This is a genomic window from Rhodopseudomonas sp. BAL398, assembly GCF_033001325.1.
Taxonomy (GTDB): Bacteria; Pseudomonadota; Alphaproteobacteria; order Rhizobiales; family Xanthobacteraceae; genus JARJEH01.
On the sequence record NZ_CP133111.1, the window covers coordinates 5,932,823 to 5,988,238 of the forward strand.

At 62.7% G+C, this 55,416-nt stretch carries 56 protein-coding genes, 1 tRNA gene and 1 riboswitch (1 of these 58 running past the window's edge); of the genes, 22 read left to right on the top strand and 35 right to left on the bottom strand.

Annotated features, from left to right (window positions below; translation table 11 throughout):
- Positions 1 to 60: 60 nt before the first annotated feature.
- The 4 genes from RBJ75_RS27910 (at position 61) to RBJ75_RS27925 (ending at position 3,397) form a co-directional block, all read left to right on the top strand.
- Positions 61 to 876: a formate/nitrite transporter family protein gene (locus RBJ75_RS27910; RefSeq protein WP_152647593.1), complete on the top strand. Its 816-nt coding sequence runs from the start codon at positions 61 to 63 to the stop codon at positions 874 to 876.
- 278 nt (positions 877 to 1,154) lie between these two features.
- Positions 1,155 to 2,426: a formyl-CoA transferase gene (frc, locus tag RBJ75_RS27915; RefSeq protein WP_044405946.1), complete on the top strand. Its 1,272-nt coding sequence runs from the start codon at positions 1,155 to 1,157 to the stop codon at positions 2,424 to 2,426.
- A 182-nt stretch (positions 2,427 to 2,608) separates the two neighbouring features.
- Positions 2,609 to 2,899 carry a GNAT family N-acetyltransferase gene (locus RBJ75_RS27920; RefSeq protein ID WP_044405919.1) on the top strand — a complete coding sequence of 97 codons (291 nt, stop codon included), beginning with the start codon at positions 2,609 to 2,611 and terminating at the stop codon, positions 2,897 to 2,899.
- A gap of 69 nt (positions 2,900 to 2,968) precedes the next feature.
- Positions 2,969 to 3,397, top strand: a complete 429-nt coding sequence (locus RBJ75_RS27925) for a PAS domain-containing protein (protein ID WP_044405917.1) — start codon at positions 2,969 to 2,971, stop codon at positions 3,395 to 3,397.
- Between the two features lie 146 nt (positions 3,398 to 3,543).
- On the opposite strand, the gene RBJ75_RS27930 is transcribed toward RBJ75_RS27925, so the two are convergent.
- The 11 genes from RBJ75_RS27930 to RBJ75_RS27980 all read right to left on the bottom strand — a co-directional run bounded on the left by RBJ75_RS27930 (position 3,544) and on the right by RBJ75_RS27980 (position 15,717).
- Positions 3,544 to 4,476 (bottom strand): MBL fold metallo-hydrolase, encoded by a 933-nt coding sequence (locus RBJ75_RS27930; RefSeq protein ID WP_044405915.1) that lies wholly within the window; start codon positions 4,474 to 4,476, stop codon positions 3,544 to 3,546.
- Positions 4,477 to 4,866: 390 nt separating this feature from the next.
- Entirely contained in the window at positions 4,867 to 6,804 is a 1,938-nt protein-coding gene (gene thiC, locus RBJ75_RS27935) for a phosphomethylpyrimidine synthase ThiC (RefSeq protein ID WP_044405911.1), read from the bottom strand.
- Between the two features lie 228 nt (positions 6,805 to 7,032).
- A complete protein-coding gene (locus RBJ75_RS27940) occupies positions 7,033 to 7,641 on the bottom strand; it encodes a thiamine phosphate synthase (protein ID WP_044405909.1) in 609 nt (202 codons plus the stop codon).
- Positions 7,628 to 8,410, bottom strand: a complete 783-nt coding sequence (locus RBJ75_RS27945) for a thiazole synthase (RefSeq protein ID WP_044405906.1) — start codon at positions 8,408 to 8,410, stop codon at positions 7,628 to 7,630. Before RBJ75_RS27945 ends, RBJ75_RS27940 begins: the two co-directional genes overlap by 14 nt.
- A gap of 169 nt (positions 8,411 to 8,579) precedes the next feature.
- On the bottom strand, positions 8,580 to 8,774 hold the full coding sequence (gene thiS, locus RBJ75_RS27950; protein WP_044405905.1) for a sulfur carrier protein ThiS: 195 nt from the start codon (positions 8,772 to 8,774) through the stop codon (positions 8,580 to 8,582).
- On the bottom strand, positions 8,765 to 9,847 hold the full coding sequence (locus tag RBJ75_RS27955) for an FAD-dependent oxidoreductase (protein ID WP_044405903.1): 1,083 nt from the start codon (positions 9,845 to 9,847) through the stop codon (positions 8,765 to 8,767). Before RBJ75_RS27955 ends, thiS begins: the two co-directional genes overlap by 10 nt.
- A riboswitch (TPP riboswitch) is annotated at positions 9,835 to 9,984 on the bottom strand. It overlaps the preceding gene by 13 nt.
- Positions 9,985 to 10,330: 346 nt before the next feature.
- Complete coding sequence (locus RBJ75_RS27960; RefSeq protein ID WP_044405901.1) at positions 10,331 to 11,026, bottom strand: GntR family transcriptional regulator; 696 nt, start codon at positions 11,024 to 11,026, stop codon at positions 10,331 to 10,333.
- A 664-nt stretch (positions 11,027 to 11,690) separates the two neighbouring features.
- Positions 11,691 to 13,268 (bottom strand): ABC transporter permease/substrate-binding protein, encoded by a 1,578-nt coding sequence (locus RBJ75_RS27965; RefSeq protein ID WP_044405900.1) that lies wholly within the window; start codon positions 13,266 to 13,268, stop codon positions 11,691 to 11,693.
- Positions 13,269 to 13,270: 2 nt separating this feature from the next.
- Positions 13,271 to 14,092 carry an ABC transporter ATP-binding protein gene (locus RBJ75_RS27970; RefSeq protein ID WP_044405898.1) on the bottom strand — a complete coding sequence of 274 codons (822 nt, stop codon included), beginning with the start codon at positions 14,090 to 14,092 and terminating at the stop codon, positions 13,271 to 13,273.
- A gap of 2 nt (positions 14,093 to 14,094) precedes the next feature.
- A complete protein-coding gene (locus tag RBJ75_RS27975) occupies positions 14,095 to 15,057 on the bottom strand; it encodes a class I SAM-dependent methyltransferase (protein ID WP_234707314.1) in 963 nt (320 codons plus the stop codon).
- A gap of 393 nt (positions 15,058 to 15,450) precedes the next feature.
- A complete protein-coding gene (locus tag RBJ75_RS27980; protein WP_044405896.1) occupies positions 15,451 to 15,717 on the bottom strand; it encodes a hypothetical protein in 267 nt (88 codons plus the stop codon).
- Between the two features lie 399 nt (positions 15,718 to 16,116).
- Between RBJ75_RS27980 and RBJ75_RS27985 the strand changes: the two genes are divergently transcribed.
- Positions 16,117 to 16,323, top strand: coding sequence for a hypothetical protein (locus RBJ75_RS27985; protein ID WP_044405894.1), 207 nt, complete (start codon positions 16,117 to 16,119; stop codon positions 16,321 to 16,323).
- Positions 16,324 to 16,340: 17 nt separating this feature from the next.
- On the opposite strand, the gene RBJ75_RS27990 is transcribed toward RBJ75_RS27985, so the two are convergent.
- Both RBJ75_RS27990 and RBJ75_RS27995 read right to left on the bottom strand, forming a co-directional pair.
- Entirely contained in the window at positions 16,341 to 17,333 is a 993-nt protein-coding gene (locus RBJ75_RS27990) for an alpha/beta fold hydrolase (protein WP_044405892.1), read from the bottom strand.
- The gene (locus tag RBJ75_RS27995) at positions 17,330 to 17,641 is read right to left on the bottom strand and encodes a hypothetical protein (protein ID WP_152647592.1); all 312 of its coding nucleotides are present in this window, start codon (positions 17,639 to 17,641) and stop codon (positions 17,330 to 17,332) included. Before RBJ75_RS27995 ends, RBJ75_RS27990 begins: the two co-directional genes overlap by 4 nt.
- 87 nt (positions 17,642 to 17,728) lie before the next feature.
- On the opposite strand from RBJ75_RS27995, the gene RBJ75_RS28000 reads away from it, so the two are divergent.
- On the top strand, positions 17,729 to 18,010 hold the full coding sequence (locus tag RBJ75_RS28000) for a GlsB/YeaQ/YmgE family stress response membrane protein (RefSeq protein WP_044405889.1): 282 nt from the start codon (positions 17,729 to 17,731) through the stop codon (positions 18,008 to 18,010).
- 93 nt (positions 18,011 to 18,103) lie between these two features.
- Here the strand turns inward: RBJ75_RS28000 and RBJ75_RS28005 are convergent, their stop codons facing one another.
- The 3 genes from RBJ75_RS28005 to RBJ75_RS28015 all read right to left on the bottom strand — a co-directional run bounded on the left by RBJ75_RS28005 (position 18,104) and on the right by RBJ75_RS28015 (position 20,987).
- Complete coding sequence (locus tag RBJ75_RS28005; protein ID WP_044405942.1) at positions 18,104 to 18,478, bottom strand: hypothetical protein; 375 nt, start codon at positions 18,476 to 18,478, stop codon at positions 18,104 to 18,106.
- A gap of 171 nt (positions 18,479 to 18,649) precedes the next feature.
- Positions 18,650 to 19,666, bottom strand: coding sequence for an aldo/keto reductase (locus tag RBJ75_RS28010; RefSeq protein WP_044405940.1), 1,017 nt, complete (start codon positions 19,664 to 19,666; stop codon positions 18,650 to 18,652).
- Between the two features lie 109 nt (positions 19,667 to 19,775).
- Positions 19,776 to 20,987, bottom strand: a complete 1,212-nt coding sequence (locus RBJ75_RS28015) for an ABC transporter substrate-binding protein (RefSeq protein WP_044405887.1) — start codon at positions 20,985 to 20,987, stop codon at positions 19,776 to 19,778.
- Positions 20,988 to 21,234: 247 nt separating this feature from the next.
- Between RBJ75_RS28015 and RBJ75_RS28020 the strand changes: the two genes are divergently transcribed.
- Positions 21,235 to 22,029, top strand: a complete 795-nt coding sequence (locus RBJ75_RS28020) for an enoyl-CoA hydratase/isomerase family protein (RefSeq protein ID WP_044405885.1) — start codon at positions 21,235 to 21,237, stop codon at positions 22,027 to 22,029.
- Between the two features lie 118 nt (positions 22,030 to 22,147).
- On the opposite strand, the gene RBJ75_RS28025 is transcribed toward RBJ75_RS28020, so the two are convergent.
- The 3 genes from RBJ75_RS28025 to RBJ75_RS28035 form a co-directional block, all read right to left on the bottom strand.
- Positions 22,148 to 22,375 (bottom strand): hypothetical protein, encoded by a 228-nt coding sequence (locus RBJ75_RS28025; protein WP_044405884.1) that lies wholly within the window; start codon positions 22,373 to 22,375, stop codon positions 22,148 to 22,150.
- A gap of 113 nt (positions 22,376 to 22,488) precedes the next feature.
- Positions 22,489 to 23,691, bottom strand: a complete 1,203-nt coding sequence (locus RBJ75_RS28030; protein WP_044405938.1) for a GGDEF domain-containing protein — start codon at positions 23,689 to 23,691, stop codon at positions 22,489 to 22,491.
- A 346-nt stretch (positions 23,692 to 24,037) separates the two neighbouring features.
- Positions 24,038 to 24,934 carry a LysR family transcriptional regulator gene (locus RBJ75_RS28035; protein WP_044405936.1) on the bottom strand — a complete coding sequence of 299 codons (897 nt, stop codon included), beginning with the start codon at positions 24,932 to 24,934 and terminating at the stop codon, positions 24,038 to 24,040.
- A gap of 146 nt (positions 24,935 to 25,080) precedes the next feature.
- Between RBJ75_RS28035 and RBJ75_RS28040 the strand changes: the two genes are divergently transcribed.
- Positions 25,081 to 26,091 (top strand): zinc-dependent alcohol dehydrogenase family protein, encoded by a 1,011-nt coding sequence (locus RBJ75_RS28040; protein ID WP_152647591.1) that lies wholly within the window; start codon positions 25,081 to 25,083, stop codon positions 26,089 to 26,091.
- A gap of 247 nt (positions 26,092 to 26,338) precedes the next feature.
- The gene (gene queD / locus RBJ75_RS28045; RefSeq protein ID WP_044405882.1) at positions 26,339 to 26,701 is read left to right on the top strand and encodes a 6-carboxytetrahydropterin synthase QueD; all 363 of its coding nucleotides are present in this window, start codon (positions 26,339 to 26,341) and stop codon (positions 26,699 to 26,701) included.
- An 80-nt stretch (positions 26,702 to 26,781) separates the two neighbouring features.
- Here the strand turns inward: queD and RBJ75_RS28050 are convergent, their stop codons facing one another.
- Complete coding sequence (locus RBJ75_RS28050) at positions 26,782 to 27,372, bottom strand: hemerythrin domain-containing protein (protein WP_044405880.1); 591 nt, start codon at positions 27,370 to 27,372, stop codon at positions 26,782 to 26,784.
- Positions 27,373 to 27,526: 154 nt separating this feature from the next.
- On the bottom strand, positions 27,527 to 30,043 hold the full coding sequence (locus tag RBJ75_RS28055) for a heavy metal translocating P-type ATPase (RefSeq protein WP_411194535.1): 2,517 nt from the start codon (positions 30,041 to 30,043) through the stop codon (positions 27,527 to 27,529).
- Between the two features lie 221 nt (positions 30,044 to 30,264).
- Here RBJ75_RS28055 and RBJ75_RS28060 point away from each other — a divergent pair, with 221 nt between their 5' ends.
- Positions 30,265 to 30,540 (top strand): metal-sensitive transcriptional regulator, encoded by a 276-nt coding sequence (locus RBJ75_RS28060; RefSeq protein WP_044414423.1) that lies wholly within the window; start codon positions 30,265 to 30,267, stop codon positions 30,538 to 30,540.
- Positions 30,541 to 30,612: 72 nt separating this feature from the next.
- Here the strand turns inward: RBJ75_RS28060 and RBJ75_RS28065 are convergent, their stop codons facing one another.
- The 5 genes from RBJ75_RS28065 to RBJ75_RS28085 form a co-directional block, all read right to left on the bottom strand.
- Positions 30,613 to 30,894: a hypothetical protein gene (locus RBJ75_RS28065; RefSeq protein WP_044414421.1), complete on the bottom strand. Its 282-nt coding sequence runs from the start codon at positions 30,892 to 30,894 to the stop codon at positions 30,613 to 30,615.
- A 285-nt stretch (positions 30,895 to 31,179) separates the two neighbouring features.
- Positions 31,180 to 32,529 carry an oxygen-independent coproporphyrinogen III oxidase gene (hemN, locus tag RBJ75_RS28070; RefSeq protein ID WP_044414426.1) on the bottom strand — a complete coding sequence of 450 codons (1,350 nt, stop codon included), beginning with the start codon at positions 32,527 to 32,529 and terminating at the stop codon, positions 31,180 to 31,182.
- A 27-nt stretch (positions 32,530 to 32,556) separates the two neighbouring features.
- The gene (gene bchJ / locus RBJ75_RS28075; RefSeq protein ID WP_044414419.1) at positions 32,557 to 33,285 is read right to left on the bottom strand and encodes a bacteriochlorophyll 4-vinyl reductase; all 729 of its coding nucleotides are present in this window, start codon (positions 33,283 to 33,285) and stop codon (positions 32,557 to 32,559) included.
- On the bottom strand, positions 33,257 to 34,957 hold the full coding sequence (gene bchE, locus RBJ75_RS28080) for a magnesium-protoporphyrin IX monomethyl ester anaerobic oxidative cyclase (RefSeq protein ID WP_044414417.1): 1,701 nt from the start codon (positions 34,955 to 34,957) through the stop codon (positions 33,257 to 33,259). The genes bchJ and bchE overlap by 29 nt, the downstream gene beginning before the upstream one ends.
- Before the next feature lie 190 nt (positions 34,958 to 35,147).
- Positions 35,148 to 35,582 carry a hypothetical protein gene (locus RBJ75_RS28085; protein ID WP_152647777.1) on the bottom strand — a complete coding sequence of 145 codons (435 nt, stop codon included), beginning with the start codon at positions 35,580 to 35,582 and terminating at the stop codon, positions 35,148 to 35,150.
- Positions 35,583 to 35,812: 230 nt separating this feature from the next.
- Here RBJ75_RS28085 and RBJ75_RS28090 point away from each other — a divergent pair, with 230 nt between their 5' ends.
- Together RBJ75_RS28090 and RBJ75_RS28095 are read left to right on the top strand one after the other, a co-directional pair.
- Positions 35,813 to 36,553: a metallophosphoesterase family protein gene (locus tag RBJ75_RS28090; protein WP_276156356.1), complete on the top strand. Its 741-nt coding sequence runs from the start codon at positions 35,813 to 35,815 to the stop codon at positions 36,551 to 36,553.
- A gap of 3 nt (positions 36,554 to 36,556) precedes the next feature.
- On the top strand, positions 36,557 to 38,014 hold the full coding sequence (locus RBJ75_RS28095) for a serine/threonine protein kinase (protein ID WP_044412171.1): 1,458 nt from the start codon (positions 36,557 to 36,559) through the stop codon (positions 38,012 to 38,014).
- A gap of 4 nt (positions 38,015 to 38,018) precedes the next feature.
- Here the strand turns inward: RBJ75_RS28095 and RBJ75_RS28100 are convergent, their stop codons facing one another.
- A complete protein-coding gene (locus RBJ75_RS28100; protein ID WP_044412169.1) occupies positions 38,019 to 38,669 on the bottom strand; it encodes a BON domain-containing protein in 651 nt (216 codons plus the stop codon).
- Between the two features lie 22 nt (positions 38,670 to 38,691).
- On the opposite strand from RBJ75_RS28100, the gene RBJ75_RS28105 reads away from it, so the two are divergent.
- The 6 genes from RBJ75_RS28105 (at position 38,692) to RBJ75_RS28130 (ending at position 45,161) form a co-directional block, all read left to right on the top strand.
- Positions 38,692 to 39,027: a hypothetical protein gene (locus RBJ75_RS28105; protein ID WP_152647732.1), complete on the top strand. Its 336-nt coding sequence runs from the start codon at positions 38,692 to 38,694 to the stop codon at positions 39,025 to 39,027.
- A gap of 37 nt (positions 39,028 to 39,064) precedes the next feature.
- Positions 39,065 to 41,434, top strand: a complete 2,370-nt coding sequence (locus tag RBJ75_RS28110; RefSeq protein ID WP_044412178.1) for a phosphoketolase — start codon at positions 39,065 to 39,067, stop codon at positions 41,432 to 41,434.
- 197 nt (positions 41,435 to 41,631) lie between these two features.
- The gene (locus tag RBJ75_RS28115) at positions 41,632 to 42,132 is read left to right on the top strand and encodes a response regulator (protein WP_044412166.1); all 501 of its coding nucleotides are present in this window, start codon (positions 41,632 to 41,634) and stop codon (positions 42,130 to 42,132) included.
- Between the two features lie 560 nt (positions 42,133 to 42,692).
- The gene (locus RBJ75_RS28120) at positions 42,693 to 43,568 is read left to right on the top strand and encodes a CheR family methyltransferase (protein WP_044412163.1); all 876 of its coding nucleotides are present in this window, start codon (positions 42,693 to 42,695) and stop codon (positions 43,566 to 43,568) included.
- A gap of 15 nt (positions 43,569 to 43,583) precedes the next feature.
- Complete coding sequence (locus RBJ75_RS28125) at positions 43,584 to 43,913, top strand: hypothetical protein (protein WP_044412159.1); 330 nt, start codon at positions 43,584 to 43,586, stop codon at positions 43,911 to 43,913.
- A gap of 15 nt (positions 43,914 to 43,928) precedes the next feature.
- Positions 43,929 to 45,161: an EAL domain-containing response regulator gene (locus RBJ75_RS28130; RefSeq protein ID WP_044412156.1), complete on the top strand. Its 1,233-nt coding sequence runs from the start codon at positions 43,929 to 43,931 to the stop codon at positions 45,159 to 45,161.
- Positions 45,162 to 45,182: 21 nt separating this feature from the next.
- Here the strand turns inward: RBJ75_RS28130 and RBJ75_RS28135 are convergent, their stop codons facing one another.
- A complete protein-coding gene (locus RBJ75_RS28135; RefSeq protein ID WP_052628946.1) occupies positions 45,183 to 45,689 on the bottom strand; it encodes an Hpt domain-containing protein in 507 nt (168 codons plus the stop codon).
- A complete protein-coding gene (locus RBJ75_RS28140) occupies positions 45,686 to 46,051 on the bottom strand; it encodes a hypothetical protein (protein ID WP_152647731.1) in 366 nt (121 codons plus the stop codon). Before RBJ75_RS28140 ends, RBJ75_RS28135 begins: the two co-directional genes overlap by 4 nt.
- A gap of 166 nt (positions 46,052 to 46,217) precedes the next feature.
- On the opposite strand from RBJ75_RS28140, the gene RBJ75_RS28145 reads away from it, so the two are divergent.
- On the top strand, positions 46,218 to 46,850 hold the full coding sequence (locus RBJ75_RS28145; protein ID WP_044412153.1) for a response regulator transcription factor: 633 nt from the start codon (positions 46,218 to 46,220) through the stop codon (positions 46,848 to 46,850).
- 34 nt (positions 46,851 to 46,884) lie between these two features.
- Here the strand turns inward: RBJ75_RS28145 and RBJ75_RS28150 are convergent, their stop codons facing one another.
- Entirely contained in the window at positions 46,885 to 47,667 is a 783-nt protein-coding gene (locus RBJ75_RS28150; RefSeq protein ID WP_044412150.1) for an SDR family oxidoreductase, read from the bottom strand.
- Between the two features lie 212 nt (positions 47,668 to 47,879).
- Between RBJ75_RS28150 and RBJ75_RS28155 the strand changes: the two genes are divergently transcribed.
- The gene (locus tag RBJ75_RS28155; RefSeq protein ID WP_044412147.1) at positions 47,880 to 48,641 is read left to right on the top strand and encodes a glucose 1-dehydrogenase; all 762 of its coding nucleotides are present in this window, start codon (positions 47,880 to 47,882) and stop codon (positions 48,639 to 48,641) included.
- 6 nt (positions 48,642 to 48,647) lie between these two features.
- Here RBJ75_RS28155 and RBJ75_RS28160 read toward each other — a convergent pair whose 3' ends face one another.
- Positions 48,648 to 50,252 (bottom strand): GMC family oxidoreductase, encoded by a 1,605-nt coding sequence (locus tag RBJ75_RS28160; RefSeq protein WP_044412144.1) that lies wholly within the window; start codon positions 50,250 to 50,252, stop codon positions 48,648 to 48,650.
- Positions 50,253 to 50,336: 84 nt separating this feature from the next.
- Positions 50,337 to 51,758 (bottom strand): coniferyl aldehyde dehydrogenase, encoded by a 1,422-nt coding sequence (locus tag RBJ75_RS28165; protein ID WP_044411754.1) that lies wholly within the window; start codon positions 51,756 to 51,758, stop codon positions 50,337 to 50,339.
- Positions 51,759 to 52,089: 331 nt separating this feature from the next.
- On the opposite strand from RBJ75_RS28165, the gene RBJ75_RS28170 reads away from it, so the two are divergent.
- A tRNA-Met gene (locus RBJ75_RS28170) sits at positions 52,090 to 52,166 on the top strand.
- On the opposite strand, the gene RBJ75_RS28175 is transcribed toward RBJ75_RS28170, so the two are convergent.
- Genes RBJ75_RS28175 through RBJ75_RS28185 form a run of 3 tightly spaced genes read right to left on the bottom strand, consistent with a single transcriptional unit; the run spans position 52,123 to position 54,527 of the window.
- A complete protein-coding gene (locus tag RBJ75_RS28175) occupies positions 52,123 to 53,820 on the bottom strand; it encodes a recombinase family protein (RefSeq protein ID WP_080901037.1) in 1,698 nt (565 codons plus the stop codon). The two genes, RBJ75_RS28170 and RBJ75_RS28175, sit on opposite strands and share 44 nt — an antisense overlap.
- Before the next feature lie 13 nt (positions 53,821 to 53,833).
- A complete protein-coding gene (locus RBJ75_RS28180; RefSeq protein WP_044411743.1) occupies positions 53,834 to 54,214 on the bottom strand; it encodes a type II toxin-antitoxin system HigA family antitoxin in 381 nt (126 codons plus the stop codon).
- On the bottom strand, positions 54,204 to 54,527 hold the full coding sequence (locus RBJ75_RS28185) for a type II toxin-antitoxin system HigB family toxin (RefSeq protein ID WP_044411757.1): 324 nt from the start codon (positions 54,525 to 54,527) through the stop codon (positions 54,204 to 54,206). Before RBJ75_RS28185 ends, RBJ75_RS28180 begins: the two co-directional genes overlap by 11 nt.
- Positions 54,528 to 55,132: 605 nt before the next feature.
- Between RBJ75_RS28185 and RBJ75_RS28190 the strand changes: the two genes are divergently transcribed.
- Positions 55,133 to 55,416, top strand: partial view of an EF-hand domain-containing protein gene (locus tag RBJ75_RS28190; RefSeq protein WP_044411741.1) — the 5' portion only. Its footprint extends 82 nt past the window's final position; 284 of the gene's 366 nt are visible here — the first part of the coding sequence; it begins with the start codon at positions 55,133 to 55,135; its stop codon lies off the right edge, out of view.

The window sequence follows — 55,416 nt, forward strand, 5'->3', positions numbered from 1 at the left end:
CGGCGATCATTTGGAGGCTGTTCCCGCAATCCATCGAATTCTTCCCGAAAGGACACGCCAGTGTTTGACCGTTCCCTCGTCGAAAAAGCCGCTCACATGGGAGGGGTGAAGATCAGCCTGCTGCGTGACGCGTCGCTTCGCTATTTTGTACGTTGCGTGCTGGCCGGGATGTATCTGTCGATCGTCGTATTCGTTTACTGGTCTCTCATCAACGATCTGGGTGCAACGCCCTACGGCAAGCTGCTTGGCTCCTTGTTCTTCGGTGTTGGTCTCGCGATGATCGTGCTGAGCCATACCGACCTGTTCACCAGCAATAATCTCTACCTTGCAATTTCCTCTTACGAGGGCACCACCACGTGGCGATCGACCGCGGTCCTATGGGGTGTCTGCTACCTGGGAAATCTGGTCGGGGCGATCATCGTCGCTGGCCTGCTCTATGCCACCGGCATTCTCGACGCTCTGCCCGCCACTCACGCGCTGTATGTCGGCGCCCTCCATAAGACGCACGAAGCGGCGTCCGCTATTTTCTGGCGCGGCGTCCTGGCGAACTGGCTGGTGTGTCTGGCCGTGCGCCTGGCGTTCAGTTGTCGCGAGGAGATCGCAAAAATTGCCATCCTGATCCTGGTCGTGTTCATGTTCCTGTATCTCGGCGGCGAGCACTCGATCGCCAATATGGGGACGTTTACGACGGCTCTGCTGGGCAAGAGCGATCTGACCCTTGGCGGCGCGCTCTATAATGAACTATTCGCCACGCTTGGAAACATCGTCGGTGGCGTGCTGTTCATCGCTATTCCGTTTGCTTTCATCAACCCGGCTGCGCCGGAGGAGATGCCCGAATCGGTGCCCGCCCAGCCGCTGAGCGACGTGCGGGCATGAATGAACCTTTGGCAGAAAAGCAGTCGGATGGTCGCCAGTGCACTATCCGGCTGCGCGACGCGGAAGGAAAGATGGATCAGTTCAACCGGCCCTGAATATTCGAACTGCCCGACGACGCGATTGCGTTTGAGCAAATCGAAATCTGCGGCCGACGCGGTCGTACAGTCCCGGTGAACCGACGCCATTCAAGGTGGTGATAGGCCTGATGGTGAATAACACGAACGGCAATATCGGAAACTTAAAACAGACGGTGCTTCTACGAAGGAAGGATGAGCACGATGAGCAAACCACTCGATGGCGTCCGGATCCTAGACTTTACCCATGTCCAGTCCGGACCAACATGCACACAGCTACTCGCCTGGTTCGGCGCTGATGTGATCAAGGTGGAGCGGCCCGGCTCCGGTGACATTACTCGCAGCCAGCTGCAGGACATCAAGGGCATCGACAGCCTGTATTTCACCATGCTGAACGGCAACAAGCGTTCCATCACGATCGATGGTCGCGACGTGCACGGCAAGGCGGTGCTGGAAGGCCTGGTCAAGACCTGCGACGTGATGGTGGAGAATTTCGCCCCGGGCGCACTCGACCGTATGGGCTTCAGCTGGGAACGCGTCCAGCAATTGAACCCGCGGATGATCCTGGCGTCCGTCAAGGGCTTCGGCCCAGGGCCCTATGTGGACTGCAAAGTCTATGAGAACGTCGCCCAATGCGCCGGCGGCGCCGCTTCGACCACGGGCTTCGATGACGGACCGCCGATGGTGACGGGCGCGCAGATCGGCGATTCAGGCACCGGGTTGCATCTGGCTCTGGGCATCGTTTGCGCGCTATATCATCGCAATGCGACCGGTATCGGCCAGAAGGTGGACGTGGCGATGCAGGACGGGGTGCTGAACCTCTGTCGTGTTAAGCTGCGTGACCAGCAACGCCTCGCACGTGGTCCGCTGACCGAATACCCGCAATATCCCGATGGGGTCTTCGGCGACGCGGTGCCCCGCGCCGGCAATGCCTCGGGCGGCGGCCAGCCCGGCGCGATCCTGAAGTGCAAGGGGTGGGAGAGTGATCCCAACGCGTATATCTACTTCATCGCCCAGGCGCCGGTGTGGGAGAAGATCTGCGACGTGATCGGGAAGCCGGAATGGAAGACCAATCCCGACTACGCCAAGCCCAGCGCCCGGCTGCCGCGGCTGAAGGGGATCTTTGACGCGATCGAGACCTGGACCATGACCAAGACCAAGTTCGAGGCCATGGAGATCCTGGACAAATACGACATTCCCTGCGGGCCGATCCTGTCGATGAAGGAGCTGTCCGAGGATCCGTCGCTGCGGGCGACCGGCACGGTGGTCGAGGTTGATCATCCGACCCGCGGCAAGTATCTGACGGTGGGCAACCCGATCAAACTGTCGAACCATGTTTCCGAAGTGAGGCGTTCGCCGCTGCTCGGCGAACACACCGAGGAGATCCTGCGCGAGGTCCTGGGATTCGAGGGCGCGACGCTCGCCGAATATTTGGCGTCGCCGGGGCTGGGCGGCGTTCAGCAGGCGGCGGAGTAAGCTTCGACCAGGCGCGGCCGTTATCGCAACAACGGCCGCGGCTGGATTCGGATCGAGGACCTGATGATTGAGACGAGATGGAGCGTCGGAAGAGGCGTCGTTCCGGCAATAGCCGCGACCGTCGAATAATACGTAGGCGATCGGCGCACATCCGTGCGCCGCAAATCTGATGGAGTCCGACCATGCCTGAGGTGACCGACAATGCGGCGCTGAGCCGCTACGAATTGGTGGAAGATGGCGGGACAGCCTTCGTTGCCTATGTGCGCCAGGGCGACCGCATGACGCTGACGCACACCGAGGTGCCAAAGGCGCTGGGCGGCCGCGGCATCGGTTCGACGCTGGCAATCGGCGTTCTTCAGAACATTCGCAGTCGCGGGCTGCGGATCGTGCCCGAATGCGAGTTCATCGCGGGATTCATCAAGCGGCATCCCGAATTTGCCGATCTGGTTGTTGCGCCCGACGACGTTGCATGAATGCAATGAACCACTCGACCTTGATCGACCGTCCCGAACGGTTTCTATTTTCCATGCCGAGACACAATCATGAGTTTTGATCCCGATCAGTTTGCCATCGCGTTGCTGACGTCAATGCCCGACGCCGTTGTCTATTCCGATGCCGAGGGGCTGATCCAGTTCTGGAACAAGGGCGCGGAGGTGATCTTTGGATACACCGCGGCGGAAGCTGTGGGGCAGTCGCTCGACATCATCACGCCCGAGAACCTGCGCAAACGCCATTGGGACGGCTACGAGAAGACCATGAGCACCGGCGTGACACGTTACGGTGCGGGCGATCTTCTGGCGGTTCCGGCAATTCGCAAGGATGGATCGCGGCTTTCCACCGAGTTCACCATCGTACCATTCAAGGATGATTCCGGCCGGATGGTGGGGGTTGCCGCCATCATGCGCGACGTGACCAAGCGGTTTGATGAGATGCGGGCACTACGCAAGGCGGCCGCCGCCCGATCGACCTGACCTTCAGCCAGCGATCGCGCGTCCAGTGCGCTGCCGGCGGATTTCCGGTTCAGCTCGGCGATCGCCGCGTGGCGCTTGAATTCGGCGCGCGACAGCGACCGCTGCATTCAACCTTCGGTCGAGACCTGGGATCGACCGCTCCGCCCTCACTCGAAAATATACGACGTCCCGACGCTGTTCAAAATGAACTGGCCAGGCATCGCTTCGGACAGGCTGTTGATGGCGCGCCATCCGGTGCAGTGCATCGGCACGATGTAATCCGGCTCCAGCAGGCGCATCTCCTCGATGGTCTCCTGGATTCTCGGCTCGAAGGCGGGGCCGGTGAGGTGAAAGCCGCCGACGATGGCGTGAACTTTCTCGATGCCGGTGATCTTTTGCGCATGGCGCACCGTGTTGATGATCCCCGCATGGGCGCAGCCGCTGATCACGACCAGACCCTTATCCTTGACGTCGAGGATGACAGCCTGATCGTCGTGGAATGGATCGCTGCGCCAGGTTCCGTCCACTTCGATCTGAGCGCCGGGAAATCCTGTTTCGAAAGCGTTGCTGCGTTCGATCTCACCCGACACGCCGACGAAATCTGAACACCAGCTCGACGGCGCTCGCAGGGCATGGATCTCGGCGCCGGCTTGCCGCAGGGCCTCGGAATCGACAACAGGCAGCGATGACCCTTGCTGGCCGGGAAATTTGCGTGGTTGAAACACGTCCGGATGGGCAATCACCGGACAGCCGCGCGGCGCATGACGGACCGCGTCCAGTAGGCCGCCGCAATGGTCGACGTGCCCGTGGCTCAGAATGATGGCCTCGGTCTGGCTCAGGTCCTGTCCATAGACTTTCAGGTTGCGCAGGAAGGTGGCTGGCGTCAGCGCGGTATCCAGCAGGGCGGAATGCTTTTCTGAGCCCGCATCGATGTTGATCATCAGCGAAAGCCCATGCTCTGCCACCGGGGTTAGCTGCCAGTCGACAGGGAGCGGCGGGCGATGCATGGGCGCGCGACTCTCCTGCAGAAACATGTCCAGGTAATTATCGACCAGGACCGTCAGGGTCACGCGGTCGGCCTTTCGGATGGTCATTTCCATGATGCCAGCCCTCCGGGCACCTGACTCGGTAAACCAATTAAGCTGTCCATTTGTCCAATCCTCTCGGTTCAGTTCTTTATGTGACGCTCATGAGGTTCCTGAATGCATCCGGCACGGCATTCGGCGACCGGATGTCGCCGCTCCCGGCGGAAGCTGGCTGTTCGCTCCAGCGCCGCCAGAGACGCGGGATCGAGAGCGAAGGAGAGTTTCGGTATACGGCGCTCACAGCCAGCTCCAGCTCGGTCAGGGCGTGCCTGCCGATGCCGGTCATGCTTGGCATTGTTTGGCAACTCGATCGGGGAGGTGCTACCAATGCGGGCATAGCCTCGTCTCAGGAATTGAGAAGAAGAAACCTACCAGTCTTCGCGTCGCGAACCGTGAGTTTGTGTCTCACAGCGCCTTGTTGCTCTCCTTCACCTTCTCGGCGTCGAGATAGAGTTGCTCGCCCATCGATTTGAACTTCTCGCTCATCTGCGCCATGCCGTCCTCGATCACGCCGGATATCGACATGCCGACGCCGGCGAGCTTGCCCTCGGTGGCGAGATTGAGCGCTGCCTTCTCGTTATCACCCAGCCCCGCCGCGTAGTCGCGGACGTCCTGGGTGATCTTCATCGAGCAGAATTTCGGACCGCACATCGAGCAGAAATGCGCGACCTTGTGGGCGTCTTTCGGCAGGGTCTCGTCGTGGAAGGCCTTGGCGGTGTCGGGATCGAGGCCGAGGTTGAACTGGTCCTGCCAGCGGAAGTCGAAGCGGGCGCGGGAGAGCGCGTCGTCGCGCAGTTGGGCTGCGGGGTGGCCCTTGCCGAGGTCGGCGGCGTGGGCGGCGATCTTGTAGGTGATGACGCCGGTCTTGACGTCGTTGCGGTCGGGCAGGCCGAGATGTTCTTTCGGCGTGACGTAGCACAGCATGGCGCAGCCGAACCAGCCGATCATCGCCGCACCAATGCCGGAGGTGATGTGGTCGTAGCCCGGCGCGATGTCGGTGGTCAAAGGCCCAAGCGTGTAGAACGGCGCCTCGCCGCATTCTTGCAGCTGCTTGTCCATGTTGATCTTGATCTTGTGCAGCGGCACATGACCGGGGCCTTCGATCATCACCTGGCAGCCCTTGTCCCAGGCGATCTTGGTCAATTCGCCGAGCGTCTCCAGTTCGGCGAACTGAGCGCGGTCATTGGCATCGGCGATCGAGCCCGGGCGCAGGCCGTCGCCGAGCGAGAACGACACGTCGTATTTGCGCATCAGGTCGCAGATCTCGTCGAAATGCGTATAGAGGAAGCTCTCCTTGTGATGCGCCAGGCACCACTTGGCCATGATCGAGCCGCCGCGGGAGACGATGCCGGTGACGCGGTTGGCGGTGAGGTGGATATATTGCAGCCGGACGCCGGCGTGAATGGTGAAGTAATCGACGCCCTGTTCGGCCTGTTCGATCAGCGTGTCGCGATACAGCTCCCAGGTCAGTTTTACCGGATCGCCTTCGCACTTTTCCAGCGCCTGGTAGATCGGCACGGTGCCGATCGGGATCGGCGCGTTGCGCAGGATCCATTCGCGCGTGGTGTGGATGTTGCGGCCGGTGGAGAGGTCCATCACGGTGTCGGCGCCCCAGCGGATCGCCCACACCATCTTGTCGACTTCTTCCTCGACCGACGAGGTGACGGCCGAGTTGCCGATATTGGCGTTGATCTTGGTCAGGAAGTTGCGGCCGATGATCATCGGCTCCAATTCGCCGTGATTGATGTTGCACGGAATGATGGCGCGGCCGCGGGCGATCTCGCTGCGGACGAATTCCGGGGTGACGAAGGCCGGGACGCTGGCGCCGAACGATTCGCCATCGGCCAGCGCGGCTTCGGCGCGCTCCAGCTGCTGCTTGCGGCCGAGATTTTCGCGGGTGGCGACGTAGATCATCTCCTTGGTGATGATCCCGGCGCGGGCGAATTCATATTGGGTGATCATCGCGTCGCCGACACCGCGCAGCGGCTTGTGATAGGCGGTGAAGGATTTCGCCGCATGCGTGGCGCCGACATTGCCGTTGTCTTCCGGCTTGACGTCGCGGCCCTGATACTCCTCGACGCCGCCGCGCTCCTTGACCCAGGCGATGCGCGGCCGCGCCAGGCCGGCATTGACGTCGATGGTGACGGCCGGATCGGTATAGGGGCCGGACGTGTCGTAGACCGGAAGGTCAGGTTCGCCGGCGCCTTCGGAGAGGATGATCTCGCGCAGCGGCACGCGCAGATCGGGCGCTTGATCCGGCGCGACATAGACCTTGCGCGAGGAGGGCAGGCTGCCGGTGGTGACCGCGGGCAGGGTGGTGTCTGGGTTCGACCGGATGTTCATGAGATCCTCCTGTTATGTTGTTATCGATCGCATTCGCTTCGGTATTGCTATCGCTACGTCAGGCGTCGCTTGCCGCACCGTGTCCCGGGCGCGGTGCAGCGCGCCGCGCCGCTCCGCAGAACCGGGCCCCCGGTTCTGCGCCCGAGACTACCGGGGCCCCGGCTCTGCAGCGCACTACGCCGCAAGGGCGGCGCACTGCGCTGCGTCCGGGGCACCGTTCATTCATCATCACGCCGTCTCCGCGGCTTGCGCCAGCCAGGCCTGCACCCTTGCATCGGGGTCGTCGCTCTGGGTGACGTCGCTGACCACGGCGATCGAATCCGCGCCGGCCGCAAAAATTTCCGCCGCCTGTTCGAGCTTGATGCCGCCGATCGCCACCAGCGGGATGTTGCCGATGCGCTGTTTCCATTCGGTGATCTTCGCAATGCCTTGCGGCGCGAAGCGCATCGATTTCAGCGTGGTGGGAAAGATCGGGCCGAGCGCTATGTAGTCCGGATTGGCGGCGAGCGCAGTGTCGAGTTCGGCGTCGTCATGGGTGGAGAGGCCGAGCGTCAGTCCGGCGCTGCGGATTTCCTGCAGGTCCGCGTCGGCCAGATCCTCCTGGCCGAGATGCAGATGTTTGGCGCCGGCAACGATCGCGGCGCGCCAATAATCGTTGATCACCAGCTTGATGTCGGTGCCTTTCACCGCCGCCAGCGCGTCGGTGACCAGTTGCAGCGCGGCGCCGTCCTCGAGGTCCTTGGCGCGCAATTGAATCGTCCCGACGCCGAGCGCGGCGAGGCGCTGCACCCAGGCGATGCTGTCGACGACCGGATAGAAGCGATCAGGATACGGCATGCCAGAACGGTGTCCCGATGACTGGAGTGGAGGGAGAGGCGAAATCGCGGGCGTCCATCAGGCCCGCTTGATAGCCAATGCGGCCGGCGTCGACCGCCAGATTGAAGGCGCTCGCCATCGCCACCGGGTCTTCGGCCTTGGCGATCGCGGTGTTGAGCAGCACGGCGTCGAAGCCGAGCTCCATCGCCGCGGCGGCGTGGCTCGGCGCGCCGAGGCCGGCATCGACCACCAGCGTGATGTCGGGCAATCGGTCGCGCAGCAGTTTCAGCGCGTCGCGGTTGACGATGCCGCGCGCGCTGCCGATCGGCGCCGCCCAGGGCATCACCACCCGGCAGCCGGCATCGACCAGCCGCAACGCGACGCTCAGATCCTCGGTGCAATAGGGAAACACCTCGAAGCCGTCCTTGATCAGGATGGTGGCGGCCTCGACCAGACCGACGACGTCGGGCTGCAGCGTGTCATTGTCGGCGATCACTTCGAGCTTGATCCAGGAGGTGCCGAACAATTCGCGCGCCAGCTTCGCCGTGGTCACCGCGTCGCGGACGCCGCGGCAGCCGGCGGTGTTGGGCAGCACGGTGACGCCGAGCTCGCGGATCAGCGACCAGAACGCATCACCAGCCTTGCCGCCGGCGGCCTCGCGGCGCAGCGACACGGTGACGATCTGCGCGCCCGCGGCGCGGATCGCGTCCTGCATGATCGCCGGCGACGGATACAGCGCGCTGCCGATCAGCAGCCGCGAGGAAAATTCCTTGCCGTAGAGGTTTAGCATCGGCCGATCTCCAAACACTGCGCGCTCCCTCCCCCCTTGCGGGGGAGGGTTGGGGAGGGGGGTGAGCAACAGGCACGGCGCTCGTGGCGCCTCCCACCCCCGACCCCTCCCCGCAAGGGGGAGGGCAGAAGGCGGCGTTCGTGCCGTTGCGGTCGGCGGAAGTGCATCCTCAGCCTCCCTGCCGCGGCGTGATGATTTCGATCTCGTCGCCATGGCTAATCTGCGTGGCGGCCCAGCGGCCGCGCGGCACCACGTCGAAATTCACCGCCACCGCGACGTGGCCGGCATAGTCGAGCTCCGCCAGCAGCGCGTCGACGCTGGCGGCGGTGACGTCGCGCGCTTCGCCGTTGACGGTCACACGCATCGCATCACCTGATTGTCGATGACCCCGCGCTCGACATAGGCCAGGGTCATTTCGGCAAGCGCCGGCGCCAGCAGGAAACCGTGACGATACAGGCCGTTGACGGCGATCTTGCGGTTGCCGAGCGAAATCCGCGGCAGATGGTCGGGGAAGGCCGGGCGCAATCCGGCCCCGATCTCGACGATCTTGGCCTCGCCGAACGCCGGGTGCACCGCATAGGCGGCGCTGAGCAATTCCAGCGCCGAGCGCACGGTGACGAATTCGTCCTCGCTCTCGATCGAGGTGGCACCGAGCATGAAGTGATGGTCCTCGCGCGGGATCACATAGAGCGGCCAGCGCGGATGCATCAGCCGCACCGGGCGCGACAGCGCCACCTCGGCGGTGTGGATCACCGCCATCTCGCCCTTGACGCCGCGCAGCTCCGGCGCGGTGTCGCGCGCGGCGAGGCCGCGGCAATCCACCACCAGGCCGTCGATATCGGCGGGGTCCTGTTCGGACTCGAACAGGATGGTGCCGCCGGCCTCGATCAGCCGCTGGTGCAGCTTGGCCAGCACCAGCCGCGGCTCGACATGGCCTTCGTCGGGAAAGTACAGGCCTTCGCGGAACCGGCCTTCCAGCGCCGGCTCGAGCTCGGCGACGCCGTTGGCGTCGAGCCGCTGGTGGCCGGTGGTCATCTTGGCGAAGCGCTCGAAATCGGCGCGGTCGCGGGCATGCGCCACCACCAGCGAACCGTTGAACAGCGTGTCGGGAAATTCCTTGCGCCAGATGTCGAGCGAGCGCAGTCCCATGTGGCCGATCAGCGGCTCGGCGCCTTCGGCCTCGCAATAGGGCGCCAGCATGCCGCCGGCCCAATGGCTGGTGGCCTGGGTCATGGCCTCGTCGCCGCGCTCGTGCAGCGTGACGCTGCGGCCGGCGCGGGCCAGTAACAGCGCCTGCCAGGCCCCGGCAATGCCGGCGCCGATCACCGCGACCGGCGCGTCCTTGCGCAGATCGACAGGTTGGCCGCGCTGCGCGACGGTGGAGTCAAATAGCGACGATGCGGACGAAAGTCCGCCTGAAAGCGTGGTCTGGTACATCCCTGTCCCTTCGCCGGCATAACCCGGATCAGGTTCAAAGGGTCACCGCGGTCTTGCTTTTCGAATATCCTTTTGGACACCAGGAAAGCGCGTTTGCGGTATCTCAGCTCCTCGTCGGAGCTCCCCTCGGAACGAGAGCAATCTAGGCCGATGTGCCCCGGTGTCAATGCGGATTTGAGTGCGCGTGGCGCAACCCTGCTGCGCTGCATCGATAAGTATCAACATGCGCTCGACTTCGATCCTGGCACTGTCGGAAGCCGGCGATCACCGACGCGGAATCTTGCGCTCGGCGGAAGAAAAACATTTGGGGGGCGCCAAAGACCGGCGCTAAACGGCCGGCAGCTTTGCCCACAGACAGGAAAGCATCGATCTCAATTGTACTGATCATGCCGATCGAGCGCGAGGCGAGCGGGCTGAATACAAGCTCGCGATGCGAAGGGATACGGTTACTAACGACAGGCCGTTCATCCGGCGTCGGCAGAGTTAGCTCACCAGATCGTGTCCGTGCGCTTCGACAAAGGCCGCGAGCCCGAGGGTGTGGTTGCGGGCGCATTTTTCGGCGAGCTCAGTGTCGCGTTGCTCCAGCGCTTCGATGATCTCCAGATGCTCGGGCAGCGAGATCACGATGCGGTCGATGCGGCTGATGGCGAGCTGGCGATAGCCACGCACATGCAGCAAGATGTCGTTAGTCATGCGGATCAGCACCGGAGATTCGCTGAGCGAGATCAGCGCCTGGTGGAAGGCGATGTTGGCCTTGGAATATTCCTCGATGTGATCCTGCGGCAGCCGGTCCGGTCCGAAGTCCTTGAAGAAATCGCGCAGCGCCGAAATGTCCTTCTTGCGCGCGGTGGTGGTGATCAACCGCGCCGCCATGCTCTCAAGCGCCGCCCAGGCGCGGATCATGTCGACGGTCTCGATCTTGGTCTTTCGCACCACCACGATGCCGCGGCGCGGCACGACCTTGACGAAGCCGCCCTGCTCCAGCATCGCGATCGCCTCGCGAATCGGCGTGCGGCTGACGCCGAGTTTCTCCGACAGCGCGCGCTCGTCGAGCATTGTCGGCGAGGACGTGGCATAAATGTCCATCTTCAGAATCGCTTCTTTCAAGGCGTCGTAGGCCTTGTTCTTGAAGCTGGTCTCGGGCGCTAACCGAGCGACCGCGAAATCTGGCTCAGCCATCGTTGTTGGCGCTTTCGATTTGTTCCCGACCTCATCTCATCTCCACCTTGAGGATGACAGAACAATCTGGGATTAATTAATTTGGCATGCCAGATGCCAACGTGTCAAGCGATCTAGTTTCTGCGGAAGTCCAATGTTGGCGGAACTTTCAATCCAGCACCGGCCCTCCACGTCGGAGTTCTGGCATATTAAATGCCAGGCGATGGCGCGCGGACCAACCCGTCGCTATGACCAAATCAGCAGATCTGCTGCGGCACGTGATTTACCCTATGACGTAAGACGGGTTTGTGGCGCAAATTCAATCACAAAGGGTCCCGATTGCGTTCCCTCGCGGACCAGACCTGCCCATGCGGTATATAGGAACCTCCGTCAGGCGCGAGCCGTCCTTCGTCGCTTGCTGATCGGCAAAAGCGGCTATTGGCCCCTGTCAACGCCGCTGCAAGATTGGTCCAAGGCTGCCTGCAGGGGGCAAATGCTGGCGCGCATGAGCCCACGAGGTCGGGCAGGATGAAGTGGGACAGCGTATTCCACCAAGCTATGTTGATATTCGTCGAATCAGCATTTGGATAAGGCCGGAAAACCCGAAGAAAAGCGGCTAAATAGGGCGGCGGCCAGGGCGGCCCCCACCGGTTTAAAGACGGGTTCGTGGCCCTGAGGCGCGGCGCTATTTCGCGGCGGCGGCGGCGCCCGTTTCATGTTGCCGCACCTGGCGGTCGAGCCAGTGGGCGGCGGCGTGCGGGGTGAGGGCGGCGTTGGGCCGGTCGACCATGAAATTGGCCTTGCGCATCATCTCGACGGATATATTGCCGATCAAAGGCTTGAGTGCGGCCGTCAGTTCGTCGTCGTTCGCCCGGCCGGGCGCGATCATGACGATTGCGTCATAGGGTGGAATCTTCGCTTTGGGATCGTCGAGCACCAGCAGCTTGTCGGCTTCGATGCGGCCATCGCTGGAAAAGGCGGAGATCACGTCGACTTCGCCGGTCACCACCGCGCGATACATGAAGGTCGACTGAAATTCGCGGCTGCTGGCGAATTTCAGGCCGTAGCCGTCGCGCAGCGCGCGCCATTCCGGCCGCGCCAGAAATTCGAAATCGATGCCGAGGCTGAGTTGCGGTGCGTACCGCGCCAGATCGGCGATCGAGGTGATGCCCATCGATTTGGCGCGATCGCGCCGCATCGCCATCGCATAGGCGTTTTCGAATCCGAGGCTGCCGACGACCGTCACGCCATATTCGCGCTTCAGCCATTTGGTGATTTCCTGGAGCATCACCTCGCGCGGCGGCTGATCTTTCCGGCCCATGACATTGGTCCAGATCGTTCCGGTGTAGTCGACATAGACGTCGATGTCGTTCTCGCTCAGCGCGCGAAAGATCACCGCGGAGCCAAGCCCGCTGTGCTGCATCACCGTGCTGCCGCGTGCCTCGAGCCGCTGGCCGATCAAGGATGCGAGGATATATTGCTCGGAAAAGCTCTTGGCGCCGATCGTGTAGTCGGGCTTCGCCGTGCTCATGGTGGCGGCGCCGGCCAGTCCGATTCCCAGCAGCAATCCGGTGGCGCCCGCGACGATGCGCCAGCGCCGGCGCGTCGCGACGCCGCTTTCGATCAGGCCCAGCAATTGGTCGACAGTCAGCGCCAGCGCGGCCGATACGCCGCAGCCGAACAGCACGCGGACCCAGTTCTCGGTCTGCAGACCGGAGAAGATGTAGTTGCCGAGGCTGGTCTGGCCGACCGGGGTGGCCAGCGTCGCGGTGCCGATCACCCAGACCGCGGCGGTGCGGATGCCCGCCATCATCACCGGCGCGATCAGCGGCAATTCCACGCGGATCAAGCGCTGCGAGCTGGTCATGCCGACGCCGCGCGCCGCCTCGACAAGCGCCGGGTCGAGCTGGGCTATTCCGGTGACAATATTGCGGGTGATCGGCAACATCGAATATAGCGTGAGCGCGATCAAAGCGGGCAGAAAGCCGAACGCGGAAAAGCCCCGGCCGAACAGGGTTTCGGACAGTGCCGCCAGCGCCAGCAGCAACGGATAGAACAGCGCCATCAGGGCCAGTCCGGGAACGGTCTGAACCAGGCTGACGAAGGTCAGCGCGAACCAGCGCAGGCGGGCGTTGCGGCTCGCGCCCAAGGCGAGCGGAAAGCTGATGGCGAATCCGAGTCCGAGCGAGGCCGCGCTCAACAGAACATGATGTCCGAGATAGTCCGGCAGTACGCGAAGCGCGTTGGTCAGCGTGTCGTCCATTGCTAGTGCCCGCGATCCGGTTCGTCGGCCAGAAGCAGCCGCACGCGCTCGGCTTGTCGCGCCGGCATGTCCATGAGTGTTCGCACGTCGTCGTCCGGAGGATTGCTGAGCAACGCATGCGGCGTGCCGTCGGCGACGATGGCGCCATCGCGCACCACGACGATTCGATCGGCCAGCAAAATGGCCTCCAAGACGTCATGGGTCACCATCAGGCTGGTCAATCCGAGAACGTCGTGAAGCCGTCGATAGGCGATGCCGATGGTGTCGCGGGTGATCGGATCGAGCGCGCCGAACGGCTCGTCCATCAGCATGATGCCTGGACGCGCAGCAAGCGCGCGGGCGACGCCGACCCGTTGCCGCTGACCGCCGGACAGAGCGTCGGGCATGCGCTGTCCGAAATCCGCCGGCAACTCCACGAGGTCGAGCAGCTCCGTCACACGCGCGGCGATGTCGGCGCGATTCCATTTCAGCAGGCTGGGGGTGATGCCGATATTTTCGGCCACCGTCATGTGCGGGAAAAGACCGATGCCCTGGAAGACGTAGCCGATGCGGCGACGTAACTCATGGGCGGGCAGGTCACCGGTGCTTAGCCCCTCCACGGTCACCGTTCCGCTCTCGGGCTCGATCAGCCGGTTAATGGTCTTGAGCAGCGTCGTCTTGCCGGATCCCGACCCACCGACGACGGCGACGAAACTTCCGGCGGAGACATTGAGGTTGATGTCACGAATGGCGTATCGCTGACCGTTGTCAAACAGCTTCGATACGTCGCGGAGCGCAATGATCGGAGCCGCGTCGCCAGCAAGCGACGCGGCGTCGGCCGACATCCTCAAGCTTCCATCGCGGTGCGTTGGCTACCTTGTTGCTCGACGCGAACGTAGCGCGCGCCGAACGAACTGAATCGCCCGCTGGCCACGGAGACGATCTCGTCGAGCGGCATCGCCTTGGCATCCGCCGCGGGACGCGACAAGAACAGCTCGGCTTGAAACAGGCCGTCGGCCTCGACCCCATTGGTATCGATGCCGCGCTTCGCCAAAGCCGCGAGGGTGCGTTCGAACTCTTCCGCATCGCGGAAGCGGCGCTGCACGAATGTCGTTCCGGCCAGCTTCTCGGTCACCATGCCGCGTTCGTTGAAGGCCTTGATGAAGCCGTCATAGGGAAACATGCGCAACACAAAAGAAATGATCCAGGGCTCGCCGGGAATCGAGTCGAGCAGGCTTCGATAGGTGCGATCGGTCACGTAACCGACGCTGCCCGTGGAGAGAAGAACGTTTGCCGGCGCAATCACCGCGGCATCTTGCTTCGACAGTTTGTTGGCCTCGAGATTAACCGCGATTCCGCCGCTGTGAAGCCCAACCTCGTTGGCATAGCGGATCGCGCGTTCGGAGATGTCGACGCCGATGAATTTTGCCAGACCGATATCCGGCCAGCTTGCGAAGAAGCTGCGGTCGAGGCGCATCATCTCTTCCGGCGGCACTTCCATCATTTCGCGCCGGGCATAACGCTGCATCAAGCTGGCAAAATTAACGGGAAAGCGATGCACCGCTGCGTTGATGCCATAGGAACAGCCGATGTCGAGAACGTTTGTTGCATCGCCGCGCATCGCCGCTCTGGCCGCAAGGATCTGGCGGATCACCGGTTCTGCGACATCAGGAATCATATAATCAAGCGCACCCAGAACCGAGAAATACGCCCTCGGATCGCTCTCCAAATAAATGTCGTCGAAAACCGCTTTGTTTTCGTTGATGCGATTGATGACGGATTTGCTCTGGTCTTGGTGTGCGATTTCGATATTCAAAATGGATTCCTTGCCGTGTGGTATTTGCAGGCCATCTGTGACGGCGATGATGTGATGGCCGCCTTATAGGCCCATTTGCTCGATCCCGCAACGTGGCAGAGGTTCTCGGTGAATGTTGTCGACTTTGAAACGTTTGCACCGTGTTGAAATTGGCTGCGCCGCTGCGTGCTCTCTCGGAAGCGAGTCGCGCCGAGTGGTTAGTTCATAGTCTCAGGCTGGTCGGTCAAACCGTGAACTAATCGCCGATGTCTTCGCGCGGCAGAGATGCGTGGCGCTTGAGTTCGCATTGAGCAAAGCGATTTCCCAAGGATGGATTTCGGCTGTCGAGCAATGCGCCTTCTCGATGAGAAGGGAGAAGGGCATCGCGACCAAGTGAGCCCATTCGACCTAATGACAAGGGTGCGGTCGGCCGTCTTGGCCGCGATAGGCGGCGGCGCCTTGCTTGCAGCGCCGGCTGAGCGGTCCGTCATAATAGGAGAAAACGGCGTCGGGCCAGACCGGAGGGCCGTAATTGTGCAAGTAAAGCGAGGGGTCATAATAGCGATGATGGCCGCGATGGTGCGCGCCAGAGGCGTGCTTGGTTCGGGCCAAGGCGGGCGCGGTGATCGCCGCTGACAGCATTGCCACTGCCGTCAAGAGCTTGATGATCTTCATCCCCGGGTCTCCTGCTGATGCCGGCCATCTGCCGATGGCAGATCACAAAATAGCCGGCCGGGCCCAAATTGACGAGATTGGATTCGCCACTGCGGCGTCGGGGACCAGTTCTTGGGCTTGAAACGACATCTTACTATAGCGACGTCATATTGGGCGGCATCGGCCGATATCGGCAACAGGGCTGCCACATGGCGGTCCGCTCGCCCCCGTGATGTCGGTATTTGCCGAGCGTGCCAATCGGTGCGTATCGCTGCGATCGGCTGCTGATAAGAGCCGTTTTCCAGCAATTTCACGACATCGCGATCGGTGTTCCGCCGCCTTCGCGCCATTTGCTGGCCGGATTTGATTGCTTTGCGCGCCCCAACTGACTAAAAGCCCTCATCTGGTAGGAGTAAGACGATGGCGCATAATTATGCAATCGACGATGATGTTCACCACCTGCGGCAGGGGCCACAGGGACGTGCCGGGATTCAACAGCCCAGCGTGTACACCATCATCACCTGCCTGCCGATCGAGGCCGATGGCCGACCGCGTTACCGGATCAAGAGCAAGACCGAAAACGTCGAGCGCGTCGTGACCGAGGACCAGATCAGCCGTTTGGCCTGATTTCGGGCGTGTTTCCGTCAAAGAGCTGCATCAGCGGCCAAACCACAAGCCAAGCCTAAAGATCCCGCGAGACGCTCGATCTCGATGGCGATCGCTTCTGCGTGGGCGTGGTGCGCCATATGGCCGGCGCCGGCCAGTCGCAGCAGCCGTGCTTGCGGCATCGCCACGGCCAGGGCCTCGGCATGAATCGACGGCGGGACCACTGGATCGGCCGCGCCGACGACAATCGTGGTCGGAGCAGTGATGGCGCCATAGCGCGGCACGTGCGCGTTCAATTGGTCCCTTAATCCGGAGTATTCGCGCAAACTGGCGTGAAAACGCCGCGGCGTCAGCGCCAGAGCGAGGTGACTGCGCTGCGGATAGCAGCTCGGGGGTGTTTCAGGGCGGAATATCCGGGCCGTGAGGCGGCCGATCATCATCCACGACAAGATTGGTATCATAGTATAGGTCGCCAGCCGACCGATCACGACACCGGCCACGCGCTGGAACCAGGGCAGGCCGGTCGGTCTGGGGTGGGTCGTGGGGTTGATCAAAACCAGCCCATGGGTGGCCTCCGGATCGTCCAGCGCGTAGCGCAGCGCGATCAGGCCGCCGAAGGAATGTCCGACCACGATCAGGGGGCCGGCCTTTAGGCTCCGCATCAGGGCGCGGATCAGCGCCACCTGATAGGCCGGCGAGGCCAGGTCGCCGGGACCGGCTGCGCTAAAACCTTGCCCGGGCCGGTCGGGGATGATGACGCGGAAATGCCGCGCCAGGCGGTCGCCGAGCGCCATTCGCATGTCTTCCAGGCACAGATTGGCACCGTGCAGCAACAGCACGGCCGGCGAACCGGGTGGCAAGGGATTGGCCGCTGCCAGATCGGCCACATGCATGCGGACGCCATCGACGGCGACGATGCTGCCCCGCGGCGGAAACCGCGCCTCGAGCCAGCGCGTCAGCAGCCATGATGCGGCGGCCGCAGCGGCCAAGGCCACCAGCAGCGTGACGACGACGAGGAGCGCTGTAATCATCGGTATCCCCGCGGCATCTTGGTCTGACCCGGCAGCCGGACTTCCGCTGCCGGAGCGAAATTGCCGATGCGCGTGCAGCGGCGCAATTGATCTTTCGCCGCGATGTCACCCGGTCGCAGGCGATGCATGCGGCTTGCCGAGATGCCGGCCATGCGCCGCGCCCAGCCCGGCGGGCGGTGCGCCGTGAAGCGTTGACGCTTCATCGCCAGATAAATCCGGTTTGGCTGGAACCGGGTTCCGCCGGCGAAGTTAAAGCCTCGACCGCGCCGAGCCAGGATTGACCGGGCGCGCAATTCCCATCGGATCAAGACAGCAGTTTGCACAGGTGTGGCTTCGCATGGCCGGCCCGCTTTCGCAGTGCTGCGTGTCAACACTCATCAATCGGAGCGAACCAGATGCACATGTCGAACGAAGGACTTCTGATTACCCTGCTGGTCGGCCTGATCGCCGGTTGGCTCGCCGGCAAGATCGTGCGCGGCAGCGGCTTCGGGCTGATCGGCGACCTCATCGTCGGAATTCTCGGCGCCTTCTTCGGCAGTTGGCTGTTTCCCAAATTGGGAATCCACCTCGGCGTCGGCATGGTGTCGGCCATCATCAACGCTACGCTTGGTGCCGTGATCCTGCTGCTGATCGTGCGGCTGGTCGGCGGCGGCGGCTGGCGCCGACGCGGCTTCTGAGCAAGCGAATGGCCTCGCGGTTCGCACCGCGCACGTCAATTCGAACACGCTGGCCGGGCTCGCTCCGGCCAGCGCCATTGTCAAAGCCGCCGATCAAACGATCTGCGGCGAGGCCTTGTCGGTGACCTGGAAATATTTCCGCGCCAGCGCCACGATCTGCCCGTCCGTGGGATGATCGACGGTCTCGACCCCGGCAATCACGCTGTTGAGCTTCGGATTGTGTTGCTCGATGTATTTCACGAGATCGGTCTTGGTATGGGCGGGGCCGACAATGAGCACCGCGCCGGCATCCGCGATCGCATCCATCGCGGCCTTGAGGTAGTGCGGATCCTCGGCCTTGTGCTGCAGATGTTTGGTCGCATGGGCCGGATGAATGACGTCGCGCTCGGCCTCGGTGGCGCTGAAATGGAAGATCTTTGCTTCCTTGTGATCAATCCAGACCACGGCATGAAAATGATGGGCGTTCATGAATAGCTCCATTTGAGAAGGCCGAAAGCCCGATAGGGCAGATTCGAACCGTTACCCGCCCTTTCCAGATTGGGGCATGAGCTCGATCAATTCCGCCCACCGCCGCATGGCAAATGACCGCTTGCCATGCCCCCCGTAGGCGAAACGCGGACTGACCTGCGGCCGGCGCTGTCAGCGTTCGGCCGTCCTGGGCCGCCGTCCTTCGATCGGATAGGCCGGGTCGTTGTAGCCCGGCGTCGACGGATGGCCGCTGGCGACCAGGCGATCGATCAGCGCCTCGTCCTCGGCGGTGAAGCGATAGTCGAGTGCCTTGAGATAATCGTCCCATTGCGCCTCGGTGCGCGGCCCGGCGATCACCGCGCTGACAATTGAACTGTTCAGCACCCAGGCCACTGCGAACTGCCCGGCGGTGACGCCGACGGACTCGGCGTGGCGCTTGATCTCCTGCGCCAGCTTCAACGATTCCGGGCGCCATTCGGTCTGCATCATCCGCGCATCGTTGCGGCCGGCGCGGCTGTCCCTGTCGGGCGCGGCGTCGGGGGCGTATTTGCCGGTGAGTACGCCGCGCGCCAGCGGACTATAGGGCACGATGCCGAGGCCGTAAAAACCGCAGGCCGGAAAGTGCTCGACCTCCGGCATCCGGTTCATGGCGTTGTAATAGGGCTGACTAACCACCGGACGGTCGATGCCGAGCCGGTCGCAGATGTTGCAGATCTCGGCGACCCGCCAGGCGCGAAAATTCGACAGGCCGAAATAGCGCACCTTGCCTTGCCGGATCAGGTCACCCATCGCCCGCACCGTCTCGTCGAGCGGCGTGGTGTGGTCTTCCTTATGCAGGTAGTAGATGTCGATATAATCGGTGCCGAGCCGCCGCAGGCTATCCTCGGCTGCCTGCATCATCCAGCGTCGCGACAGGCCGGAGCGGTTCGGTCCGTCGCCGATCTGATTGGCGAGTTTGGTGGCGAGCACCCAATGCTGCCGGTTCGCGGCGATGGCGCGGCCGACGATGGTTTCCGACCCGCCGCTCGAATAGGCATCGGCGGTGTCGATAAAATTCACGCCGGCGTCGCGCGCCCTGTCGATGATACGCGCCGATGTCGGCTCGTCGGTGGCGCCGCCGAACATCATGGTTCCGAGACACAGCGGAGAGATTTTCAGGCCGCTGCGGCCGAGTTGACGGTATTGCATTTTCGCTCCTGACGAATCCGAATTGTCGCCCGATTCCATGACCAATCCTTTATCGGACGTCAAATCGCCAAGCCGGACGCTTGCGTTCGGCCTGGCGGAATCGCGCGGACTATTTCGTCTCCAGCTTGCACGCCGGATCGGGCGGCCCAAACGCCTGATCGCCGGGGATATGGGCGAGGATCTTGTAATAGTCCCACGGATATTTGGACTCCTCCGGCTTCTTCACCTGGACCAGCACCAGATCGTGCACCATCAGCCCGTCCTCGCGCAGCCTGCCGTTGCGGGAGAAAAAGTCCTCGATCGGTTTTTCCCGCATCTTGGCTGCGACCTTCAGCGGCTCATCGGTGCCGGTCGCCTTGACCGGATTGAGATAGGCGATCACCGAGGAATACACCCCCGCCTGCCACATCGTCGGCATCCGGTTCATCTTGGCGAAATAGCGTTTCGACCATTCGCGGGTCTTGTCGTCCATGTCCCAGTAGAACGAGGTGGTGAGCAGCAGGTCCTGCGCGGCCGGCAGGCCGAGCGAGTGGATGTCGGTGATCAGCGCCAGCAGCGCCGCCATCTGTTGGCCGCCCTTGATCACGCCGAATTCGCCGGCGGTCTTGATCTCGTTCATGTTGTTCGGTGGCCCGGCGGCGATGCCGATGATCTTCGCCTTGGAGGCTTGCGCCTGCAGCACGAAGGACGACAGGTCCGGAGTCGCGAAGGGCGGGCGGACGGCGCCAACCACCTTGCCGCCGTTCTTGATGATCACCGCGGAGGCATCGCGCTCCAGCGACAGACCGAAGGCATAGTCGTCGGTGATGAAGAACCAGCTGTCGCCGCCGCGCTTGACCACTTCCTGTGCGGTGCCGACCGCCAGCGCGCGGGTGTCGAATACCCATTGCATTGTATAGGGCGAACAGAATTTGCCGTGAAAATCCGCGGCTCCGGTCGAATGGGTGATGAACAGCCGCTTCTTTTCATTGGCGATGTTCTGCACCGCAAGGCCGACCGCCGACACCGGCACATCGACGATCAGATCGACCTGCTCGACATCGTACCAGCGCCGCGCCAAGGCGCTGCCGATATCCGGCTTGAGCTGATGGTCGCCGACGATCAGCTCGATTGGCTTGCCGAGCACCTTGCCGCCGAAATCGTCGATCGCCATCTGCGCGGCGGTGACTGAGCCTTGGCCGGTGGGGGTTGAGGCTGGTCCGTTCATATCGGTCAAGACGCCGATCTTGACCACATCGTCCGATAGCTGGGCGAAGGCGGTCGACGCCGACATCAGCGCAGCCGCAACTATTGCCGTCGCCGTTAGAATCCTGGCGAGCATTTGGGTCTCCTCCCGTCGAACCGGCCATTGTTGGCCGTGCTCTTTGATTGGGCTCAAACTTACACCATTCTCGACGCGCTGCAATTCGTTCGCCGGGTCCACGAGACCGGGGCGGTGCCGGCGAGAAGACCCCGAACGGGATGCGAGCGACAAGGTCCGGAAAAGCTGATAGTGCGATGCGCAATCCACCGCATGGGATCGGCGATGATCCTTGCCACCAGAACCTACCCAACAGAAAGAGCGTGCCATGAACGCCCCGATTCCCACCGAAGACCTGATCTACGCCGTCGAGGATGGCATCGCCCGGCTGACCTTCAACCGCCCGCAGGCGCGCAATGCGCTGACCTTTGCGATGTACGAGCGCATGGCGGCGATCTGCGAGGCGGTGAATCAGGACCGCTCGATCAAGGCGATGATCCTCACCGGCACCGGCGACAAGGCCTTCGCCTCCGGGACCGATATCTCGCAATTCCGCGCCTTCGAAACCGCCCAGGATGCGCTCGATTATGAGGCGCGGATCGACCGGGTGCTGGGCGCGCTGGAACAGTGCCGGGTGCCGACCATCGCGGCAATCGCCGGCGCCTGCACCGGGGGCGGGGCTGGGATCGCGGCGTGCTGTGACATCCGGATCGGCACCGCCGCAGCCCGGATCGGCTTTCCGATCGCGCGTACGCTCGGCAATTGCCTGTCGATGTCCAATATCAGCCGGCTGGTGTCGTTGATCGGGCCGGCGCGGACCAAGGATCTGATCTTCAATGCACGGCTGGTCGAGGCCCCCGAAGCACTTGCTCTGGGGCTGCTCACCGAGATCGTGCCCGACGTCGACACCCTGCAGCGCCGCGCCGACGAAACCGCCAGGTTGATCGCAGGCCATGCGCCGATCACGCTGGAAGTCACCAAGGAAGCCGTGCGGCGGATCCGACGCACGCTGAGCCGGGACGAAGGCGAGGATCTGATCCTGCGCGCCTATATGAGCGAGGATTTCCGCGAGGGCATGGATGCGTTTTTGACCAAGCGCAAGCCGCAGTGGAAGGGGAAATAAGACGGAACGCGCGTTACGTCTGCGTCACGGCAACGCGGTTTTTCGGGCGTGACGCGGCTGCCAAACACGCGGATGCCGCGAGGCGACCATGATGCCGGTTGCAGTCCTGTCTGTCCGGTCAGTGATTCCAGTAGATCGGGCTCGCTGTCGGGTTGTCCGAATTGCCGATATAACCGGCGGGTTCTCCCGCTCCGGTCAAAGACAGGCCGGTGATCTCGAGCCTGCCTTCGATCTCTTTGAGAAATCGGGGAACATCACGGGCCGCGAGCGGCAGCAAATGGTATCGGTAGGTATGGCTTTTGAAGACGGCGCAAAGCGCCGGATCCTTCGGAAAAAACCGTAACATTCATATCTCCGCATCTGGCAAGCCCAAACTCCCGGACCGGGAAGCCATCATCGGTCGGAAAGTCTCTATCGGCGTGGGGCATTTCCCGGCCGACATCAGGTATGCCTAGCACATCATGCGGTCTTGAGCAGCGGCGGCATCGACGCCTCAAGATCGGGCGTGGAATCGTGCACCGCGTAGCGATCCTTGCCGAGGTTCTTTGCGGCGTAGAGCGCGGCGTCGGCCGCGGCGATCAGGGGTTCGGGATCCGAACCCATCTTCTTGGTCCATTGCGCGACGCCGATCGAGGCGGTGATTCCTGGTGTAGAACCGCCGCTATTGACGAACTGGTTCCGACATTCTTCCAGGATTCGCCGGGCGACGATCGTTGCTTCGAGCCAGCTGGTGTCGGGCATGACCACGCAAAACTCGTCGCCTCCGGTGCGGGCGAGAAGATCGCCCGCGCGCAGCCGGCTTTGCGTTGCGCGCGTGAAGTCGCGCAGGCATGCGTCGCCGGCGGAGTGGCCATGACCGTCATTGACGCTCTTGAAGCCGTCGAGGTCGATCGCCAGCAGGGCGAAGGGGCGCTCGGTTCGCGTTGAAATCTGGCAACGAACCGACAGCTGCTGCAGAAAGTGTCGTCGGTTGGCGACGCCGGTGAGGTCGTCGCGCAGAGCCAGGCTCTCCACCTCGGCGCGCAGCCGGTCGATCGCCATCAGCAGGAAGCCGAAATTCCATGCCATTGACAGGAACACCAGCAGCAGGATCAGGGCTGCGTGAAAACTGTTGAAATCAACCATCGATATTTGGCCGGCCAGGCCGGACACGGCGGCGACGGAACGGATGATGTAGACGCCAAGCATCATGATGGCGACGGTGCCAGCCATCCGCGCGCCCGGATTACGGCGCCCCTGATGCGACAGCACGTGCCGGAGCGTGAGAGCGACAGGCACGATCTGGCCGCACGAATAGACCACGATCCGCATCGGCATCGAGTCGATTCCGACCACGAAGAAGACCAAGCCAAAGCCGGTCAGGGCGGTGATGAGGATGGTGGGAAGCCAGGATGTCGGTCGCCCGTAAAACCGGCTGACGCCCATCGATTCCAGGCAGCACGCGAAGGTGACCAATATGCCGCCACCAAGCAGCGGCAGCGGTGAACTCACAACCCCGCGCAGCAGGCCCAGCCCGGCGCCGAGGGCGAGGACGGAGGCGGCGGCGGACCAGAACCGCGCGGCCTCAAGATTTGGATAACTGCGAACGACGTGAATCCAGATCACGCCCAAGGCCGAGAAGTTGAGCACAAGCACAACCCATATCGTCGGGACGCTTAACATCGCGCTCCCGACGAGCATACTGCGCGTCCGAATTCTGGATTCTCAAGATCCATAATGCCTCCAAAGCTGATTCACGATGCAGGCAGAGCACTTAATGGAGTCTCTCTACGATTAGGAAAACTACGAAGTGGTTTGGAGACTCTGAATATCGGCCCGGATCAAACGTCGTTAACAACGGGTTATCCCAAGCGCTGCATTCATCGCACATTTGCCAAGCGAGTTCGGCCGTTATGAATACGACCGCTACGACAGAGATGGCAGTGACTGCAATGAAAGCCGCGCATCTCTTGATGCGCGTCTTCTTCGGCAAGTTGCTGGCTGAAATCATCTTTCGCGTCGGCCGAGTCTAAAAGCCCCTGACTTTCATAAAGTCGATGAATGCCCGAACAGATGCGGCCATGTGAGAGCGTTCCGGATAATAGAGGTAGAAGCCGGGGAAGACTTTGCAAAACGGTTCGAGGACTCGCATGAGTTCGTTCTTTTCCACAAAGGGTTCGACCAGGTCCTCAATGAGGTAGGCCAATCCAACTCCCTGACGAGCCGCTGAAAGCAGCAGCTCCGTATCGTTGACGGTCATGACGTTCTCGACATCGACATCGACGACACCATCGGCGCCTTCGAACCGCCATGGGTACAGGACTCCAGTGCTTTTCCATTTGTAGGTGAGGCAGAAGTGGTCCTTCAGGTTGACCGGAGCCTGAGGCAGCTGCCGATTGGCAAAATAAGAGGGTGCGCCCACAACCGCCATTCGCAAGTCGCGCGTAATGCGCACCGCGATCATATCGCGGCTGATTTGCCCGCCAATCCGAACGCCTGCATCGAAACCTTCTGCAACGACATCCGTGATGTCGTTGTCGATCACAAGATCAAGGCGCACCTCCGGATAGGCAAGACGGAACTGCTGCAGTCTGGGCAGGACCGCAATCTGCGCCGCAATGCTCGGAAGATTGATCCGAACCACGCCCTTCGGCTCACTCTGATAGGCTCCGACCGCCGACACGGCCTCGTCCATCCCCATCATCATCGGCTTGATGCGATCGTAGAGGATGCTTCCCGCTTCCGTCAGCCCGACACTGCGCGTTGTTCGATTAAGCAGGCGTATCCCGAGACGGCTCTCCAAGGCGCGGACGATGCGGCTCAGCGCCGAAGGCGACATCGCCAGCCGTTTTGCCGCTCGTCCAAATGCCAGTTCATCGCAGACTGCGACGAAGGCCTTCAGTTGGGAAAATTCCGCCCCGTCCATTATGGCAACCTGAAGCAATAATACATGCCGAATTTATACCATATTCAATCACAATCGCCATGCTGCATATCTCTGCCCGACGACGGATGGGGAGGCCGGTCGATATTGGACCGCAATTGCCTTCTGGAACGAGCGGAGATGCGACGATGAAACGCTGGGAAATTGATGCAATTGGCAGGCAGCATCTCAGACTGAACGATGTCGAGGTGCCGAGACCTGGTCCGAAAGAGGTCTTGATAAAAGTGACCGCGGTCGCGCTGAATTATCGCGACAGGATGGTCGTCGAGACCGGACGCGGACTTCCTCTCCAATTCCCATTCACGCCCGGCTCGGACCTTGCCGGAGAAGTCGTCGCTCTCGGCGAGGGCGCTGCCCGGTTCAGGCTGGGATCGAACGTCATCTCGACGGCAACGCCAGACTGGATGGACGGTCTGCGCGCCGGTACCGCCCGAACGCCCGCCTATCAGACCTTGGGTGGTTTTTATCCGGGTGTGCTGGCCGAATACGTCGCGATGCCGGAAGACTGGTTTGTCGTGGCACCTGAGACACTCACCGCCCGGCAGGCTTGCACACTCCCGGTGGCTGGCCTCACGGCCTGGTTTGCGCTGGTCGAGCGGGCGGGCGTTCGCGCTGGCGATACGGTCCTCATCCCGAGCACCGGCGGCGTTGCTCTGTTCGGTATGCAGATCGCAAGAGCTAGCGGCGCAAGAGTGATCGTCTGCGGTCGACCTGAATACGAGGGCCGCGCGAAGGCTCAGGGCGCAGACCACTTCATCGACGCAAGCACCGACTGGATGGAAACCGTCTACCAGTTGACTTCGGATCGAGGCGTGGACGTCGCCCTGGAGGTCATTGGCGGCAAGCATCTCGGGCAATCTATCCAGGTCACGACGGTTGGCGGTCATGTCTGTCAGATCGGCGCGCTCGACGGCTGGGACATCAGTGCACCAGCGATGCCACTGATGCTCAAGGACATAACAATTCACGGCATTGGAACCGGGAGCAGAACGGCGCTGGAGAACTTGGTCAGAGCGATCGATCAGACACGCATCATCCCTGTTGTTGATTCTTGCTATTCTCTGGCCGATCTTCCAGCAGCCTTCGACCATTTGGACCGAGGCGCATTTGGCAAGATCGTCATCGACGTCGCCGAATAGAAGATGCCGCAGTGTGGCGGTTTGGACGTCGTGTCCGGCGGTTTGCCGAAGGTTGACCAGGCCGATCTCGCACAGCTCGCGCCAGCCGGCGGCCCGAAAAGATTCGGCAGAACCGTCGTTTTGGGATCGCAATTCATTGAATTGATGGCTAATTCAACGTTCTGCCGGGGGCGGCGCCGATCGCGTGCCCTCCATATCCCCAGACCGGCTAATTCGCCGGGTGGTCTGCCCGCAACACTGGAATCCGATGAAGATCACGCAAGCATTCAGCTTCGAAGCCGCTCACCGGCTGCCCCATGTCCCGCAAACGCATCGCTGTCACCGGATGCACGGACATTCCTATCGGGTCGAGCTGCAGTTGCAGGGGCCCGTCGATCCGAAGACCGGCTTTGTGGTGGACTTTTTCGACATCGAGGCCGCGTTCGGGCCGCTGCTGGCGCGGCTCGACCATTATTGCCTGAACGAGGTCGAAGGCCTGGACAATCCGACCGCCGAAAACATCGCGATCTGGATCTGGGACCGGGTCAAGCCGACGCTGCCCGAATTGTCGTGTGTCCGGGTGTTCGAGACGGTCGATTGCTGGGCCGAGCATGACGGCGGGCCCACCTGACCCCGACCTGCGACTCAAAAACGGTGCAACGACGTCTCGGCCAATAGACGTTACGGCCGGCAACGGCCGGCGGCGCGCGATCAACCCTGCGGCGCAGCCATCTTCTGGCGCTGTTCCTCGGTTTCCTTCTCCCAGCGCAGAATCGTATTGTGGAGATTCTCGAACTTGCTGGCGGTCTCGCCGTCGAACATCGGGTCTTTTCGTTCGTCGATCCGCGAGTCGATCCGCTTCCAATCATCGGCCGTCAAGGTCTCGAGAGCTGCCGGAAACAACAACTGTTCTTCCTTCGCCATATGGCGGCGTTGGTGTTCGATGAAGTCCTTGGCGGCCTCGTGAAACGTCTGCCGCGGCAATTCCTGGTCGGCCAGCACTTGATCGACCACAGCGGCGAATTTACGCAGCCGCTCGCCCTCGATCTCGTGCTCGGCCTCGACGTCGCCAACCGCACCCGCCACCGCCCGATTGCGTTCCTTGAGGATCTGATAGACGACATCCTCCTTCGGGTGATGGCAGCTCTCCGGATATTCTTTGAAGTATTGAATGATCGCCTGGAAGATCTCGTAATCGGGCCGCTCGCGGCGATCGAATACGCCGAGCTCCTGTTCCAGGACACCGAGCAGTCTCGCAATGTTGCGGTGCTCTTCTCGCAGCATAGAGATGATTCTGGACATCGACCGACCTCGTCTGCACTGCCCCATAGGACGGGCTGCGGCTGTGGCGGGAATAGTTCTGCACACGATAGTACCAAACCCACCTCATTCTTTGCGCTAAATCAAACCTGCGCAGCGGGTCGCCATCGCAGGCGACGTCAAAGGGCTGTGCGCGTCAAAGCGCCGTTGTCCGCAACCGCAGCGCATTGCCGATCACGCTGACCGACGACAGCGACATCGCGGCCGCCGCGATGATCGGCGACAGCAGCAGGCCGAAGCTCGGATACAGCACGCCCGCTGCGATCGGAATCCCGGCGGCGTTGTAGATAAAGGCGAAGAACAGATTCTGCCGGATGTTGAGCATGGTCGCCTGCGACAGCCTGCGGGCACGCACGATGCCGCCGAGATCGCCCTGCAGCAAAGTGATGCCGGCGCTTTCCATCGCCACATCGGTCCCTGTTCCCATCGCGATGCCGACGTCGGCGGCGGCCAGCGCCGGGGCGTCATTGACGCCGTCGCCGGCCATCGCGACGATGCGTCCGGCCTGGCGCAATTTGGCGACCACGGCGCTTTTTTGATCGGGCAGCACCTCGGCTTCAACATCGGCGATCTCCAATCGCCGCGCCACCGCGTTCGCCGTGGTGCGGTTGTCGCCGGTCAGCATGATCACCTTGATGCCTTCCGCGGCCAGCGCCTTCAGCGCCGCCGGGGTCGAAGCCTTGACGGGATCGGCGATCGCGAACAGGCCGGCGAGCCGCCCGTCGACCGCCAGGCTGACGACGGTGGCGCCGTCGGTGCGCAGCGCTTCGGCCTGCGCCTGCAGCGTCTGGGTGTCGATGCCGAGCGAAGCGAGGTAACTGGCATTGCCGATCACCAGGGCGCGGCCCTCGACCTTGCCGCTGGCGCCTTTTCCGCTCGGCGATTCGAAATCGTCGACCGTGCTCAGGGTGATGTCGCGCTCCTTGGCGGCGCCGACGATGGCGTCGGCCAGCGGATGCTCGCTGGCGCGCTCGACGCTGGCGGCGAGGCGCAGTAACTCGGCGTCGTCAAAACCATCGGCGGCGAAAATGGAGACCACACTTGGTTTGCCTTCGGTCAGCGTCCCGGTCTTGTCCACCACCAGCGTATCGACCCGCTCCATCCGCTCCAGCGATTCGGCGCTCCTGATCAGCACGCCGGCCTGGGCGCCGCGGCCGACGCCGACCATGATCGACATCGGTGTGGCGAGGCCGAGCGCGCAGGGGCAGGCGATGATCAGCACGCTGACGGCGGCGACCAGCGCGTAAGTCAGCCGCGGCTCCGGTCCGAATGCGGCCCAGGCGCCGAAGGCCACACAGGCGGCCAGGATCACGGTCGGCACGAACCAGCCGGCGACGCGGTCGGCGACGCGCTGGATCGGCGCCCGTGAGCGCTGCGCCTGCGCCACCATCTGGACGATCCGGGCGAGCACGGTGTCGCGTCCGACCTGGTCGGCGCGCATCACGAAGCCGCCGGATTGGTTCATCGTGCCGGCCACCACCTTGCCGCCAGCCTCGCGGGTGACGGGCATCGATTCCCCGGTCACCAGCGTTTCATCGAGCGAGGAGCGGCCCTCGAGGATCACGCCATCGACCGGGACCTTCTCGCCAGGCCGGACCCGCAATTTGTCGCCGACCTTGAGGGCGTCGATCTCGACCTCGTGGTCGTTGCCGGCTTCGTCGATCCGGCGCGCGGTCTTCGGCGCCAGTTGCAACAGCGCCTTGATCGCGCCCGAGGTCGCCTCGCGGGCGCGCAGCTCCAGCATCTGGCCGAGCAGCACCAGCACGGTGATGACGGCCGCGGCTTCGAAATAGACCGGGACCGCTCCGCCATGACTGCGGAACGCCGGCGGAAACAGCTGCGGGGCCAGCGTCGCGACCAGGCTGTAGACATAGGCGACGCCGGTGCCCATCGCGACCAGCGTGAACATGTTGAGGTTGCGCGTCACCAGCGACTGCCAGCCGCGCACGAAGAACGGCCAGCCGGCCCACAGCACGACCGGGGTGGCGAAGCCGAGCTGAATCCAGTTCGACAAGGTCGGATCGATCAAGCCGCCACCGCCGACCAGATGGCCGCCCATTTCCAGCACCACCGCGGGCAGCGCCAGCGCCAGGCCGATCCAGAACCGCCGCGTCATGTCGGCGAGTTCGGCATTGGGCGGCGCGTCGAGCGACACCACATCCGGCTCCAGCGCCATGCCGCAGATCGGGCAGGTGCCCGGGCCGACCTGACGGATTTGCGGATCCATCGGGCAGGTATAGATCGTGCCTTCCGGCACGTCGTCCTTCGGCTTGGGCTGCGACTTGTCGAGATAGGATTTCGGATCGGCGGCGAATTTGCTTTGGCAGCCGGCGCGGCAGAAATGATAGGTCTGGCCTTCGAATTCGAAGCGATGCTCGCTGGTCGCCGGATCGACGCTCATGCCGCAGACCGGATCGATCGCCTTGGCGGCCGGGTCGCCGTGGTGATGGTCCGCATGATCATGCGTGCCGCTGCAGCATGATGATTTGGCCGGAAGCTCGCTCAGCTGGTGCAGCTCGGGTGCGGATTTGGCTTCGTTGAGATAGGCGGCGGGATCGGCGGCGAATTTGGTCCGGCAGCCGGCGCAGCAGAAATGATAGGTCTGACCGCCATGCTCGAAGTGATGCTTGCTGGTCGCCGGGTCCACGCTCATGCCGCAGACCGGATCGATCGCCTTGCCCGCCTGCGCCGGAGTGACGCCATGCTTGGTTTCGCCATGGCCGCCGCCACAACAGGATGCCTTGTCCTGGACGATATCCGCGCCGGAGGAACAGCCGCAGCCTGCGGTAGCGCGAGAACCCGTTTGGTTTTCGGAATCCGTCATGACATCACCCGCCTCTTGAAACCCATACCGTGTAGGGGTATATAAACCGCATGCAGAATGACATCAAGGCGTCGTGTCAAAAACGTCTCGGCCGGATTGAAGGGCAGGTACGCGGGATCTCCAAGATGATGGAGGAGGGCCGCTATTGCATCGACATCGTCACGCAGATCTCGGCGGTGCGCGCCGCGCTGCGTCGGGTCGAGGAAGAGGTGCTGAAGGACCACGTCTCGCATTGCGTCGAGCACGCGATCTCAAGCGGCAACAAGGCCGATCAGCGCCAGAAGATCGCCGAGCTGATGGACGTGATCGGGCGCTCCAACCGCTAGGCTGGCGTTGCCGCCATCGGCGGCGTTGATCCCGCTCAATCGCGGCGCGCTGCGATCTCGCCGCGATACGTCCTACACCAACTGCGGATCGTCGGTATGATCGAGTTCGGTCAGCTTCGTGGTCGATTTGCCGCGGCAGGACCACGAGATCAGGGCTTCGTCGCCGGTGATCGACAGGATGATGCCGGTGACGCTGCCATGGGCCGTCACCTCGTCGCCGACCGAAAACGTCTCGTCGGCAAGAGCGGCTTCCAGCGCGGCGCGGAAGCAAATGTCCTCGCCGCCGCCACTGGCGCGAAACGCTGCCGTGGCCTTGGCGACCATCTCGTCTGTCACTCTCAATTTGTTGGTCATGGTCCACCTCAATGGATCGGGTTCATGGCAGCCTCAGCGCGATTACTAACGACGTTCTATCGCCGATAGCGCCTGAAGAAACTGTGGTAAAAAGGTCGCAGACTTCCGAAACGACAGTCGATTGAAAGCTACTTATTACCGTCAGTAGAGGTATCGCATTCCGCTCTGGATGCCGGGTTGACCTGCATCAAAAAAACCGATGCGGCATCGAAGCCGACGCCACACGCGCCCGACGCTAAGCGGCCCGGCGCTACGCGCGATCGTCGCGCGCGGCGCGGATCGATCCTACACGGCGATCGAGTGCCGCACCGAGGAATTGCGCAGATAGGTGTCGAACACCGAGGCCACCACGCGCGACAGCCGCGCGCCGTCGGCGGTCAGCGTCACTTGCCCGCCGTTGCGAACCAGCAGGCCATCGCGTTGCAGCTCGTCGAGCGCATCCTGTTCGGGCGCGTACCAGTCGTCCGAATCGCCATGGGCCCGTCCGGCGGCGACAAGGTCGACCTTGCCGTCGCACATCAGCCGTTCGATCACATGGGCGCGCAGATCGTCCTGGCCGTTCATGGCGTGGCCGCGGGCGATCGGCAGTTTGCCGGCGGTGACCGCGCGCGACCAGGCGCCGGTCTCGCTGATGTTCTGGACATAGCCCAACGGCGTGCGACCGATCGATGTCGAACCGATCCCGATCAGGGTCCGGGCGGCGTCGCTGGTGTAGCCCTGGAAATTGCGATGCAGCCGGCCGGTGGTCGCGGCGATCGCCAACGAGTCGCCGGGCAAGGCGAAGTGATCAAGCCCGAGCCGCACATAGCCGCCTTTGACCAGGGCCTCGGCAGCCGCGTCGGCCTGTTCGGCGCGCTGCTCCGGCTTCGGCAGCGACTCATCCGGAATCATCCGCTGGTTCTTGGCGACCCAGGGCACATGGGCATAGCCGAACAGCGCGACGCGGTCCGGCCGCATCTCGACGCATTGTTCGACGGTGCGGCGCAGATCTTGCGCGGTCTGGTAGGGCAGCCCGTAGATCAGGTCGAAATTGACCCGCGTGACGCCGACCGCGCGAAACCGCTTGAGCGCGTGCGCCACCATGTCGGGCGGCTGAATCCGGTTGATCGCGGCCTGCACCTTCGGATCGAATTCCTGTACGCCGAAGCTGGCGCGGGTGAAGCCGAGCTGGCCGATCTTGTCGACCATCTCGTCGGACAGCGTGCGCGGATCGCTCTCGATCGCCAGTTCGGCGCCGGGAATGAAGCGAAACCGTTCGCCGAGCAGCGCCATCACCGCGCCGAGATCGTCGGGCTCGAGCACCGTCGGGGTGCCGCCGCCGAAATGCAGATGACCGACCGGCATCCGCGCCGGCATCGCGTCGGCGATCAGGTCGATCTCGGCGATCAGCTTTTCGACATAGTCGGCGACCGGCGAATATTTCGAGGCCAGCTTCATGTTGCAGCCGCAGTACCAGCACATCTGCTTGCAGAACGGGACATGCAGATACAGCGAGATCGGCTCGTCGGCGTCGAGCTGCGCCAGCCAGCCGCGATAGACCGATTCGGACAGGTCGGGCTTGAAGTGCGGCGCGGTCGGGTAGCTGGTGTAGCGCGGCACCGAGCTCTTGGCATATTTGTCGAGGACTGACGACATCGCTTGGTCCTTCAAAACGCCCGCGGATCAATGCGCGGACAGAGTTTCTGAGCTGCCGGCCGCGCTGCGCGCGCGGCGACTGGCGTAGATATTGGCGGCGTCCGGAATCGACCTCCAGTCCGCCACGAAGCGGCAGCAATCGTCGCCACGCGCTCCGCAACTTGTTTCGACCACCCGGGTATTCGGCGACACCAGCACCTGGAACAGCCTTTGAAACACGGCGGCGTGCCAGACGCAAACCAACGAGTCCGAATGTTCCCCGGCGCACAGCGGATTGGCGGCGATCTCGAAGGTGACCGATTTGCCGATCAGGCCGGAAAACCGCCCCGAACCGGCAAAAGTCCAGGCATGGGCGCGGATCGCCGCCACCAGCATTCGCGCGGCGAGCGGCGCCGGCAGCAGCTTCAAGACGAATTGGGCGGGTTTGGGAATCCGAAACGCCAAGATGTAATCGGCGGTGCGTCGGCCGGCGTCGGCCAGGATCTCGACGGATTGCTGCGGCGACAGCATTTTGCGCAGGGTTTGATGCAGCAAGGCCACCGGCCGTTCATCGACCATGGCGGTCGGGGGATCGCTCAGCCAGTCGGCGATCCCCGCTTCGGCGAAAATCGCCGCGGCGGCCGGCTGCAAGCCGGCCGCATCCAGGGCATTGATGAGCTGGGTGACGGCGTTGGGTCCGATCTTGGCCGTAGCCGCCGCGGACCCAATCGCCTGCACCCCGCCGGCATCAATGGTGGGTGTGGGAGCCTGCTTCATTTGCCGTATCCGCCAACCGCTTGCTCACCGGTTCCAACTTGTCCTTGACGTTTTCGCAATTGGTTCCGATCGACATCTGTTCGGAGCCACCGCCACAGGCCGAGACCATCGCCATCTGCGAGGCCGCCGATTTGCGCGAGCGGTCGGCATTGGCTTCCCAGCCGGCCATCTGCGCGTCGGCGATGGTGCGGGTCTTGTCGAAGTGGAAGTCGACCTTCTTCTTCGACTGCGGCCCCCAATAGCCGACCCGGCCAAGGTCGTAGAATTTGCGCTCGAAGCCGGATTTCAGGAACGCCTTGAGACATCCGAGCAGATAGCGCCGGCGCCGCCCGGTCCCCGACCAGGGATAGGAGAAGAACGCTTTGTACATGTAGAAGCGGCGATAATTGTTCATCACCCGATCGAGCAATTCGCCGCGCTCCATCGCGGCCGGCTTGATGATCGGGGTGACGAAATTGTACTTGTCGAAGTCGAACACCTCGACCTTGTCGGAGAGTTCCTTGAACAGCGGCGTGAACGGCCACGGCGTATACATCGACCAATTGGCGAGATCCGGCTTCCAGTCCATCGCCATCCGGTAGGTTTCTTCCAGCGTCTCGGGGGTCTCGCTGTCGAGGCCGACGATGAATTGCGCCTCGCAGACGATGCCCGCCTCGCGCAGCAGCCGGATCGCCTTCTTGTTGTCGGCGATCTTGGTTTCCTTGTTGAACAGGTCGAGCTTGAGCTGCGCCGCCGCCTCGGTGCCGAGCGAAACGTGCATCAGGCCGGCTTCGTTGTAGAATTTCAGCAATTGCTCGTCGCGCAGAATGTCGGTGACCCGGGTGTTGATGCCCCACTGCACTTTCTTGTTGAGGCCGCGGGCGATCAGTTCCTCGCAGAACTGGATGAATTTCTTGCGGTTGATGGTGGGTTCTTCGTCGGCCAGGATGAAGAAACCGACCTGGTAGTTTTCGACCAGATCCTGGATCTCGTCGACCACCTTCTTCGGATCACGGACCCGGTAGTCACGCCAGAATTTCCACTGCGAGCAGAACGAACAGGTGAACGGGCAGCCGCGCGCCATATTAGGAATCGCGACCCGGGTGTTCATCGGGATGTATTTGTACATATCCCATTTCAGGATGCTCCAGTCCGGGCTGATCCCGTCGAGATCCTTGACCGTCGCGGCGGCCTGGGTGGCGACGATCTGGCCGCCGTCGGCGGCGGTCTCGGTGAAGGCGAGGCCCTTGATGTCGTGGCGCTTGGCGGGCCATTGGCCCTGCTCGATGGCGCGGAACAGTTCGACGACGATCTCTTCGCCTTCGCCGCGCACGATCACGTCGACCCAGGGCGCTTCGGTCAGCACCTGCTGATACATGAAGGTCGCGTGCACGCCGCCGAGCACGGTGACGACAGCGGGATTGACCTGCTTGGCGAGTTCAAGCGTGCGTTCGGCCTTGTAGATCGATGGCGTGATCGAGGTGGTCCCGACCACGTCCGGTTTCAGCTCGGCGAGGATCCCGGTGAGTTTTTCTTCCGACAGATCTTCGGTCATCGCATCGATGAAATGCAGATCGGTGAACCCGGCGCCCTTCAGCGCGCCCGCCAGATAGGCGGCCCAGGCCGGCGGCCAATTGCCCGCGATTTCGGCGCCACCAGAATGATAATTTGGATGTATGAGAACAATGCGCACTGACTTTCTCCCACCATTGTCAAGAAACGATGACATATTGAGCGTCAATCAATCTTGACGTGGATCAAACCATTGGTGCAGCGGTAGTCGGGCTGCCACGACATGGTCGCGCCCATTGGGGGCAGCGGCACCAGCAAACAAGCGGCGTCGCTGCACGCGCGGGCGTGGGTGACCGTTCAAGCGGTGCAGTTCAAGTTTCCGTGTTGAGCTTGGCGTCGCAGAATTTCTCGTCCTGCCGAATCCCGTCAAGCGCGGCCACGTTCAGGCAATATCGCTGATAGGACGGCACCAGCGTTCCGGCGGCGATGTCGTCGTCGCATTCGCGCTTGTGCTGGCACATCGCGCAGGCGCGGCGCAGATCGTTGAGCAGCATCGGCTCTTGTTCGGCGAGGGCGCGGATGCTGATCCGTAACGCCTCGAGCAGGCAAGGCAGTTCCTTGGCGTTGCTGCCTTTGGTCGCCAGGGCGCGCAGCTCTGCCGGCGACAAGCCGAGGTCCTTGACCATGTTGGCCATCGCTCGGCCGAAGGCTTCGAGTTCACGGGGGCTGGCTGCGATTTCCTCCCATTCCCGGACGACGTCATCGACGGCGTCGGTTACGGGCGTGGTCTGGTTGGGCGTAGTCATGGGCGCCTCCAACGCAACTCTGATTATGTTATTGTCACACAATATCGACGCCCCCATTGCGCCACATCAAAGCACGGGGCGGGGTTGCGATAGATCAAAGACAGCTGCGTCCGGCAGCCAGGATGGCGGCCGCTCGGACACTGTCGGCGCGGCTTGCGTTTGTTGCCGGGCGCGCGAAATTTGCGGTGAACGGCCGATCTCAGCGGCCGAAGCGCAGGGGGAGGTCGGTTGTGCTGATCGGGCTGTTTGCTGATATTCACGCCAACCAACCGGCGTTCAGTGCGTGTCTGGCCAAGGCGCGCGCCCAGGGGGCGGAGCGGTTCGTGTTGCTCGGCGATTATGTGGGCTATGGCGCCGATCCGGATTGGACCGTCACCACCGTCACCGACCTGGTGGCGCAGGGAGCCGTTGCGATCCTTGGCAACCACGACAGCGCGATCGGCAATCCGCGTATCCAGATGAATGCCGAGGCCCAGGCGGCGATCGAATGGACCCGCGGTCAGCTTGGCGCCGCGCAGCGGCAATTCCTCGCCGACTTGCCGCTCAGGCAAGACCACGACAATCTGCTGTTCGTGCATGCGGAGGCCAGCAGGCCGGACAGTTGGGTCTATGTGACCGACACCTCGGATGCGTCGCGCAGCATGATGGCGACATCGGCCCATGTGACGTTCTGCGGCCACGTCCATAAGCCGGCGCTGTACTCGCTGTCGGTCACCGGCAAGATGACCACCTTCGTGCCGACCGCCGATATTCCGGTGCATCTTTTGCCGGGCCGGCAATGGCTCGCGGTGCTGGGGTCGGTGGGGCAGCCGCGCGACGGCAACCCGGCCGCCGCCTATGCGCTGTACGATACCGACAAGCGCGAGATCACCTTCTGCCGCCAACCCTATGACGTCGACGAGGCCGCGCGCCGGATTCGCCGCAATGGCCTGCCGCTCTGGCTCGCCGATCGCCTGCTGGTGGGGAAGTGATCGATGCCAAAACCCTTGCTTGAGCCGGGCGCGACGCTGGACGGGTTTGTGATCGAACAGGCGATCCATCGCGGCGGCATGGCGACATTGTTCAACGTCAGCCGCGCTGACGACCCGATGCCGATGGTGATGAAGATCCCCCGCACCGGCGAGGGCGAGGACCCGGCCGCGATCGTCAGTTTCGAGATGGAGCAGATGCTGATGCCGCGGCTGACCGGCGTCCATGTGCCGGCCTTCGTCGCCGCCGCCGATTTCGCCGCCGCGCAGCCCTATATCGTGATGGAGCGGATCGCCGGGAAACCCTTGCTGGCGCGGCTGCCCGAACTGCCGATGCCCTATGGCGACGCGGTCGCGATCGCCGAGAAGGTCGCCGCGGCGCTGGCCGATCTGCATCGCCAGCATGTGATTCATCACGACATCAAGCCGAGCAACATCATGTTCCGGCCGAGCGGCGACGCGGTGCTGCTCGATATGGGGCTCGCCTGCAGCGATCAATTGCCCGATCTGATGCAGGAGGAGTTTCGCCTGCCGTTCGGGACCGCGCCCTATATGGCCCCCGAACGTTTGCTCGGCGCGCGCGACGATCCCCGTAGCGACCTGTTCGCGCTGGGGGTGTTGCTGTATTTTTTTACCACGGGACTACGCCCCTTCGGCGAGACCGAGACGATGTACGGCATGCGCCGCCGCTTGTGGCGCGACCCGGTACCGCCGCGCCAGCTGAAGCCGGACTATCCGCCCTGGCTGCAGGAGATCGTGCTGCGTTGCCTGGAGATCGAACCGGCCTGGCGTTATCCGACCGCGGCCCAGCTCGGCTTTGAGGTCGCCCATCCGGCGCAGGTCAAGCTGACCACCAGATCCGAACGGCTGAAGCGCGATCCGCTGACCACGGTGCTGCGCCGGCGCTTCAACAAGGACCTGACGCGGCCGCGCAGCAAGCCGTCGCTGGCGGCGCATCTGGCCTCCGCGCCGATCGTCGCGGTAGCGATCGACCTGTCGGAAGGCTCGCCGGCGCTGAACGAAGAACTGCGAACCACCGCGGGTCGGATCATGGCGACGTTGCCATCGGCCAGGCTGGCCTGCCTCAACGTGCTCAAGCTCGGTCGCATGACCATCGACAAGACGCTCGACGACCAAGGCCACAACAAACATGTCGATCGGCTGGTGGCGCTGCGGCACTGGGCCGAACCGCTGAAGCTGGAATCGCACCGCCTGACCGTGCATGTGCTGGAAGCGATCGATCCGGCCTCGGCGGTTCTCGAATTCGCCGAGGCCAGCCGGGTCAATCACATCCTAATCGGCGCGCGAAGAAATTCGGTGATGCGCAAGCTCTTGGGCAGCGTCTCGGCCAGGGTCGCCGCGGAGGCGTCATGCACCGTCACCGTCGTCCGCGGCGCGGTGGCTGCGGGTCAACCCCAAGATGATGAGGAGGGCGGCGCCGCTCCGGCACAATCAGTCGGCTGAAGGCTCAGCAGATCATCAGACGGTCATCTACGGCTGTTACGCCGGGTGTCGACCAGACTGCGTTCTGGACGGCGCGCCGGACATCCCAAGTATCGACGCTGCCTTCGAGAACAACGGTATTTCCGTTCCGCACCGTCACCCGAATCGCTTTCGCCTCGATCTCCGCATGACGCTCAAGAGCCGATTCGATCTTCGCCCGGATACAGGAATGATCACCCAAAGGGTTGTTGATGATGATGTTGTTGGTGACGCCCTGCACCCCGGCCAGTTTGCGCACGTCCTCTTCCGCCGCGGCGCGCTCGTAGTGCCAGTCGACGCTCCCGCTCAGCGTGATCCATCCGTCCTCGACCTGAACTTCGATGGCATTCGCCGGAACCAGAACGTTCCAGTCGAGAATGTCCGACGCCCGCAGCGCGATTTGGTCGTCGTCGGCGCGCTCGAACGGATCGCAGACTTCAATATTCTCGGAGATGTCGTGGACGCCCTTGACGCGTCGCGTCGCTGCGATCGCAGCCAGCCGGTCCGCGTAGCTGATCACATGGCCGGTCAGGATCACGACGTCGCCATCGATCGCTACGTTGATGTGTCCGCTGTTGAAACTCGGATCGAACTCGAACTCGTCAAGAATATCTTGACGCAGCTGGGACTCGGACATGGTTGGCCTCTGGAGTTCCGGCTTGCTAGCCGGCATCATCTTCTGCCGTCACAAGACAAATACATTGATCCGAATCAACGGGATCGCGGTCGTTCGCTTGATCCAAATCAAACTGGCGGCGGCCGCCGCTGCTCACGCTTGGCATCATCGGGTTCTTTCTGATCTCGATCAAGGCGATCTCAATCGAGTCATTGCTTGCGTTGCGGGCAGAGTTAACGTGATTGAATCCGGTCGTCTGCGAGCCATTGATCGGATGCGCGCAGTCAGCATGCGTCGACGCGCGCCGCGCGACAGCTTCGCGGACGGCTCGCCATGGGCCGGCCGCACTTGGAAATTAGATTCGAAAATCACACCTTGAAATGCGACTTACCTTGTCATGCGATTTGGAGTTCATGATGCCTGATACGTTGTCCCCCGATCTGTTGCAGAAGATGCACGCCTATTGGCGCGCAGCCAATTACCTGTCCGTGGGACAGATCTATCTGCAGGATAATCCGCTGCTCGAACAGCCGCTGCGGCTCGAACACATCAAGCCGCGGCTGCTCGGACATTGGGGGACGACGCCGGGGCTGAACATGCTCTATGTCCATCTCAACCGGTTGATCAAGGACAACAACCTCAACATGATCTACATCATCGGTCCGGGCCATGGCGGTCCCGGTCTGGTGGCGAACAGCTATCTGGAAGGCTCCTACACCGAACGGTACCCCGCGATCGAGCACAGCCGCTACGGCCTGCAGCGGCTGTTTCGGCAGTTCTCCTGGCCGCATGGCATTCCCAGCCACGTGTCGCCGGAAACGCCCGGTTCGATTCACGAGGGCGGCGAACTCGGCTATTCGTTGACCCACGCCTATGGCGCGGCCTTCGACAATCCCGACCTGATCGTGTCCTGCATCATCGGCGACGGCGAGGCCGAGACCGGCGCGCTCGCCGCCAGCTGGCACTCCAACAAATTCCTCAATCCGGCGCGCGACGGTGCCGTGCTGCCGATTCTGCATCTGAACGGCTTCAAGATCGCCAATCCGACCGTGCTGGCGCGGATCAGCCGGCAGGAGCTCACCGATCTGATGCGCGGCTATGGCTATGAGCCGCATTTCGTCGAGGGTGACGATCCGGCGCTGGTGCATCAGGCGCTGGCCGCGACGCTCGACACGATCCTGGCCGAGATTCGTCAGATCCAGAGTGCTGCGCGGTTGAGCGGCGATGATACGCTGCAGCGGCCGCGCTGGCCGATGATCGTGTTCCGCACCCCGAAGGGCTGGACCGGGCCGAAAGTCGTCGACGGTAAGCCGGTCGAGGGCACCTGGCGCGCGCATCAGGTGCCGATCGCCAATTTCAAGACCGCCGAGCACATCCAGCAGCTCGAGGACTGGATGAAAAGCTACCGGCCCGAAGAACTGTTCGACGCCAAAGGCAAATTCCACGACGACCTCGCCGCGCTGGCGCCCACCGGCCATTCCCGGATGGGGGCCAATCCTCACGCCAATGGCGGGGAACTGCTGAAGCCGCTGTCGATGCCGCATTTCAAGAACTACGCCGTCGCGGTGCCGGCGCCCGGCAGCGACCGGGCGGAATCGACCCGGGAGCTGGGAAAATTCCTGCGCGACGTCATGAAGCTCAATCTGGAGTCCAAGAATTTCCGGCTGTTCGGTCCCGACGAGACCGCGTCGAACCGGCTTGACGCGGTGTTCGAGGTCGCCGGCAAGGAGTGGATGGCCGAGGTCGAGGACGTCGATATCAATCTCAGTCAGCACGGCCGCGTCATGGAAGTGCTGAGCGAGCATCTTTGCCAGGGCTGGCTGGAAGGCTATCTGCTCACCGGCCGCCACGGCCTGTTCTCCTGCTACGAGGCCTTCATCCACATCGTCGATTCGATGTTCAACCAGCACGCCAAATGGCTCAAGGTGTGCAACGGAATTCCGTGGCGTAAGCCGATCGCCTCGCTCAACTACCTGTTGACCTCGCATGTCTGGCGTCAGGACCACAACGGCTTCTCGCATCAGGATCCCGGCTTCATCGACCACGTCGCCAGCAAGAAGGCCGACGTGGTGCGGATCTATCTGCCGCCGGATGCCAATTGCCTGCTGTCGGTCGCCGACCACTGTCTGCGCAGCCGCAACTACATCAATCTGATCGTCGCCGGCAAGCAGCCGGAATGGCAATGGCTCGACATCGAGTCGGCGACCCGCCACTGCACCGCCGGCGCCGGGATCTGGCAATGGGCCAGCAATGACGGCGGCGATCCTGATGTGGTGATCGCCTGCGCGGGCGATGTGCCGACCGTCGAGGCATTGGCGGCGGTCATGCTGCTGCGCAACTATGTGCCCGATATCCGCATCCGTTTTGTCAATGTGGTGGACCTGATGGTGCTGCAGCCGCAGTCCGAACACCCCCACGGCATGGAAGACCGGGATTTCGACGAGCTGTTCACGGTCGACAAGCCGGTGATCTTCGCCTTCCACGGCTATCCGGCGCTGATCCATAAGCTGACCTATCGGCGTCGCAACCACGGCAACATTCATGTCCGCGGCTACAAGGAGGAGGGCACCACGACGACGCCATTCGACATGGTGGTGCTGAACGATCTCGATCGCTACCGCCTGGCGCTCGACGCGATCCGGCGGATTCCGAGGCTGAGCGACCAGGTCGAAGTCGCCACCGCGCGTTATTGGGCGACGATGCAGCGGCACAAGCTGTATATTGGCGAACATGGCGACGACATGCCGGAAGTCCGTGACTGGCGCTGGGCGTTGCCAGCAGCATGAGCCGGATCGTTTCCGGGGCTGCGCCCTTGCGGTCCCGGAAACAATCAAGGTGACAGCTTCGGCGTAACCAACTGTCAACCAAGCGCGCCGCGGCTTCATCCTCGCAGCTTCCTGGCGTGTCGCATTAACGGATGGTTGCGCTTCATCCGATATCGCTCGCCGCTCGGCCGAACGCAGGGTTTCGGAGGAGCGGTGCGATGAATAGTCAGGGACCGGAGAGTGCCGTTCTAGACGGCGCCGCCGACAGGCTGATCGGCTTATTGAGCCTGCTCGTCATCGATGACGATCCAATTCAACGCGTGCTGATCGCCAGCGCGGCCGCGAAGGCGGGCTATGAGGTCACGGAGGCGACGTCATGCGCCGAGGGAATTGCCAAAATCCAGGCTCGGAATTTCAGCTGCGTCACCCTCGATCTGCGGCTCGAGGATGGCGACGGCAGTGATGTCCTGCGCGCGATGGCTGCGGCTCATTATCAAGGGCCGGTGATTGTCATCAGCGGCATGGATGCGCGACGCCGCAGCGCCTCGCGCGCACTGGCGCGCGCGCTGGGCATGAAGCTGCTGCACAGTTTTCCCAAACCGATCGACCTTGCGGCGCTGCGGATCTCGCTCGCTAATTTGCGCAGCGGCGTGGCCGGATTGCCGATCGTGCACTCCTGGGGCGAGGTGTGCGGCCCGCGATTCGAAGAACAGTCCTGATTGCCACAAATGTGCGTGGCGACTGTTCTGCGAAAATGGACACATGCGAAAATGGACTCAATTGCGGATCGCCTCTGTGAGGTGGGGCGCGCGTGACCATCCCGAACGTCCAGCGCGGGGCCTCGGAGGCCGGATCGGATTCGTTGCAGGCGGCGGCACCGTACTTTCGTCTCATGCCAACACTCGGCTCATGCAACGGCACAGTAGGTTTCAGAACATGGGCTGCGCATCTTATGGTTGAGCCGCGGCCGGTAGTTTTACTTGGCTCGAAATTAACGAGACTGAAGAGGGCTTTGTCTATTCCTACGAGTGAAATGCGAATTCGGCGTCGAGGCCAGCAACTCCGGTCCGACGCGACCAGGGTCAGGCATGCGGTCATGGACAAAGCTCTACGGCTTCTCGACGGCGACGCCGGCGCCTGCCGCGTCCGTAGCGTCGCCGCAGAGGGCGACCCTGGCCGCTGCGATGACAGCGTGGATCGGCGATCCGCGCAGCCGACGTGACGAATTCGTTATCCTTGCGGGCCTAAGATCTTCAGGAACTCCTTCAGGAAAAACAATATGACCCCGCTCGATTACGAATATCTGCAAAAGCTGCTGAAGGAACGGTCGGGCCTGATGCTGTCGGCCGACAAGAAATATCTGCTCGAAAGCAGGTTGCTTCCGCTGGCGCGCAAGACCGCGGTCGCTGGGATCAGCGAACTCGTGCAGAAGATGAAGGCGGGCTCCGAGACGCTCATCAACGATGTGGTGGAGGCGATGACCACCAATGAGACATTCTTCTTCCGCGACAAGACCCCGTTCGACCATTTCAAGGAATCGGTGATCCCCGACCTGATCAAGGCGCGCGCCGGCCGGCGCAGCCTGCGGATCTGGTGCGCGGCGGCGTCGACCGGGCAGGAGCCCTATTCGCTGGCGATGATCCTGAAGGACATGTCGGCCGCGCTGACGGGCTGGCGCGTCGAAATCGTCGCGACCGACCTGTCGCCGGAGGTGCTGGAAAAATCCAGGGCGGGGCTCTACACCCAGTTCGAAGTCCAGCGCGGACTGCCGATTCAGTCGCTGGTCAAGCACTTCAAGCAGGTCGGCGCGATGTGGCAGCTCAATGCCGACACCAAGGCGCTGGTGCAATTTCGTCAGTTCAATCTGCTGCAGGATTTCACCGCGCTCGGCAAATTCGACGTGATCTTCTGCCGCAACGTCCTGATCTATTTCGACCAGGCCGCAAAGACCGACATCTTCAACCGCTTGATGCGGGTCAACGAACCGGACGGCTATCTTTTCCTCGGCGCGGCGGAGACCGTCGTCGGCCTTACCGACAGCTATCGAGTGTGTCCGAAGCGGCGCGGCGTCTATCTTCCCAATGCGATCCGCGCGCCCTCCCTCAATGCGGGCGCCATGGCCGGGATCAAGGTCGGAGCCGGCGCCAGCCGGTAGGACGGACAGAAGCAATTGGCGACAGAAAACACAGGACCGGAACGGGTGACCTTCGGGCGCGGCTACAGCGTCTGGATCATGGCGATTGATGGGACGTGGCGTCGAAGCTGCATCTTGAAAGCGGTGTCCGCGATCGATGCCGAACTCAGCCTCGAGGGATCGATCGAGGGACTGAATTTGAAGGAATTCTTCCTGTTGCTGTCCTCCACTGGGCTTGCCTATCGGCGCTGCGAATTGGTCAGGGTGAACGGCTCGGATATCGACGTGCGCTTCCTCAAGACCAAGGGCAAGAGCGCGAAGGCGGCCGGCGCCGCACAGAAGCAGGATGAGCGCGCCGACGCGTAAACAACGAGAGTTTCGATGCCCGATGACAAAGCCAATTTGCCTGTAGTCCGGGTTCTCATTGTCGACGATGACGTGATCCAGAGCGTGATCATCAGCGGTGTTTGCGCTGCGATCGGTTATGACGCGCGTGTTGCATCGTCGTTTCAAGTGGCCGAGGAATTCATCAGGACCGAGCCGTTCGATTGCATCACCATCGACCTGTCGCTTGGCGACCGCGACGGCATCGGGCTGCTGCAGCTCATCGCCCGCCTCGACCCAGTGCCGCGTGTGGTGGTGATCAGCGGCTGCGAGAGCCGGATTTTGAACGCGACGGTGCGGATGGCACACGCGGCCGGGATCGTCGATGCCATCTCGCTTCCCAAGCCGATCCCGCTCGGGCTGCTTCGTGAGGCGCTGATGTCGCCTGGCCGGGACGCTCATTCGGCGCATCGGTCGATCGCCCGAATGCGAGTGGATATCACCGCGCAAGATCTCAAGCGCGCGCTGCAGGGCCACGAGATTTATCCCGCATTCCAGCCCAAGATCGAGCTGGCGACCGGCAGGCTCGTTGGCTGCGAAGCCCTGGCGCGATGGGACAGCCGTGATTTCGGCCAGGTCGGCCCGGACGTCTTCATTCCGCTCGCCGAACAGGCCGGCTGCATCAAGGCGATGACCTGGCAGATGATGCGCGGCTCAATCCAGATGGCGCAGGCCTATCTCGGCACCAATCCGAATTTCGTGGTGGCGGTCAATCTGTCCGCGACGTTGTTGTCCGACGGCGCGATCCCGGAGGACGTCGAGCGACTGCTGGTGGAAACCGGCTTTCCCGCCAGATCGCTGATGATCGAGGTGACCGAAACCGTCGCGATGGCGGACGTGCTGCAGGCGATGGACATTCTTCTGCGATTGCGAATCAAGGGGGTCGGGGTGTCGATGGACGATTTCGGCACCGGCTATTCTTCGATGTCGGCATTGGCACGGATGCCGTTCTGCGAATTGAAGATCGACCGCTCCTTCGTCACCGACTGCCTGCGCGACGCCGATATGTGGAAGGTGGTGGCGTCGTCCGTCGCGATCGGGCACGAATACAACATGAAGGTGGTCGCCGAGGGAATCGAGGATGTCGACACCTGGAATGCGCTTGCGGGGATCGGCTGCGATATCGGCCAGGGATACGCGATCTCCCGGGCGCTGCCGCAGGAGGCATTCGCGGCCTGGTCCAAGGGGTGGGAGCCTGCGGTCGAACGCAACATGGCTGTGCACCGATAATCGGCGATCCGGCCCGAGGGATCAGCCGGATAGCGCGACCATGCGATGGTCGGTATCTGGCCGGCTGTGCGCCGCCGCGAAGGCCGCTTTGATGCGATCCAGCAGAGCCAGATACGCGGCGTCGTCGGCGCATTGCGTGCCATGTTCGAGCTCGCGCGCCAGGCCGGACAGATGATCGAGCCCGAAAGTCGCCGCCGCGCTTTTGAGCGAATGCGCCTCCCTCTCGATCCGACCTCGATCGGTGCTGACCTTCAGCGACCCCAATAGCTCCAGTCGCACTCGGGTCTCTTTGACGAACACGCCGATGACTTCCAGCGTCGCGGCTTCACCGATCTCTTGCATCAAATGATCGAAGGCCTTGGCGCCGACGAATAGCCGCGTCATCGGCGTCGCTGCACAATCCGGTCCGAGCGGCGGGGCCGCCGCGGGCGTCTGGTCGCGGGAAGCCGCCGCAGGGTTCGGCGGCACGGGCAATGCCGCTTCGACCGACGCCTTGCTGCGCAGCACTTTGGCGATCAGATCGATCATGCGGGATCGCCCAGGCGCATCAGCACGCGGTCGAGTGGGGGATTGCAGCGGAAAATGTCCATCGTGCTGATGGTGCCGGCGATCAGCTCGGCGCGAATGGTGCTGAGCACGCCCAGTGCTCGCTTCGGTTCAGGATGCATGAAAGCTGATCCGACCCGGCGGGGTATCGCGCGGCTACTGCGGCGCGAAACCCGCTGTATCAAATTGCTCAGTTGTAAGCTGCCGTGTGTCTTGTAGATCTTGCTCGAATCCGGTTCATGATGGTACTGCGAACTTGGCATAGCGGATAAATCGATTACATAAAGGGCTATTGCCGTCGGTCGTTTTCCGTCCGGGGCTCGATCCTGCATAAAAATACTCACGGACACTGTCTTCCGTAAAATGACAGAGCTTGGCGCGCTCAGACGTCGCGCCTCGACAATCGATGATAGTCGCCGCAGCTATTGGGTTTCGTTAATGCGTAAACTCGTAAAACTACGTGGTGCTTCGAAAAGTCTCGTATGATCAAGGTTCTGTTGGGAGCAGTGGATGACTGAGAATTCTTCGGGTCAAGAAATTTTCGTGGTCGATGACGATCCGGCGGTGCGCGAAACGCTGTCGATCGTGCTGTCGGCGGCAGGCTATCAATCGATCTGCTTCGCCGACGGCGATGCCTTGCTGGCCGTGGCGCGAAACCGCAGTCCAGCCTGCATCCTGCTAGACGTACATATTCCCGGCCGGTCCGGGCTCGACATCCTGCAGGATCTGCACGCCGAGGATTATCCCGCGCCTATATTCATGATTTCGGGAAAAGGCGATATCCCGATGGCCGTCAACGCCATCAAGAACGGCGCCCTCGATTTCATCGAGAAGCCGTTTCGCGGCAAGGAAATCGTGACCAGGGTGGAGGAGGCGATCGCTGCCTTCGCCCGCCGCCAGGGCGCCGGGCTGGCTGCGAAAGTTCCCTCACTCAATTTTCCAGGACGGGAACCGTTGACGATGCGCGAGCGTGAAGTGCTGGATCTGTTCTCATCGGGTAACACCAATAAGGAGGCCGGCCGCCAGCTCGGCATCAGCCCGCGCACCATCGAATATCATCGCGCCAACATCATGAAGAAGTTAGGCGCGCGGAACGCCACTGATCTGGTTCGGATCGTGATGGCCGCGGTGCCCAAATCCTGATTTTTGAGTTGTCGTGAAGACCCGTGAGGCGAGTCTACATCGTCCCCGGGAACGAACCGCCATCGAGCAGGATATTCTGCCCGGTGATGAAGCCGGCCTTGGTGCCGCACAAAAACGCGCAGGCCGCGCCGAACTCGTCCGGCTGGCCGAAGCGGCCGGCCGGATTTTCGCTGCGGCGCTTGTTCAGCAGATCGTCCACCGGCACGCCGGCGGCCTTGGCCTGCGCCGCCGATACGCCGCGCAGCCGGTCGGTGTCGAACGGACCGGGCAGCAGCGCATTGATGGTGACGTTGTGCTTCACCGTCTTGCGCGACAGCCCCGCCACGAAGCCGGTCAAGCCGCTGCGCGCGCCATTGGACAGGCCCAGCACGTCGATCGGGGCCTTCACCGCGGCCGAGGTAATGTTGATGATGCGGCCGAATTTTCGTCCGATCATGCCGTCGACCGTCGCCTTGATCAGCTCGATCGGCGTCAGCATGTTGGCGTCGAGCGCCTTGATCCAGTCGTCGCGGGTCCAGTTGCGGAAATCGCCGGGCGGCGGGCCGCCGGCATTGTTGACCAGAATATCCGGATCGGGGCAGGCTTTCAGCGCGGCGGCGCGGCCTTCCGGCGTAGTGATGTCGCCGGCGACCGTGGTGACCTCGATATCCGGATAGGCGCTGCGCAGTTCAGCTGCGGTTTGCTCCAGCGCTTCGGCGCCGCGCGCGGTGAGGGTGACGTGGACGCCTTCGGCCGCGAGCGCGGCCGCGCAGGCGCGGCCCAATCCCTTGCTGGATGCGCACACCAGCGCGCGACGGCCTTTGATTCCAAGATCCACGTTTCACTCCCGCTTGATTTCACTGCGCCGACGATTGGACGCGCGTCATTCTAGCCAACATCGGACGCCGTGATAAGCGGCGCCGGGCCGGCGAATGGCAGATATGCCGGGCGCAAATCCGCCCGGGCCGGGTCGTTGCCGTCAATGGCGGCGGTTGGCGTCGCGCCGCTTGCCCTGTATCAAGTGAAAAACACAATGGCAGGAAACTGAATATGTCCGACCTCTTCGATCTTGGCAACGAAACCATTCTGGTCACCGGTGCGTCGCAGGGGCTGGGCCGACAATTCGCCAGGGTACTGTCCGGCCGCGGCGCCGGGGTGGTTCTCGCCGCGCGGCAGATCGAAAAGCTGAAGGACCTCGAGCAGGAGATCGCCGGCAAGGGCGGCCGCGCCATCGCAGTGCAGATGGACGTCACCGATCTGGCGTCGATGGCGGCGGCGATCGACCGCGCCGAGGATCGGCTCGGCCCGCTCACCGTGCTGATCAACAATGCCGGCGTCGCGGTGCAGAAGCTCGCGGTCGATCAGACCGAGGCCGATTGGGACAGTGTGATCAACGCCAATCTCAAGGGCGCGTATTTCCTGGCGACCGAAGTGGCGCGGCGGATGGTGGCGCGCGGGCAGGGCGGCAACATCGTCAATGTCGCCTCGGTGCTCGGGCTCAGCGTCTCCAAATTCCTGTCACCCTATGCGGTGTCGAAAGCCGGCATCATCCAGGCCACCAAGGCGCTGGCGCTGGAGCTGGCCGCCAATGGCATCCGCGTCAACGCGCTGGCGCCGGGCTATATCGACACCGAGATGAATCGCGAATTCTGGGCGACGCCGGGCGGCGAGAAGCTGATCAAGGCCATCCCGCAGCGCCGCGTCGGCGTCGATTCCGATCTCGACGGCGCGATCCTGCTGCTGGCCTCCAACGCCTCGCGCTACATGACCGGCAGCGTGATCACCGTGGATGGCGGGTATTTGTTGGCGTGAAATTGCTCAGTTCGCCCGCATTTCTCCGCGGATCATGTCGGCGGCCTTTTCGCCGATCATGATGGTGGGCGCGTTGGTGTTGCCGCCGATCAGGGTCGGCATCACCGAGGCATCGACGATGCGCAGCCCGCCGACGCCGCGGACCTTGAGCTGCGGATCGACCACCGCCTTGTCGTCGACACCCATCTTGCAGGTGCCGACCGGGTGATAGATGGTGTCGCAGCGCTGCCGCAGGATGGCGCGGATGTCGTCGTCGGTGCGGACATTTGCGGTGAATAGGTCGGTTTGCTGCAGCTCGCGCAGCGCCGGCGTTTCCATCAGGCGCCTGGTGATCTTGTAGGCGCCGACCATGTCCTCGAGATCGTCCGGCTCGCCGAAGAAGTTCGGATCGATCCGGGGCGGGGCCAAGGGATCGGCATTGTCCAGCCCGACCGTGCCGCGACTCTTCGGCCGCAGCAGGCAGACATGGCAGGAAAAGCCCGTGCCCCAATGCCGCTTGCGGCCATGGTCGTCGACCATCGCCATGCCGAAATGCAGCTGCAGGTCGGGCACGTCGAGGTCCGGCCGGGATTTCAGGAAGCCGCCGCATTCGGCGAAATTGGTCGTCAGCGGCCCGCGGCCGTCGCGGCGATACAGCCCGATGCTGGCCAACAGCCGCTGGATCGCCTTGAAGCTGGTGCCGGTGAAATACGGCCTGTCGCATCGATACGAGAAGATGAAATCGAGATGGTCCTGCAGATTCCCGCCGACGCCGGGCAGATGCTGCGTGGTGGCGACGCCGTACCTGGCGAGGGTGGCGCTGTCGCCGATGCCCGATAGCATCAGCAGCTGCGGGGTCTGGAACGTGCCGGAGGCGAGGATGACTTCGCGACGGGCGTGGATGCGGCGGGTCTCGTCGCCCTGGCGATACTCGACGCCGACCGCGCGCTGGCCGTCGAACACGATCCGCGTGGCGTGGGCTTTCGTCTCGACGCGCAGGTTCGGACGCGTTGCGAGATGCGGATGCAGATAGGCGCGCGCGGCGCTCCAGCGCTCGCCCTGGTGCTGGGTGAGCTGGTACAGGCCCAGGCCCTCCTGCTCCTCGCCGTTGAAATCGTCGCGGATTCGGAACTGCGCCTCCTGCGCCGCCTGCAGGAAGATGTCGTGCGCCGGATTGTCGGTGCGCAATTTATTGACATGCAGCGGGCCGCTCTGGCCGTGATATTCGCCGTTGAAATCGGAATTGTTCTCCGATCGTTTGAAATAGGGCAGCACGTCGGCGAACGACCAGCCGGTGTTGCCGAGTTCGGCCCAGTGGTCGTAGTCGCTGCGATGGCCGCGGATATAGACCATGCCGTTGATCGCCGAGGAGCCGCCGAGCGCCTTGCCGCGCGGCTGATAGCCCCGGCGGCCGTTGAGCCCCGGCTGCGGCACCGTCTCGAAATGCCAATTATTGAGCTTGCCCGGCACCATCAGCGCCAGCGCCCAAGGTGTCTTCACCACCCAATTGTCGCCGCTGCCGCCGGCTTCCAGCAACGCGACCGACGTGCCCGGGTCCTCGGACAGCCGACCGGCGACGGCGCAGCCGCCCGAGCCGCCGCCCACGACAACGAAATCGAAACTGTCCGCCATGACGTGTTCTCCCCTGATGTCTTATCTTTGTCGACCGCATCGGCGCGTTGGCCGGGCGGGGCAGTTTGCAATCTCGGCTTGAGGCTATGACAACCACCTCAGCAGTTTGCCGATGCGCGCGATCTTCGCGCCATAAGGCGGATACAGATCCGCGAAGCGGTTATAGGGCGAGCGATAGAACACCGGCTTCAGCTTGCTGAAGGTGTTGAAACCCCATTCGCCATGATAGGTGCCGGATCCGGAGGCGCCGACGCCGCCCATCGGCTGATGGGCCTGGGCGAAATGCAGCAGGCAGTCATTGACGGTGACGCCGCCGGACACGGTGCGCGCCAGCACCGCATCGCGGGCGTCGTCGTCACTGCCGAACCAATACAGCGCCAGCGGGCGGTCGTGGGCATTGATGTAGGCGATCGCTTCGTCCGCCGCCTGATAGCCAAGGATCGGCAGCAGCGGCCCGAAGATCTCTTCCTGCATGATCCGCATCTCGGCGGTAACGCCGGTCAGAATCGTCGGCGGGAATTTGCGGCGCGATTGCCAGGCCGGATCATCCGGCGCGGCCGGTTGCAGGATCCGTGCGCCATGCGCGACCGCGTCGGCGACGAGGGCTTGCAGCCGCGCATAATGCCGCTCCGAGATGATCGAGCTGTAGTCCGAATTGCCGGGCTCGGTGCCGTACATCCGCTGCATGGCGTCGCGCAGCTTGGCGGCGAATGCCTCGACGTCGGCCGCCGGCACCAGCGCGTAGTCCGGCGCGATGCAGGTCTGCCCGGCATTGAGCAGCTTGGCATAGGCTATCCGCGCTGCCGCCTGGTCGAGATCGGCGGAGCGGTCGATGATGGTCGGCGATTTGCCGCCGAGTTCGAGCGTGACCGGCGTCAGATTGCGGCCGGCCGCTTCGGCGACCAGGCGGCCGACCCGGGTCGAGCCGGTGAACAGCAGATGGTCGAACGGCAGTGCGGCGAAGGCCTCGGCGATATCGGTCACCATCATCTCGCCGGAGTCGAATTTCGCCGCCACCGCCTCCTGCAGCAGGGCGGCAAATCGCGGCGACAATTCGCTGGGCTTGATCATCACCCGATTGCCGGCCGCCAGCGCCGCCACCGCCGGAACCAGCGTCAGCTGCAGCGGATAATTCCACGGCGCGATGATGCCGACCACACCGAGCGGCTGCGGCAGCAACCGGTTTGTCGCCGGCCAGAACTGCAGCTGGGTCGAAATCCGCCGCGGCGCCATCCAGGCCTTCAGATGCTTGCTGACGTGCTTGATCTCGGCGAGCGTCGACAGCGTCTCGGCGATCAGGGTCTCGACGGCGCTGCGATGGCCGAAATCGGCGGAAATCGCCGCGACAAAGCGGTCTTCATGGTCGAGAATCAGCGACTTTAGCCGCGCCAGGCGATCATGCCGCTCCGCCAGCGACGCCGGGGGCGTCTGCCGGGACAGCCCGATCATCCGGTGGAAGCCGTCATGCAGGGCATTCCGCCCCGGGCTGCTCAGCGACTGGTCCATTCCCATCCCGCCTGATCCGGTCAAATGTTCGGCCAGATTCGCCAAATAGGGCCAAAATCCCGCCGAGGACCGCTTTTTCCAGCATTTTTGCAGGAGCTGGAGCGTCCCGCAACCTCAGATTGCCGCGGGCGGTTTTCGATATGTGATAATATCTTGAAAATATCGAACACAGCCCTTCCCAAAGCGGGGCGGCATTGGTACACACCCCTCGCACCGCGGGCTTTGGCCCGGGTCGCCTTCTCAGGAAGCCTCCGGAAGGACTGATCGACGCCCTCGGGCGTGGGATCAATTCATTCGACTTTGGATTTTGCGAAGGCGCGCAATGGTTTAACGCGGGGTGGAGCAGCCCGGTAGCTCGTCAGGCTCATAACCTGAAGGTCATAGGTTCAAATCCTATCCCCGCAACCACTGATACCAACACTCCCGAGGAAGTCCCTCCGGGAGTGTTCGTTTTTGAAGCCTTTCCAAGGGCTTGCCGCTCCGTCCACGCCAGGATCTGTCCAAGTTCGCCGTAAAGCGTGGCATCGATCTCGCCGCGTTTCTGGCCTGGCGTGAGGACGATCTTCTCGATCAGCATCCGCAGGGCCTCGGCCGCTTCCTGGCGCACTGCGGGGCGATTCAGGGCCTGTGTGAGCTTTGCGACCTTCTTCGCGTAGATTGTTGAGGCCGTCGGTAACAGGTCTGGCTTGTTCTCCGGTGCGTCGGCGAGCAGGGCGGCCAGCTCGGCCTTGCGGGCTTCCAGCTTTGTCATCTTCTCTTTCATCGACGGATGGTACATGCCGTCGGCAATGGCCTCGACGATTTGGGCGATCTGCTTCTCGATCTTAGCCAGTTCCACCTGCCAGGCGTCGCCGTTCGAGCGACGCTCGCGGTTCAGCCGGTTCGTCTCTTCGGCATAGGCGCGCATCGCTTCCGCTGCGACTTCGGGCGCCATCATGCGGTCCTTGAGCCCGGAGAGCACGCGTTCTTCCAGTTCTTCCTGTCGGATGGTGCGGCTGTTGGAGCAGGTGCCTTTGCTGATGTGGTTGGAGCAGGCGAACCGACCCGCGCCGCGCAGCGAATAGGGGCCGCCACAGGAGCCGCAGTAGACCAGGCCGGACAGAAGAGACTGAGGCCGACGCTTGCCATTGAGCTGGTTTTTCTTGTGATGCTGGCGGACAGCTTCGGTGACGTTCGCGTATTTGTCGGCGATCACCGCCTGCCGATCGCGCACCGCTTGCCAAAGGGCATCATCGACAATCCGCAGCTCGGGCACCTCGCGGATCAACCATTCGCTCTCCGGGTTGAGGCGCGAGACGCGCCTGCCGGTCGACGGGTCCTTGATGTAGCGCAGCCGGTTCCAGATCAGGCGGCCGATATAGAGCTCGTTATTTATGAGACCCGTTCCGCGTTTCACATGGCCACGGATCGTGGTGTCTCCCCACGGCTTGCCGTTAGGTCCCGGAATACCCTCTTCGTTCAGTCTGCGTGCGATCGTTCGCGGACCGATTCCTGATGCGAATTCGCGGAAGACGCGACGGATGATATTCGCCTCAGCCTCGTCGATCTCCCGGCCGCCTCGGATCGGCTCTCCTCGGGCATCGAGTTGCTTGACGACCTTGTAGCCATAGCAGAGCCCGCCACCGGACTTGCCTTCCTCCACGCGACCACGAAGGCCTCGATGTGTCTTGGCGGCGAGATCCTTGAGGAACAACGCATTCATCGTTCCCTTCAGGCCGACATGCAACTCGCTGATCTCGCCTTCAGCCAGCGTTACGATCGGTACGCCGGCGAACTTCAGATGCTTGAAGAAAGTCGCGACATCGGCCTGGTCGCGGGAGATGCGATCCAGAGCTTCGGCCAGCACCATGTCGAACTGCCCGGCCTGGGCGTCCTGCAGCAGTGACTGGATGCCGGGACGCAAGATCATGCTCGCACCGGAGATGCCGGCATCCTTGTAGGTGCCGACGATCTTCCATTTCTCGCGCTTCGCCTGCTCGCGGCAGATACGGAACTGGTCCTCGATTGAGGCCTCCCGCTGATTGTCTGAAGAGTAGCGGGCGTAGAGCGCGACACGCATCATGCAGAACCTCCCGTTACGCAACCTTGTCGAAGCGGCTCGGCTGGATCAGCACCTCGGCGGAAATCCCGAGTTGTTCATGCAAATGCCGGATCATGTCGATCGACAGACCGCGTTTGCGGTTGAGAACGTCGGCCACCCGGTTGCGGGGACCGATCATTGGTTCGAGGTCCTTGCGGGTGAGCCCCTGCTGCTCCATCCGAAACCGGATCGCCTCGATTGGATCGGGCGGATCCATCGGATAGTGCTTCGCTTCATAGACCTCGATAAGCGTAGCGAGCACGTCAAGGCGGTCCCCTTCCGGTGTACCGCTCTTGGCACCCCAAAGGCGTTCCACCTCTTCGAGTGCTGCATCGTAGTCCGCTTCGGAGCGGATAGGTCTTAGCTCAGTCGCCATGTCTCACCTCAGCTACGTCTATCCTGTCATATGCCTTGTGGGTGCCGATCCACTTGATCCAGACGATGCCCTTCTCGAAGTCGACGGCCACCACCAAGCGATAGTCGTTGCCCTTGATGTTGAAGACAATCCGCTCGGCGTTGACGATGCTGGCCGTGGCGTAGTGTCTCTTAACATCGGCGGAACTCGCCCACTCTGCCTTACTGACTTCATCGAACCACGCATCGAGCGCGGCCTTCACGGCCGGCTGATTCTTTTGCCCGGCGAGGCTTTCGACGAACTCCCGTAACTTGCGGCGGGCAATGATCCTCATTTGAGTCTCAATGTAGCACGGGACCATTATGGTCTCAAGGTCAAATATCGAAGCCCCGGCGGCGATCCTGCCACCGGGGCAACATGCCTGTATGTGATGCAGCCTACGTAGGTTTGCTGCTCTTTTGTCGAATAAGCTTTCGTTCCCGAGATTCTTGTCGTTCGAATTGCTCGCGCGCAATCTGGCGACCGATCAGGCGCGCCAGACGAAGCACAGGTTCGTCCGAACCAAGGTGCGCGTCGACAGACCCCACTTTACCTGTGGAGTTGAGGCCTTTCTGAACCTTCCTTTCTCGATAGGCTGCCATCTCTCTCAGAATCCCGCCGACAATCGACGGGTTGATGAGAGAGCTTTCAATCAGCGATGAAAAGTCTCACTGGAACGAGGCGAAACAACCGGCGACTGTAGCGTGCAAATCGGCGGGGTGAGGATTGCTTGTCATATCGAAGAGGGCCGTTGGCGCCCAACACTACGGGATTGAGGTTCGAACGGGTAATTGCCACCCGGCGTAAGGAAACCCCGCCGGCTACGTCAATACTCCTGACACGGGTGAGGATCATGTCCTCGCAGTGCATCTCTGCTCGTTATCTAAAAGGAGAAACAGGATGAAGACGATCTACTTAATCCTCTCGGTATCAGCCATTGCGCTCGCCTCCGCCACCGCCCAGGCCGCTCAACACGGGCAGGAAGAGCCCGGTGGAATGATGCAGCAGCATGGTGGCCCGACCACCGGCCTGATGGGTCAAAGCGGCATGAATAGTCAGGGCGGTATGGGCCACGGCATGGTGCTCAAGATGATGATGGCCATGATGGATACTGACGGCGACAGCGTACTCTCACTTGAAGAGTTTCAGGCTCTACACGCCCGAATGTTCGGACTGATCGACGC

Excerpts from the sequence above, each read along its gene's own strand:
- frc (WP_044405946.1), top strand. The coding sequence starts at position 1,155 with ATGAGCAAACCACTCGATGGCGTCCGGATCCTAGACTTTACCCATGTC.
- RBJ75_RS27920 (WP_044405919.1), top strand. The coding sequence starts at position 2,609 with ATGCCTGAGGTGACCGACAATGCGGCGCTGAGCCGCTACGAATTGGTG.
- RBJ75_RS27925 (WP_044405917.1), top strand. The coding sequence starts at position 2,969 with ATGAGTTTTGATCCCGATCAGTTTGCCATCGCGTTGCTGACGTCAATG.
- RBJ75_RS27930 (WP_044405915.1), bottom strand. The coding sequence starts at position 4,476 with ATGGAAATGACCATCCGAAAGGCCGACCGCGTGACCCTGACGGTCCTG.
- thiC (WP_044405911.1), bottom strand. The coding sequence starts at position 6,804 with ATGAACATCCGGTCGAACCCAGACACCACCCTGCCCGCGGTCACCACC.
- RBJ75_RS27940 (WP_044405909.1), bottom strand. The coding sequence starts at position 7,641 with ATGCCGTATCCTGATCGCTTCTATCCGGTCGTCGACAGCATCGCCTGG.
- RBJ75_RS27945 (WP_044405906.1), bottom strand. The coding sequence starts at position 8,410 with ATGCTAAACCTCTACGGCAAGGAATTTTCCTCGCGGCTGCTGATCGGC.
- thiS (WP_044405905.1), bottom strand. The coding sequence starts at position 8,774 with ATGCGTGTGACCGTCAACGGCGAAGCGCGCGACGTCACCGCCGCCAGC.
- RBJ75_RS27955 (WP_044405903.1), bottom strand. The coding sequence starts at position 9,847 with ATGTACCAGACCACGCTTTCAGGCGGACTTTCGTCCGCATCGTCGCTA.
- RBJ75_RS27960 (WP_044405901.1), bottom strand. The coding sequence starts at position 11,026 with ATGGCTGAGCCAGATTTCGCGGTCGCTCGGTTAGCGCCCGAGACCAGC.
- RBJ75_RS27965 (WP_044405900.1), bottom strand. The coding sequence starts at position 13,268 with ATGGACGACACGCTGACCAACGCGCTTCGCGTACTGCCGGACTATCTC.
- RBJ75_RS27970 (WP_044405898.1), bottom strand. The coding sequence starts at position 14,092 with ATGTCGGCCGACGCCGCGTCGCTTGCTGGCGACGCGGCTCCGATCATT.
- RBJ75_RS27980 (WP_044405896.1), bottom strand. The coding sequence starts at position 15,717 with ATGAAGATCATCAAGCTCTTGACGGCAGTGGCAATGCTGTCAGCGGCG.
- RBJ75_RS27985 (WP_044405894.1), top strand. The coding sequence starts at position 16,117 with ATGGCGCATAATTATGCAATCGACGATGATGTTCACCACCTGCGGCAG.
- RBJ75_RS27990 (WP_044405892.1), bottom strand. The coding sequence starts at position 17,333 with ATGATTACAGCGCTCCTCGTCGTCGTCACGCTGCTGGTGGCCTTGGCC.
- RBJ75_RS28000 (WP_044405889.1), top strand. The coding sequence starts at position 17,729 with ATGCACATGTCGAACGAAGGACTTCTGATTACCCTGCTGGTCGGCCTG.
- RBJ75_RS28005 (WP_044405942.1), bottom strand. The coding sequence starts at position 18,478 with ATGAACGCCCATCATTTTCATGCCGTGGTCTGGATTGATCACAAGGAA.
- RBJ75_RS28010 (WP_044405940.1), bottom strand. The coding sequence starts at position 19,666 with ATGCAATACCGTCAACTCGGCCGCAGCGGCCTGAAAATCTCTCCGCTG.
- RBJ75_RS28015 (WP_044405887.1), bottom strand. The coding sequence starts at position 20,987 with ATGCTCGCCAGGATTCTAACGGCGACGGCAATAGTTGCGGCTGCGCTG.
- RBJ75_RS28020 (WP_044405885.1), top strand. The coding sequence starts at position 21,235 with ATGAACGCCCCGATTCCCACCGAAGACCTGATCTACGCCGTCGAGGAT.
- RBJ75_RS28025 (WP_044405884.1), bottom strand. The coding sequence starts at position 22,375 with ATGTTACGGTTTTTTCCGAAGGATCCGGCGCTTTGCGCCGTCTTCAAA.
- RBJ75_RS28030 (WP_044405938.1), bottom strand. The coding sequence starts at position 23,691 with ATGTTAAGCGTCCCGACGATATGGGTTGTGCTTGTGCTCAACTTCTCG.
- RBJ75_RS28035 (WP_044405936.1), bottom strand. The coding sequence starts at position 24,934 with ATGGACGGGGCGGAATTTTCCCAACTGAAGGCCTTCGTCGCAGTCTGC.
- RBJ75_RS28040 (WP_152647591.1), top strand. The coding sequence starts at position 25,081 with ATGAAACGCTGGGAAATTGATGCAATTGGCAGGCAGCATCTCAGACTG.
- queD (WP_044405882.1), top strand. The coding sequence starts at position 26,339 with ATGAAGATCACGCAAGCATTCAGCTTCGAAGCCGCTCACCGGCTGCCC.
- RBJ75_RS28050 (WP_044405880.1), bottom strand. The coding sequence starts at position 27,372 with ATGTCCAGAATCATCTCTATGCTGCGAGAAGAGCACCGCAACATTGCG.
- RBJ75_RS28055 (WP_411194535.1), bottom strand. The coding sequence starts at position 30,043 with ATGAGCGTGGACCCGGCGACCAGCAAGCATCACTTCGAGCATGGCGGT.
- RBJ75_RS28060 (WP_044414423.1), top strand. The coding sequence starts at position 30,265 with ATGCAGAATGACATCAAGGCGTCGTGTCAAAAACGTCTCGGCCGGATT.
- RBJ75_RS28065 (WP_044414421.1), bottom strand. The coding sequence starts at position 30,894 with ATGACCAACAAATTGAGAGTGACAGACGAGATGGTCGCCAAGGCCACG.
- hemN (WP_044414426.1), bottom strand. The coding sequence starts at position 32,529 with ATGTCGTCAGTCCTCGACAAATATGCCAAGAGCTCGGTGCCGCGCTAC.
- bchJ (WP_044414419.1), bottom strand. The coding sequence starts at position 33,285 with ATGAAGCAGGCTCCCACACCCACCATTGATGCCGGCGGGGTGCAGGCG.
- RBJ75_RS28085 (WP_152647777.1), bottom strand. The coding sequence starts at position 35,582 with ATGACTACGCCCAACCAGACCACGCCCGTAACCGACGCCGTCGATGAC.
- RBJ75_RS28095 (WP_044412171.1), top strand. The coding sequence starts at position 36,557 with ATGCCAAAACCCTTGCTTGAGCCGGGCGCGACGCTGGACGGGTTTGTG.
- RBJ75_RS28100 (WP_044412169.1), bottom strand. The coding sequence starts at position 38,669 with ATGTCCGAGTCCCAGCTGCGTCAAGATATTCTTGACGAGTTCGAGTTC.
- RBJ75_RS28110 (WP_044412178.1), top strand. The coding sequence starts at position 39,065 with ATGCCTGATACGTTGTCCCCCGATCTGTTGCAGAAGATGCACGCCTAT.
- RBJ75_RS28115 (WP_044412166.1), top strand. The coding sequence starts at position 41,632 with ATGAATAGTCAGGGACCGGAGAGTGCCGTTCTAGACGGCGCCGCCGAC.
- RBJ75_RS28120 (WP_044412163.1), top strand. The coding sequence starts at position 42,693 with ATGACCCCGCTCGATTACGAATATCTGCAAAAGCTGCTGAAGGAACGG.
- RBJ75_RS28130 (WP_044412156.1), top strand. The coding sequence starts at position 43,929 with ATGCCCGATGACAAAGCCAATTTGCCTGTAGTCCGGGTTCTCATTGTC.
- RBJ75_RS28135 (WP_052628946.1), bottom strand. The coding sequence starts at position 45,689 with ATGATCGATCTGATCGCCAAAGTGCTGCGCAGCAAGGCGTCGGTCGAA.
- RBJ75_RS28145 (WP_044412153.1), top strand. The coding sequence starts at position 46,218 with ATGACTGAGAATTCTTCGGGTCAAGAAATTTTCGTGGTCGATGACGAT.
- RBJ75_RS28155 (WP_044412147.1), top strand. The coding sequence starts at position 47,880 with ATGTCCGACCTCTTCGATCTTGGCAACGAAACCATTCTGGTCACCGGT.
- RBJ75_RS28160 (WP_044412144.1), bottom strand. The coding sequence starts at position 50,252 with ATGGCGGACAGTTTCGATTTCGTTGTCGTGGGCGGCGGCTCGGGCGGC.
- RBJ75_RS28165 (WP_044411754.1), bottom strand. The coding sequence starts at position 51,758 with ATGGACCAGTCGCTGAGCAGCCCGGGGCGGAATGCCCTGCATGACGGC.
- RBJ75_RS28175 (WP_080901037.1), bottom strand. The coding sequence starts at position 53,820 with ATGATGCGTGTCGCGCTCTACGCCCGCTACTCTTCAGACAATCAGCGG.
- RBJ75_RS28180 (WP_044411743.1), bottom strand. The coding sequence starts at position 54,214 with ATGGCGACTGAGCTAAGACCTATCCGCTCCGAAGCGGACTACGATGCA.
- RBJ75_RS28185 (WP_044411757.1), bottom strand. The coding sequence starts at position 54,527 with ATGAGGATCATTGCCCGCCGCAAGTTACGGGAGTTCGTCGAAAGCCTC.